54 protein-coding genes and 1 pseudogene (1 of these 55 only partly in view) are annotated in these 56157 nt (G+C 70.5%); 43 read left to right on the forward strand and 12 right to left on the reverse strand.

The window, feature by feature from the left end:
• The first annotated feature begins 111 nt into the window (after positions 1 to 111).
• Positions 112 to 624 (forward strand): HK97 family phage prohead protease, encoded by a 513-nt coding sequence (locus tag ABE438_RS06885; RefSeq protein ID WP_346501817.1) that lies wholly within the window; start codon positions 112 to 114, stop codon positions 622 to 624.
• A 31-nt stretch (positions 625 to 655) separates the two neighbouring features.
• Positions 656 to 1897 carry a phage major capsid protein gene (locus ABE438_RS06890; RefSeq protein ID WP_346501818.1) on the forward strand — a complete coding sequence of 414 codons (1242 nt, stop codon included), beginning with the start codon at positions 656 to 658 and terminating at the stop codon, positions 1895 to 1897.
• A gap of 6 nt (positions 1898 to 1903) precedes the next feature.
• On the opposite strand, the gene ABE438_RS06895 is transcribed toward ABE438_RS06890, so the two are convergent.
• Positions 1904 to 2785 carry a S1 family peptidase gene (locus ABE438_RS06895; protein WP_346501819.1) on the reverse strand — a complete coding sequence of 294 codons (882 nt, stop codon included), beginning with the start codon at positions 2783 to 2785 and terminating at the stop codon, positions 1904 to 1906.
• A 53-nt stretch (positions 2786 to 2838) separates the two neighbouring features.
• Positions 2839 to 3618, reverse strand: a complete 780-nt coding sequence (locus tag ABE438_RS06900; protein ID WP_346501820.1) for a S1 family peptidase — start codon at positions 3616 to 3618, stop codon at positions 2839 to 2841.
• 74 nt (positions 3619 to 3692) lie between these two features.
• Between ABE438_RS06900 and ABE438_RS06905 the strand changes: the two genes are divergently transcribed.
• The 22 genes from ABE438_RS06905 to ABE438_RS07010 all read left to right on the forward strand — a co-directional run bounded on the left by ABE438_RS06905 (position 3693) and on the right by ABE438_RS07010 (position 25898).
• Positions 3693 to 4262 (forward strand): head-tail connector protein, encoded by a 570-nt coding sequence (locus ABE438_RS06905; protein ID WP_346501821.1) that lies wholly within the window; start codon positions 3693 to 3695, stop codon positions 4260 to 4262.
• 5 nt (positions 4263 to 4267) lie between these two features.
• A complete protein-coding gene (locus ABE438_RS06910) occupies positions 4268 to 4612 on the forward strand; it encodes a phage head closure protein (RefSeq protein WP_346501822.1) in 345 nt (114 codons plus the stop codon).
• Positions 4609 to 5019 (forward strand): DUF3168 domain-containing protein, encoded by a 411-nt coding sequence (locus tag ABE438_RS06915; protein WP_346501823.1) that lies wholly within the window; start codon positions 4609 to 4611, stop codon positions 5017 to 5019. Before ABE438_RS06910 ends, ABE438_RS06915 begins: the two co-directional genes overlap by 4 nt.
• Before the next feature lie 17 nt (positions 5020 to 5036).
• Positions 5037 to 5447: a phage major tail protein, TP901-1 family gene (locus ABE438_RS06920; RefSeq protein WP_346501824.1), complete on the forward strand. Its 411-nt coding sequence runs from the start codon at positions 5037 to 5039 to the stop codon at positions 5445 to 5447.
• 13 nt (positions 5448 to 5460) lie between these two features.
• Entirely contained in the window at positions 5461 to 5805 is a 345-nt protein-coding gene (locus ABE438_RS06925; RefSeq protein ID WP_346501825.1) for a GTA-gp10 family protein, read from the forward strand.
• Positions 5802 to 6038: a phage tail assembly chaperone gene (locus ABE438_RS06930; RefSeq protein WP_346502103.1), complete on the forward strand. Its 237-nt coding sequence runs from the start codon at positions 5802 to 5804 to the stop codon at positions 6036 to 6038. The genes ABE438_RS06925 and ABE438_RS06930 overlap by 4 nt, the downstream gene beginning before the upstream one ends.
• Positions 6039 to 6041: 3 nt before the next feature.
• A complete protein-coding gene (locus tag ABE438_RS06935; RefSeq protein WP_346501826.1) occupies positions 6042 to 6626 on the forward strand; it encodes a phage tail tape measure protein in 585 nt (194 codons plus the stop codon).
• A 28-nt stretch (positions 6627 to 6654) separates the two neighbouring features.
• Complete coding sequence (locus ABE438_RS06940) at positions 6655 to 7296, forward strand: DUF2460 domain-containing protein (protein ID WP_346501827.1); 642 nt, start codon at positions 6655 to 6657, stop codon at positions 7294 to 7296.
• 10 nt (positions 7297 to 7306) lie between these two features.
• A complete protein-coding gene (locus ABE438_RS06945; RefSeq protein WP_346501828.1) occupies positions 7307 to 8191 on the forward strand; it encodes a DUF2163 domain-containing protein in 885 nt (294 codons plus the stop codon).
• A complete protein-coding gene (locus tag ABE438_RS06950) occupies positions 8188 to 8637 on the forward strand; it encodes an NlpC/P60 family protein (protein ID WP_465248570.1) in 450 nt (149 codons plus the stop codon). The genes ABE438_RS06945 and ABE438_RS06950 overlap by 4 nt, the downstream gene beginning before the upstream one ends.
• Positions 8637 to 12560: a baseplate multidomain protein megatron gene (locus tag ABE438_RS06955; protein WP_346501829.1), complete on the forward strand. Its 3924-nt coding sequence runs from the start codon at positions 8637 to 8639 to the stop codon at positions 12558 to 12560. Before ABE438_RS06950 ends, ABE438_RS06955 begins: the two co-directional genes overlap by 1 nt.
• A gap of 110 nt (positions 12561 to 12670) precedes the next feature.
• Positions 12671 to 12952, forward strand: a complete 282-nt coding sequence (locus ABE438_RS06960) for a PepSY domain-containing protein (protein WP_346501830.1) — start codon at positions 12671 to 12673, stop codon at positions 12950 to 12952.
• A 43-nt stretch (positions 12953 to 12995) separates the two neighbouring features.
• A complete protein-coding gene (locus ABE438_RS06965) occupies positions 12996 to 13658 on the forward strand; it encodes a response regulator transcription factor (RefSeq protein WP_346501831.1) in 663 nt (220 codons plus the stop codon).
• A gap of 6 nt (positions 13659 to 13664) precedes the next feature.
• Positions 13665 to 15041: a sensor histidine kinase gene (locus ABE438_RS06970; protein WP_346501832.1), complete on the forward strand. Its 1377-nt coding sequence runs from the start codon at positions 13665 to 13667 to the stop codon at positions 15039 to 15041.
• Between the two features lie 78 nt (positions 15042 to 15119).
• Positions 15120 to 16232: a c-type cytochrome biogenesis protein CcmI gene (gene ccmI / locus ABE438_RS06975; protein WP_346501833.1), complete on the forward strand. Its 1113-nt coding sequence runs from the start codon at positions 15120 to 15122 to the stop codon at positions 16230 to 16232.
• 41 nt (positions 16233 to 16273) lie between these two features.
• Entirely contained in the window at positions 16274 to 16747 is a 474-nt protein-coding gene (gene ccmE, locus ABE438_RS06980; RefSeq protein WP_346502105.1) for a cytochrome c maturation protein CcmE, read from the forward strand.
• 10 nt (positions 16748 to 16757) lie between these two features.
• Positions 16758 to 18743 (forward strand): heme lyase CcmF/NrfE family subunit, encoded by a 1986-nt coding sequence (locus tag ABE438_RS06985; RefSeq protein WP_346501834.1) that lies wholly within the window; start codon positions 16758 to 16760, stop codon positions 18741 to 18743.
• Between the two features lie 5 nt (positions 18744 to 18748).
• Positions 18749 to 19216 carry a cytochrome c-type biogenesis protein gene (locus tag ABE438_RS06990; protein ID WP_465248571.1) on the forward strand — a complete coding sequence of 156 codons (468 nt, stop codon included), beginning with the start codon at positions 18749 to 18751 and terminating at the stop codon, positions 19214 to 19216.
• Positions 19217 to 19337: 121 nt separating this feature from the next.
• Positions 19338 to 20567 carry a S1C family serine protease gene (locus tag ABE438_RS06995; RefSeq protein WP_346501835.1) on the forward strand — a complete coding sequence of 410 codons (1230 nt, stop codon included), beginning with the start codon at positions 19338 to 19340 and terminating at the stop codon, positions 20565 to 20567.
• Between the two features lie 176 nt (positions 20568 to 20743).
• On the forward strand, positions 20744 to 21427 hold the full coding sequence (locus tag ABE438_RS07000) for a response regulator transcription factor (RefSeq protein ID WP_346501836.1): 684 nt from the start codon (positions 20744 to 20746) through the stop codon (positions 21425 to 21427).
• Complete coding sequence (locus ABE438_RS07005) at positions 21411 to 22913, forward strand: sensor histidine kinase (RefSeq protein ID WP_346501838.1); 1503 nt, start codon at positions 21411 to 21413, stop codon at positions 22911 to 22913. The genes ABE438_RS07000 and ABE438_RS07005 overlap by 17 nt, the downstream gene beginning before the upstream one ends.
• 30 nt (positions 22914 to 22943) lie before the next feature.
• Positions 22944 to 25898 (forward strand): bifunctional [glutamine synthetase] adenylyltransferase/[glutamine synthetase]-adenylyl-L-tyrosine phosphorylase, encoded by a 2955-nt coding sequence (locus ABE438_RS07010; RefSeq protein WP_346501839.1) that lies wholly within the window; start codon positions 22944 to 22946, stop codon positions 25896 to 25898.
• 25 nt (positions 25899 to 25923) lie between these two features.
• On the opposite strand, the gene ABE438_RS07015 is transcribed toward ABE438_RS07010, so the two are convergent.
• The 3 genes from ABE438_RS07015 to ABE438_RS07025 all read right to left on the reverse strand — a co-directional run bounded on the left by ABE438_RS07015 (position 25924) and on the right by ABE438_RS07025 (position 32583).
• The gene (locus ABE438_RS07015) at positions 25924 to 28170 is read right to left on the reverse strand and encodes a PAS domain-containing sensor histidine kinase (RefSeq protein WP_346501840.1); all 2247 of its coding nucleotides are present in this window, start codon (positions 28168 to 28170) and stop codon (positions 25924 to 25926) included.
• Between the two features lie 278 nt (positions 28171 to 28448).
• The gene (pepN, locus tag ABE438_RS07020) at positions 28449 to 31088 is read right to left on the reverse strand and encodes an aminopeptidase N (RefSeq protein ID WP_346501842.1); all 2640 of its coding nucleotides are present in this window, start codon (positions 31086 to 31088) and stop codon (positions 28449 to 28451) included.
• Between the two features lie 70 nt (positions 31089 to 31158).
• Positions 31159 to 32583 (reverse strand): cation diffusion facilitator family transporter, encoded by a 1425-nt coding sequence (locus ABE438_RS07025; RefSeq protein ID WP_346501843.1) that lies wholly within the window; start codon positions 32581 to 32583, stop codon positions 31159 to 31161.
• An 87-nt stretch (positions 32584 to 32670) separates the two neighbouring features.
• Here ABE438_RS07025 and ABE438_RS07030 point away from each other — a divergent pair, with 87 nt between their 5' ends.
• The 8 genes from ABE438_RS07030 to ABE438_RS07065 all read left to right on the forward strand — a co-directional run bounded on the left by ABE438_RS07030 (position 32671) and on the right by ABE438_RS07065 (position 39063).
• Positions 32671 to 33120, forward strand: coding sequence for a VOC family protein (locus ABE438_RS07030; protein ID WP_346501844.1), 450 nt, complete (start codon positions 32671 to 32673; stop codon positions 33118 to 33120).
• Between the two features lie 114 nt (positions 33121 to 33234).
• Positions 33235 to 34128 (forward strand): PfkB family carbohydrate kinase, encoded by an 894-nt coding sequence (locus ABE438_RS07035; RefSeq protein ID WP_346501845.1) that lies wholly within the window; start codon positions 33235 to 33237, stop codon positions 34126 to 34128.
• A 152-nt stretch (positions 34129 to 34280) separates the two neighbouring features.
• Positions 34281 to 35138: an urease accessory protein UreD gene (locus ABE438_RS07040; protein ID WP_346501847.1), complete on the forward strand. Its 858-nt coding sequence runs from the start codon at positions 34281 to 34283 to the stop codon at positions 35136 to 35138.
• Between the two features lie 10 nt (positions 35139 to 35148).
• On the forward strand, positions 35149 to 35457 hold the full coding sequence (locus ABE438_RS07045; protein ID WP_346501848.1) for a hypothetical protein: 309 nt from the start codon (positions 35149 to 35151) through the stop codon (positions 35455 to 35457).
• Between the two features lie 2 nt (positions 35458 to 35459).
• Positions 35460 to 36080, forward strand: coding sequence for an urease subunit gamma (locus ABE438_RS07050; RefSeq protein WP_346501849.1), 621 nt, complete (start codon positions 35460 to 35462; stop codon positions 36078 to 36080).
• A 33-nt stretch (positions 36081 to 36113) separates the two neighbouring features.
• Complete coding sequence (locus tag ABE438_RS07055; RefSeq protein ID WP_346501850.1) at positions 36114 to 36956, forward strand: DUF1003 domain-containing protein; 843 nt, start codon at positions 36114 to 36116, stop codon at positions 36954 to 36956.
• Positions 36957 to 37009: 53 nt separating this feature from the next.
• Positions 37010 to 38746 carry an urease subunit alpha gene (gene ureC, locus ABE438_RS07060; protein WP_346501851.1) on the forward strand — a complete coding sequence of 579 codons (1737 nt, stop codon included), beginning with the start codon at positions 37010 to 37012 and terminating at the stop codon, positions 38744 to 38746.
• Positions 38747 to 38808: 62 nt separating this feature from the next.
• A complete protein-coding gene (locus ABE438_RS07065; RefSeq protein ID WP_346501852.1) occupies positions 38809 to 39063 on the forward strand; it encodes a hypothetical protein in 255 nt (84 codons plus the stop codon).
• 14 nt (positions 39064 to 39077) lie between these two features.
• On the opposite strand, the gene ABE438_RS07070 is transcribed toward ABE438_RS07065, so the two are convergent.
• Entirely contained in the window at positions 39078 to 40013 is a 936-nt protein-coding gene (locus ABE438_RS07070; protein WP_346501853.1) for a PepSY-associated TM helix domain-containing protein, read from the reverse strand.
• A 181-nt stretch (positions 40014 to 40194) separates the two neighbouring features.
• On the opposite strand from ABE438_RS07070, the gene ABE438_RS07075 reads away from it, so the two are divergent.
• Complete coding sequence (locus ABE438_RS07075) at positions 40195 to 41229, forward strand: ABC transporter substrate-binding protein (protein ID WP_346501855.1); 1035 nt, start codon at positions 40195 to 40197, stop codon at positions 41227 to 41229.
• A 103-nt stretch (positions 41230 to 41332) separates the two neighbouring features.
• Here the strand turns inward: ABE438_RS07075 and ABE438_RS07080 are convergent, their stop codons facing one another.
• On the reverse strand, positions 41333 to 42352 hold the full coding sequence (locus ABE438_RS07080; RefSeq protein ID WP_465248577.1) for an amino acid ABC transporter substrate-binding protein: 1020 nt from the start codon (positions 42350 to 42352) through the stop codon (positions 41333 to 41335).
• A 106-nt stretch (positions 42353 to 42458) separates the two neighbouring features.
• A complete protein-coding gene (locus ABE438_RS07085; protein ID WP_346501857.1) occupies positions 42459 to 42932 on the reverse strand; it encodes an ASCH domain-containing protein in 474 nt (157 codons plus the stop codon).
• Between the two features lie 21 nt (positions 42933 to 42953).
• On the opposite strand from ABE438_RS07085, the pseudogene ABE438_RS07090 reads away from it, so the two are divergent.
• Positions 42954 to 43735 (forward strand): annotated as a pseudogene (locus ABE438_RS07090) (IS5 family transposase).
• A gap of 109 nt (positions 43736 to 43844) precedes the next feature.
• Here the strand turns inward: ABE438_RS07090 and ABE438_RS07095 are convergent.
• A complete protein-coding gene (locus ABE438_RS07095) occupies positions 43845 to 44891 on the reverse strand; it encodes an amino acid ABC transporter substrate-binding protein (RefSeq protein ID WP_465248572.1) in 1047 nt (348 codons plus the stop codon).
• A 210-nt stretch (positions 44892 to 45101) separates the two neighbouring features.
• Between ABE438_RS07095 and ABE438_RS07100 the strand changes: the two genes are divergently transcribed.
• The 4 genes from ABE438_RS07100 (at position 45102) to ABE438_RS07115 (ending at position 48472) form a co-directional block, all read left to right on the forward strand.
• Positions 45102 to 45911, forward strand: coding sequence for an urease accessory protein UreE (locus ABE438_RS07100; RefSeq protein WP_346501858.1), 810 nt, complete (start codon positions 45102 to 45104; stop codon positions 45909 to 45911).
• Between the two features lie 3 nt (positions 45912 to 45914).
• Positions 45915 to 46595, forward strand: coding sequence for an urease accessory protein UreF (locus ABE438_RS07105; RefSeq protein ID WP_346501860.1), 681 nt, complete (start codon positions 45915 to 45917; stop codon positions 46593 to 46595).
• Positions 46592 to 47221: an urease accessory protein UreG gene (ureG, locus tag ABE438_RS07110; RefSeq protein WP_346501861.1), complete on the forward strand. Its 630-nt coding sequence runs from the start codon at positions 46592 to 46594 to the stop codon at positions 47219 to 47221. Before ABE438_RS07105 ends, ureG begins: the two co-directional genes overlap by 4 nt.
• Positions 47222 to 47329: 108 nt before the next feature.
• The gene (locus ABE438_RS07115; protein ID WP_346501863.1) at positions 47330 to 48472 is read left to right on the forward strand and encodes an alpha-D-ribose 1-methylphosphonate 5-triphosphate diphosphatase; all 1143 of its coding nucleotides are present in this window, start codon (positions 47330 to 47332) and stop codon (positions 48470 to 48472) included.
• Positions 48473 to 48493: 21 nt separating this feature from the next.
• On the opposite strand, the gene ABE438_RS07120 is transcribed toward ABE438_RS07115, so the two are convergent.
• The 3 genes from ABE438_RS07120 to ABE438_RS07130 are packed head-to-tail and all read right to left on the reverse strand — an operon-like array spanning position 48494 to position 51084.
• Positions 48494 to 49132 (reverse strand): VOC family protein, encoded by a 639-nt coding sequence (locus ABE438_RS07120; RefSeq protein WP_346501864.1) that lies wholly within the window; start codon positions 49130 to 49132, stop codon positions 48494 to 48496.
• Between the two features lie 22 nt (positions 49133 to 49154).
• Positions 49155 to 50351, reverse strand: a complete 1197-nt coding sequence (uxuA, locus tag ABE438_RS07125; protein WP_346501865.1) for a mannonate dehydratase — start codon at positions 50349 to 50351, stop codon at positions 49155 to 49157.
• A gap of 40 nt (positions 50352 to 50391) precedes the next feature.
• Entirely contained in the window at positions 50392 to 51084 is a 693-nt protein-coding gene (locus ABE438_RS07130) for a GntR family transcriptional regulator (RefSeq protein ID WP_346501866.1), read from the reverse strand.
• Between the two features lie 163 nt (positions 51085 to 51247).
• Here ABE438_RS07130 and ABE438_RS07135 point away from each other — a divergent pair, with 163 nt between their 5' ends.
• The 5 genes from ABE438_RS07135 to ABE438_RS07155 all read left to right on the forward strand — a co-directional run.
• Positions 51248 to 52438: an ABC transporter substrate-binding protein gene (locus tag ABE438_RS07135; RefSeq protein WP_346501867.1), complete on the forward strand. Its 1191-nt coding sequence runs from the start codon at positions 51248 to 51250 to the stop codon at positions 52436 to 52438.
• 109 nt (positions 52439 to 52547) lie between these two features.
• Positions 52548 to 53621: an ABC transporter ATP-binding protein gene (locus ABE438_RS07140; RefSeq protein ID WP_346501868.1), complete on the forward strand. Its 1074-nt coding sequence runs from the start codon at positions 52548 to 52550 to the stop codon at positions 53619 to 53621.
• A complete protein-coding gene (locus ABE438_RS07145) occupies positions 53618 to 54514 on the forward strand; it encodes an ABC transporter permease (protein ID WP_346501869.1) in 897 nt (298 codons plus the stop codon). Before ABE438_RS07140 ends, ABE438_RS07145 begins: the two co-directional genes overlap by 4 nt.
• 3 nt (positions 54515 to 54517) lie before the next feature.
• Positions 54518 to 55348 (forward strand): ABC transporter permease, encoded by an 831-nt coding sequence (locus ABE438_RS07150; protein ID WP_346501870.1) that lies wholly within the window; start codon positions 54518 to 54520, stop codon positions 55346 to 55348.
• Positions 55349 to 55452: 104 nt separating this feature from the next.
• Positions 55453 to 56157: the 5' portion of a DNA topoisomerase IB gene (locus ABE438_RS07155; protein ID WP_346501871.1), read on the forward strand. The gene runs 318 nt beyond the window's last position; the window shows 705 of its 1023 coding nt (coding positions 1-705); it begins with the start codon at positions 55453 to 55455; the stop codon falls past the right edge of the window.

Consider the following 56157-nt stretch of genomic DNA (forward strand, 5'->3'; position numbering starts at 1 on the left):
CGCCACGACCGTCGCGCGTGCGGCGCCCCAGCCGCGCGAGGTGATCGGTCGCTTCTTCGCGACGATCGGCCGGCTGGAGGGCGGCGAACGCTCGAACGGGGAGGGTGCGCGATGAGGTGCGCGCTCCCGGCGTCCGCGCAGGAACTCAAGGCGCTCGCGCGTCCGCTCACGCGCGTCGAGGCCGACGGGGTCTTCGAGGGCTATGCCAGCCTGTTCCGCGTCGCCGATCTCGGCAAGGACGTGGTCGAGCCCGGCGCCTTCCGCGACAGCCTGGCGCGCCGCGGTGCCGCCGGCGTGAAGCTGCTCTGGCAGCACGACCCGGCCGAGCCGATCGGCCGCTGGCTCGACCTGCGCGAGGACGGGCGCGGCCTGCGCGTGCTCGGCCGCCTTTCGCTTGCGGTCGGCCGTGCCCGTGAGATCCACGCGCTGATGCACGACGGGGCCGTCGACGGGCTGTCGATTGGCTTCCGCACCGAACGCGCCCGTACCGAGCCGCGCACCGGGCTGCGCCGGCTGGAGAAGGTCGACCTCTGGGAGATCTCCCTCGTGACCTTCCCGATGCTGCCGCAGGCGCGTGTCGGCCGCGTCAAGGCGCGGCTCGCACCGCTGCCGGCCCATTCCTGATCCGTAACGCCCTTCAACCCCAGGAGACGTCATGACCCAGACCAGCCAGCCCCGCGAAACCAAGGCCGTCGGCGACGCCGCGCAGGCCTATGAAGATCTGCGCTACACGCTCGAGGCCTATCGTTCCGCCAATGAGGAACGCCTGACCGAGCTCGAGGGCCGCATGGGCGTCGATGCGCTGACCGACGAGAAGCTCGTGCGGCTCGACCAGGCGCTCGACGAGACCCGCCGCCGGCTCGACCGGCTGACGCTCGACAGCCGCCGCCCGGCGCTCGGCGGGGAGGAGACGGGCGCGCCGGCCGTCGCCGAGCACAAGGCGGCCTTCGACGCCTATGTCCGCCATGGCGAGGCCGGCGGCCTCAAGAGCCTGGAGGGCAAGGCGCTCTCCGCCGGCTCCGGCCCCGACGGCGGCTATCTCGCGCCGGCGACTGTCGAGAGCGAGATCCTGCGCCGTCTCGCCGCCGTCTCGCCGATCCGCGCGCTCGCCACGGTGCGCATGATCTCGGCCGGCACCTATCGCAAGGCCTTTTCCACCGTCGGCCCGGCGGCGGGCTGGGTGGCGGAAACGGCGGCCCGCCCGCAGACGGCGGCCTCGACGCTGGCCGAGCTCTCCTTCCCGGCCATGGAGCTCTACGCCATGCCGGCCGCGACCCAGACCCTGCTCGACGACGCCATCGTCGACATCGACCAGTGGATCTCCGAGGAGGTCGAGGGGGCCTTCGCCGAACAGGAGAGCGCCGCCTTCGTCTCCGGCGACGGGGCCAACAAGCCGCGCGGCTTCCTCGCCTATCCGACCGTCGCCGAGGCGAGCTGGAGCTGGGGGAACATCGGCACGCTGAAGACCGGCGTCGCCGGCGCGCTGCCGGCCTCCGCCCCCGCAGATATCCTGATCGACCTCGTCTACGCGCTGAAGGCGGGCTATCGCCAGAACGCCAGCTTCGTGATGAACCGCAAGACCCAGGCGGTGCTGCGCAAGCTGAAGGACGGCAACGGCCAGTATCTCTGGCAGCCGCCGGTCTCGGCCGGGGCGCCGGCGACGCTGCTGGGCTTCCCGGTGGCGGAGGCGGAGGACATGCCCGACATCGCCGCCTCTGCGGTCGCGATCGCCTTCGGCGACTTCCGCCGCGGCTATCTGGTGGTCGACCGGGCGGGGGTGCGCATCCTGCGCGATCCCTATTCCGCCAAGCCGCATGTGCTGTTCTACACCACCAAGCGCGTCGGCGGCGGGGTGCAGGACTTCGCTGCGATCAAGGGGCTGGCCTTCGCGGCCTGAGCCTGCTCAGCGGCTGAACCACCAGCTGTAGCTGGCATCGGGCCGGACCTGCGGCATTGCCTGCCGCGTGTTCGGCCCGGCATCCATCGCCATCAGCCGGCGGCTCGCCTCCACGATCCAGTCGTGATGCTCGCTGATCGGGGTGATCGCGGTGAAGCCGCCGCAGATCAGCCTGACGCGCGAACTCAGCGGCCCGCTCGACCAGGAGACGATGCCGACCAGATCGCGCTCGGAAGCCTTGCCGCGCAGGACCGGTCCACCGGAATCGCCGCGGCATGCGCCGGCGCCGAGCACCTCGCCACGGTGCTCGGCGTCCACCGCGACCTTGACGGTGTTGGCGGTGGTGTAGTTGCCGGCGTTCACCAGGGTCGCCTCGCGCAGCACGCGGGCGCTGCCCTTGTTCTTCTCCGAGCCGAGGCCGAACCCGGCCATGGTGACGGTCTCGCCCTGGGTGAGGCGTCCGCCCAGTTCCAGGGGGCGCAGATCGGCTGGCAGCGGCTGGGCCAACCGGACCAGCGCGATGTCGGCGCCCGGCTGGGTGCGCGGCGTCGTGCCGGGCTGGAAGCTCGGATGGGGCAGCACGGAGGCGACCTTGTGCGTCCGGTTGCGGAAGCGCCGGTCGAGGCTGATCACGCGGATCGAGCCGCCGGCCATCAGGCAATGGGCGGCGGTCAGAACCAGCTCGGAGGCGACGACGACGCCCGAGCACAACTCGCCATGGCTGGTCTCGACCCGCACGGTCGAGGCACGCACGCCGTCGGCCCCGCGCGACTGCACGCCGCCGACCACCGCCATCGCAGGCGGCGGGGCGAGCATCGTGCCGGCGAGGACGGCGAGGAGGGTGGCGCCGGAGCGCCTGGCGGGACGGGTCGTGATCGGGGCGGCCATGGCGGCACTCTATGGTTTGAGCGGAAACAGTCCAGTGGGCGCGGCGGTTCCGCTCAGCGTCCGCCGGACCAGCGTGCGGTCTCGCCCCAGCCGGTGAGGGTCCGGTCGATCCAGCCGCGCTGCGGCGCGACGAGCACGCCCTGGCTGAGCAGGCCGCATTGTCGCTTGGCCGGGCCGGTCGACCAGCTGGTCACCGCGACGACGCCGTTCCCGGCGAGCATCGGCCCGCCCGAATCGCCCTGGCAGGCGCCGGCCCCGGCGCGCTTGCCGCCGCCGGCCGGATCTGAGGCCCAGAGCAGCACGCGGCCGGGCCCATAGGGCTCGACCACCGAGAGCGCCGCCGACCGGTAGGTGCCGGTGGTGCGGGCCTCGCCTTCGCGCGAGACGCCATATCCGGCGAGCGTGATTCCTGCGCCGGCGCGCGGCTGCTGGCCGTCGAGCAGCGTCGCGGGCGCGAACCGCGCCGGCAGCGGCTCGCCGAGCCGGATCAGGGCGAGGTCGATCGAGCGCTGGCGCGCCGCGACCGCGCCGGCGTTGAAGCCGGGATGCAGCGCGATCGTCGCCGGCTCGACCAGCACCGGTTCCCCGCCTTCGCGCCAGTGGACGCGCAGCGCGGCGCCCTGCGCGCAGTGGGCGGCGGTGAGGATGGCGCGGCGCGACAGCACGATGCCGGTGCAGACCCCGCCGCGCGCATTGAGGACCATCACGGTCTCGCCCGCGAGCGGACCGCCTTCGCTGCCGCCGACGACGGCGGCAGCCGGCCCAGCGGCCAGAAGCCCGAGGCCTGCGCCGGCGACGAGGCCGGCAAATCGAATCTGCATGCCGCGGCGCATGGCGTCCTCCGTCCTCACGGAGGCGCTGGATAGCGCATCGGCGACCCGCTTCAAACCCGCAAGAGAGGGTGACCATGACGCCGCTCGCACTGACGCCGCCGGCCATCGAGCCGGTTTCGCTGCCGGAAGCCAAGGATTTCCTGCGGATTCTCGCCGATGACGAGGATAATCTGCTCGCCACGCTGGTGACGGCGGCGCGGCTTATGGTCGAGGCCGCTTCGGGCCGGATGCTGATCGACCAGCACTGGCGCATCGTCCTCGACGCCTGGCCGCGCAGCGGGCGCTTGCGCCTGCCGCTCTCGCCGGTCTCGGCCGTGGTGGCCGCGCGCGTCTACGACCGGGACGGGGGCGCGACGCCGGTGGAGGGGGAAGCACTGTCGCTCGAGCCGGGCTCCGATCCGCCGGCGATCGCGCTCGCCGGCGCACTGCCCGCGCCCGGCCGTGCCCATGCCGGGATCGAGATCGACGTGGTCGCCGGCTTCGGCCCGCTGCGTGACGCTGTGCCGGCACCGCTGCGGCAGGCGGTACTGCGGCTGGCCTGCCGCTGGTTTGAATTGCGCGGCGACGTCGCCAGCCGCGACGCGGCGCGCCTGCCCGAGGAGGTCGCCGCGCTGGTCGCCCCCTTCCGCCGGGCGAGGCTGTGAGCGCCATGACGAACGAGACCGCAAGACCGGCGCCGGTCGGCACGCTGCGCCGGCGCATGCTGCTCGAGCGCCTGGTCGCGACACCGGACGGGCTCGGAGGCGCGACCAGTACGTTCGAGACCGTCGCCGCCGTCTGGGCCCGGCTCGACTGGATCTCCGGCGAGGAGCGCTGGCTCGCCGACCGGCCGGAGCAGGCGGCGCACCAGCGCATCACCCTGCGCTGGCGCGGCGACGTCAGCGCGGGGCTGCGCCTGCGCGACGGCGCGCGAATCTTCGATATCCGGGCCATCGCCGATCCCGACGGCAGCCGGCGGCGCCTGGTCTGCCTCGTCGAGGAGGTCGGGCCATGAGCACCGCGATCTCCGCGCTGCGCCGCGCGATCCAGGCGCATCTGGCCGCCGATGCGGCGCTGACGGCGCTGATCGGCCCGGGCCGGATCCATGACGAGCCGCCGCGGGCGGCCAAGGGGGTCTACGTCGTCCATGGCGAGGTCGATGCGCAGGACTGGTCGACCGGCAGCGATCATGGCTGCGAGCAGCGCTTCGCCCTGATCGTCTGGGCCGAGGAGAGCGCCTCCGCCCGGCTGGCGCTGGACGCCGCCGGCGCGATCGTCGCTGCCCTGCGCAACGCGGCCCTGCCGCTGGACGGCCACCGCCTCGTCTCGCTGCGCTGGCTTTCGTCGCGGCTGGCGCGCGAGCCCCGCAGCCGCCTGCACCAGGTCACGCTGCGCTTCCGCGCCGTTACCGAAGACCTCTGACCGCGAAAGGACGCGCCATGGCTGCCCAGAAAGGCAAGGACCTGCTGCTGAAGGCCGCCGACCCCGGCGGTGCCTTCGTCACCGTGGCGGGGCTGCGCGCCCGCCAGATCGCCTTCAACGCCGAGACGGTCGACGTCACCCATGCCGAGTCGGCCGGGCGCTGGCGCGAGCTTCTCGCCGGCGCCGGCGTCAGGCGGGCGGCGATCAGCGGCGCCGGCATCTTCAAGGACGAGGCCTCCGACGCGCTGGTCCGCCAGATCTTCTTCGACGGCGCGATCCGCGACTGGCAGGTGATCGTGCCCGATTTCGGCACCATCACCGGGCCGTTCCAGCTCTCCTCCCTCGAGTATCGCGGCGATCACGCCGCCGAGGTCACCTTCGAGCTGTCGCTGGAATCCGCCGGCCTGCTCGTCTTCACCCTGGCCTGAGACGGAGGGCGGCATGGTCAATCGCTATCGCGGCGAGGTCGCGCTGATGGTCGAGGGGCGGGCGCTGCCGATGCGGCTGACGCTCGGGGCGCTGGCCGAGCTGGAGGCCGCCTTCGCGGTCGACAGCCTGCCGGCGCTCGGCGAGCGCTTCGTCGGCGGCCGCCTCTCGGCGCGCGACGTCACCCGCATCCTCTATGCCGGCCTGCGCGGCGCCGGCGGCGGCCTGAGCGAGGCGGAGGTCGCGGCGCTCGCCTTCGACGGCGGGCTGAACGGCGCCATCGCCGCCGCCATCGCCCTGCTGGACGCGACCTTTTCGGCGCCGGGCGACGCCCGCCCTCCCGCGCCGCCGGAGGGCTGAGCCCGCCTCCGGCGGCGGCCTTCCCCTGGGCGGAGGTGATGGCCTTCGGGCTCGGGCGGCTCGGCTGGACGCCCGAGGCGTTCTGGCGCGCCAGCCCCCACGAGATCGCTGCGGCGGCGCGCGCCTTCGATGGCGTCCGCGGCGGCCAGCCCATCGCGCGCGGCGCCTTCGAGGCGATGATGCGTGCCCATCCGGACCTGTGCGGCGACCCGTCGCTCGAAGAAGAGAGGTGATCCATGACCGAGGACGGCGAGAGCGGTCTCGAGCTGCCGGCGCTGCGCAGCATGACCAGCCTGACGCAGGAGCTGACCAAGGCATCCGACGGCTTCGGGCGGGCGATCACCACCGCCTTCTCGCGCGGCGTCGTCGAGGGCAAGCGCTTCGAGGACGTGCTGCGCAGCGTCGGCCGCTCGATGAGCGACAGCCTGCTCAAGGCGGCGCTGAAGCCGCTGCAGAGCGGCCTCACCGGCCTGCTCGGCTCAGGGCTCGGCGGACTCGCCAACCTGTTCGGCGGCGGGCTGGGCGGCGGTGCAGCCTCCTCGGTCTCCGTCTTCGCCGATGGCGGCGTCGTCGCGGCGCCGACCTATTTCGCCATGGGGCGCGGCCTCGGCCTGATGGGCGAGCGCGGGGCCGAGGCGATCCTGCCGCTCTCGCGCGGGGCCGACGGCAAGCTCGGCGTGCGCGCCGGCGGCGAGGGGCGCCGGCCGGTCAACGTCACCGTCCAGGTGCAGACCCAAGATGCCGAGAGCTTCCGTCGCTCGGAGGCGCAGGTCTCGGCCGCGATCGCGCGCGCGGTGGCGCGCGGCAGCCGCGCGCTCTGATGGCGAAAGTCCGCGAGGGAGGGCTGCGATGAGCGGGTTCCACGAGATACGCTTTCCGCTGGAGGTCGCCCGCGGCGCCCGTGGCGGTCCGGAGCGGTTGACGCAGATCGTCACGCTGGCCTCGGGCCGCGAGGTCCGCAACAGCCGCTGGGCCCAGTCCCGCCGGCGCTACGATGCCGGCTTCGGCGTGAAGACGCTGGATGCGCTGGCCGAACTGGTGGCCTTCTTCGAGGAACGGCGCGGGCGACTTTACGGATTCCGCTGGCGCGACAGGCTCGACTGGAAGAGCTGCGCGCCCTCGGCGATGCCAGAGGCGGGCGACCAGCAGATCGGCGTCGGCGACGGCACGACCCGCCTGTTCCAGCTCGCCAAGCGCTATGGCGGGCTGCATGCGCCCTATATCCGGCCGATCGCCAAGCCGGTCGCCGGCAGCGTGCTGATCGGCGTCGACGGTGTCGTGCAGGCCCAGCCCGCCGCGGTCTCCTGCGACCACGCCACCGGGCTCGTCACCTTCGCGCCCGGCCATGCGCCGGCGAGCGGTGCTCTGGTTACTGCCGGCTTCGCCTTCGACGTGCCGGTCCGGTTCGACCTCGACGCCATCGAGGTCGATCTCTCGGCCTTCGAGGCCGGCGAGATCCCCCATATTCCGATCGTCGAGATCGTCGCCTGAGGGCTCAGCCATGCGTGATCTGCCCGCCTCGCTCGCCGCGCAACTCGCCGGCGAGGCGACGACCCTGTGCCGCTGCTGGAGCTTGACGCGCCGAGACGGCGTTGTGCTCGGCTTCACCGACCATGATCGCGACCTCGTCTTCGAGGGCATCACCTTCCGCGCTGGCGCCGGGCTCGAGGCGGCGGAGACCACCGCCGAGCTCGGCTTCGCCACCGGGGGCGGCGAGGCGTCCGGGGCGCTCGCCTCCGGCGGGCTCGGCGAGGCGGAACTCGCGCGGGGCCTGTTCGACGACGCCGCGGTGAAGCTCTGGCTGGTCGACTGGCGCGATACCGCCGCGCGCACCCTGCTGGAGACCGGCTTCGTCGGCGAGGTCAGGCGCAGCGACACCGGCTTCTCGGCCGAGATGCGCGGGCTCGGCAAGGCGTTCGACGAGGAGCGGGGCGGCCTCTACACCGCCTCCTGCTCCGCCGATCTCGGCGATGCGCGCTGCGGCGTCGCACTGACCGTGGCGACGGCGAGCGTCGCAACCACGGACGGACGGCTCGGCCTGACCGCACCGGCGCTCTCGGCCTATGCCGACGGCTTCTTCAGCGCCGGGCGGCTGGTCTTCACCGCGGGCGGCAATGCCGGATTCGGCAGCGAGGTGAAGGTGCATCGCGCCGGCGGGGAGGGCGTCTCGCTGCAGCTCTGGCAGGCGGCTCCGAACCCGATCGCGCCCGGCGACGGCTTCACCGTCTCGGCCGGCTGCGACAAGCGCTTCGCCACCTGCCGCGCCCGTTTCGGCAATGCCGTCAACTTCCGCGGCTTCCCGCACCTGCCCGGCAACGACTTCATCATCGCCGGCGGCACCGACCCCGGCGCCGCGCCCTTCGACGGCGGGAGCCTGTTCCGGTGATCGCCGCCGGCGACGCCACCCGCGCCCGCATCCTCGCCGCCGCCCGCGCCTTCCTCGGCACGCCCTATCACCACCAGGCGTCGCTGAGGGGCGTGGGCTGCGACTGCCTCGGCCTGGTGCGCGGCGTCTGGCGCGAGGTTCATGGCGCCGAGCCCGAGGCGACGCCGCCCTATGCGGTCCACTGGGCCGCGCATGCCGCCGGCGAGACGCTGACCCTGGCGGCGGGGCGCCACATGCTGCCGGTCGCGCCCGCCGCGCGCCGGCCCGGCGATCTCCTGCTCTTCCGCTGGCGCGACCATCTGCCGGCGGCGCATTGCGCCATTCTGTCGAGCCCCGAGCGCATGCTGCACGCCCATGACGGTGCCGCGGTCTGCGAGGTCGCACTGTCGGGCTGGTGGCTGCGCCATCTCGCCTTCGTCTTCTCGTTCCCGGAGGTCTCGTCCTGATGGCCACGCTCGTTCTGCAGGTCGCCGGCACGGTGGTGGGCACGGCGCTCGGAGGCCCGGTCGGCGCCATGATCGGCCGGTCGATCGGCGCGATCGCCGGCGCAGGGCTCGATCGCTCGCTGTTCGGCGCCGGCGGCGGCACCCGCATCGTCGAGGGGCCGCGGCTCAGCGAGATCGAGGGGCTGGCCTCGACCGAGGGAGCGCCGATCCCGCGCGTCTACGGCCGTGCGCGCCTCGGCGGACAACTGATCTGGGCGACGCGCTTCGAGGAGGAGATCACCACCACCGTCACGCGCAGCAAGGCCGGCGGCAAGGGCGGCCAGAAGGCGCAGAAGACCTACGAGACGACCTACAGCTATTACGCCAATCTGGCGGTGGCGATCTGCGAGGGGCCGATCGCGTTCGTCCGCAGGATCTGGGCCGATGGCCGCGAGATCGACTTCAACACGGTGGCGCTGCGCATCCATCGCGGCTTCGAGACGCAGCAGCCCGATCCGCTGATCGCGGCGAAGGAGGCGGGCGCGGCTCCGGCCTATCGCGGCATCGCCTATGTCGTGCTCGAGCGTTTCCCGCTTGCCGACTATGGCAACCGCGTGCCGCAATTCGCCTTCGAGGTGGTGCGGGCGGTGCCCGGCCTCGGCGGCATGATCCGCGCGGTGACGCTGATCCCCGGCGCCAGCGAGTTCATCTACCAGCCGACGCTGGTGAACCAGGAGCCGGAGCCGGGCACCAGCATCGCCGAGAACCGCCATCAATGGCACAGCGGCACCGATGTCGACGGGGCGATCGCGCATCTGCTGGCGCTGTGCCCGTCGCTGCGCCGCATCTCGCTGGTGGTCAGCTGGTTCGGCGACGATCTGCGTGCCGGCACCTGCACGGTGACGCCGCGGGTCGAGATCGCGCAGAAGACGACGGTCGGTGAGACATGGCGGGTCGCGGGGCTGGAGCGCTGGCAGGCCCGCCTGGTTAGCCTCTCGAACGGCCGGCCGGCCTATGGCGGCACACCATCGGATGATGCGGTCATCGCGCTGATCCGTCGCCTGCGCGACGTCTACGGGCTGGAGGTCGTGCTCTACCCCTTCGTGATGATGGACGTGCCGGCCGGCAACGCCCTGCCGGATCCGCATACCGGCGCGGCCGGCCAGCCGCCCTATCCCTGGCGCGGGCGCATGAGCTGCATGCCGGCGCCGGGCCGGCCGGGCTCGCCGGACGGAACGCCGGCCTCCGCGACGCAGATCGCCGCCTTCCTCGGCACGGCCCGCGCCGCCGACTTCTCGCTCGCGGACGGGCGCGTCCTCTGCGCCGCGCAGGATGACTGGGGCTTCCGCAGGGCGGTGCTGCATGCAGCGATGCTAGCCAGGGCCGCCGGCGGCGTCGCGGGCTTCGTCATCGGCTCCGAACTGGTCGGACTGACGCGGGTGCGCAGCGCGCCGGGCGTCTACCCGATGGTCGAAGGCCTGGTCGATCTCGCCGCCGAGGTCCGGTCGATCCTGCCTGCGCCGACTGCGCTGGTCTATGCGGCGGACTGGACCGAATACGGCGCCCATGTCCTGGCCGGCGGCGACGAGGTGCGCTTTCCGCTCGATCCGCTCTGGGCGAGCCCGGATATCGACGCGATCGGCATCGACTACTATCCGCCGCTCAGCGACTGGCGCGACACGCCCGACCATGCCGACGCCGCGCTGGCGCGGGGAGCGAGCGATCTCGCCTATCTGCGTGACCGGCTGACGGCGGGTGAGGCCTATGACTGGTATTACGCCTCGTCCGGCGAGCGGCAGGCGCAGATCCGCCGGCCGATCACCGACGGCGCCTATGGCAAACCCTGGGTCCATCGGCCCAAGGATCTGCCGAACTGGTGGCGCAACCGCCATGTCGAGCGTGTCGGCGGCGTCGAGCGGGCCATGCCCACCACCTGGCTGCCCGGCTCCAAGCCGATCTGGCTGACCGAGATCGGCTTGCCGGCAGTCGACAAGGGCGGCAATTCTCCCAATGTCTTTCCCGATCCGAAATCGGTCGACGGCGGTTATCCGCATTTTTCCACGCGCGTGCGCGACGATCTCGTCCAGGCGCGTGGGCTGGAGGCGATCCTCTCCGGCTTCGATCCGGCGCTGCCGGGTTTCCATCCCGCTCGCAACCCAGTCTCGCCGGTCACCGGCCTGCGCATGGTCGATCCCGCCAACATCTATGTCTGGACCTGGGATGCGCGGCCGTTCCCCGCCTTTCCCGACCTGATCTCGGTCTGGGCCGATGGCGGCAACTACGACACCGGCCACTGGATCAACGGACGGCTGGAAGGCACGCCGCTCGACCGGCTGATCCGCGCGGTCCTGGCCGATTACGGCCTGCCCGCCGCCGACGAGATCGCGGTCGATGGCTTCCTCGACGGCTACGTGCTCGACCGGCCTCTCTCGGCACGGCAGGTGTTGGAACCGCTGGCGCACGCCTATGGCTTCGATGCGACCATGACCTCCGGGCGGCTGCGCTTTCGCGGGCGCGCCGGGGCTGTGGTCCGCCATCTGACCGCGGACGATATCGTGCCTGACCGCGAGGGACGGCCCTACGAGATCAGGCGCGCGGAGGAGAGCGAGCTGCCGCGCGAACTCAGGCTGGCCCATATCGACGGCGACAACGGCTATCGCCGTGCCGCCGCGCGCTCGCGCCGGCTGGCCGGTGGGGCCCGGCGCGAAAGCGCCGTCGACACCGCGATCGTGACGCGCCGGGCCGAGGGCCAGCGTCTCGCCGATCAGCGCCTGCAGGAACTCTGGGCCGGGCGCGAGACGCTGGAGATCGCCCTGTCGCCGCGGCTGATCGCGCTGGAGCCGGGCGATGTCGTCTCGCTCGATGTCGACGGGCGCCCACGGCTTTTCCGCCTGACGCGCATCGCCGACGGTGCGGTGCGCATGGCGAGCGCCCGGGCCGTCGAGCCGGCGATCTATGCGCCCGCTCCGGTCGCCAGCGATACCGGGACCAAGCCGCATGTCGTGCCGCGCGTCGCCGGGCGGCCGGACGCGCTGCTGTTCGACCTGCCGCTCGCGCTCTCCGAGCCGCCGGCGCTGCTCTTGCTGGCGGCGCAGGCCGATCCCTGGCCCGGTGCGCTGGCGGTCTGGCGTGCCGCGGCGGACCTGCCCTTCGAGCTGGCGGGCCTGGTCGAGACGCCCTCGATCATGGGCGAGACGCTGAGCGCGCTCGGTCCGGGGCCGCTCTGGCGCGGCGATCGCCTTGGCGCGGTCGATATCCGGTTGCGCGGCGGCATTCTCGCCTCCGTCGACTGGGTTGCGGCGCTCGGCGGCGCGAATGCGTTTGCCCTGATCGACGCGGCCGGCATGGTCGAGATCGTCACCGCAGCGCGTGCCGAGCTGATCGGGGATCGCAGCTTTCGCCTGTCGGGCCTGCTGCGCGGGCTCGGCGGCTCGGAGGCGATGGCGTCGCGGCATCTGCCAGCGGGGGCCCGGGTCGTGGTGCTCGACGGGGCGGCGCTCCCCCTCGCGACGCGTCTCGACGATGTCGGCCGCCACTGGCGCTATCGCGTCGGCCCCGTCACGGCCGACATCGCGATGCGCGAGCTTTCCGCGACGGTCGGCGCGGCGGCGCTGCGGCCGCTGGCGCCGGTCCATCCCAAGGCGCGGCGCGGGCCGGACGGCGTGCGCCTGAGCTGGATCCGCCGGACGCGGACCGGCGGCGATTCCTGGGAACTGGCCGAGGTGCCCCTCGGGGAGACGTCCGAGCGCTACAGGATCGTCATCCACCGCGACGGTGCGGCGATCCGGACCATCGAGACCGATACGCCGGTCTTCGACTATGCGCAGGCGACCGAACTCGCCGATTTCGGCCAGAAGCAGGCCCTGCTCGACGTCGCGATCGCGCAGATCGGGGCGGTCACGGGGGAGGGCGAGCGCTGGCGCGGCGAGGTCGCGGTGCGCTGAGCGACGTTCGGGCGCAGGGCATGCCGCAGTGCATTCATGGACCATTCACGCGCCGCGCGATAGCCACGGGGACCATGCTGCTCGCCCCGACTTCAGCGTTGTTCGCCGCCGTGAGCCTGTCCGTATCGCCGGTGTCGCCGGTCGATGCGGCGGCCCCGGTCGCCTGCCTCTCCGCGGACGAGACGCGCGAGGCGGTGACTGCGGGCCAGGTCATGCAGCCGGCGCTCGCCTCCCGCCACGCCCGCGACGCGGCGCCCGGCGAGGTCGTGCGCATCAGCCTGTGCCGGCAGGGCGAGAGCTTCGTCTATGTCGTGACCACCCTGAAGCGCGACGGGCGCGTCGCACGGGTGACGCTCGACGGACATTCGGGCAAGGTGTCCGACATCCGCTGAGGCGGACACCGTGATCCTGGCACCCTGACGGAGACATCAAGCCGTGCGACTGCTCGTCGTCGAGGACGACAAGGACCTCAACCGCCAGATCGTCAGCGCGCTCGAGCATGCGGGCTACGCGGTCGACAAGGCCTTCGATGGCGAGGAAGGGCTCTATCTCGGCGATACCGAGCCCTATGACGCCGTGATTCTCGATCTTGGCCTGCCGAAGATCGATGGCGTCTCGGTGCTGCAGGGCTGGCGCCGCGAGGGCAAGACCATGCCGGTGCTGATCCTCACCGCCCGCGACCGCTGGAGCGACAAGGTCGCCGGCTTCGATGCGGGCGCCGACGATTACGTCACCAAGCCCTTCCACGTCGAGGAACTGCTGGCCCGCGTCCGTGCGCTGCTGCGCCGTGCCGCCGGGCACGCCACCTCCGAGCTGGTCTGCGGCCCCGTCAGGCTCGACACACGCGCCAGCCGCGTCGTCGTCGACGGCAACCCGATCAAGCTCACCTCCCACGAATACCGGCTGCTGGCCTATCTGATGCACCATCAGGGCCGGGTGGTGTCGCGAACCGAGCTGGTCGAGCATCTGTACGACCAGAATTTCGATCGCGATTCCAACACGATCGAGGTCTTCGTCGGCCGCCTGCGCAAGAAGCTCGGCGTCGACGTCATCGAGACCGTCCGCGGTCTGGGATACATCGCCGCGGCGAAGGACTGAGCCGGCATGGCCGTCCGCCGGCAGCGCTTCTCGCTGGGCAGCCGCCTGTTCCTCTCGGCGGTGATCTGCTGCGCGCTGGTGCTGGCTTTGGCCGGCGCCGGACTGACCACCTTCTATCGCCGCTCGGCCGAGCGCGGCTTCGACGAGCGGCTGAGCGTCTACATCAAGGAACTCGTCGCCGATCTGGCGGCGCCGCCCGAGACCGAGCGCCAGACGATCGGCGACCTCGGGGAGCCGCGCTTCGACCTGCCGCTCTCCGGCTGGTACTGGCAGATCATCCGCCTCGACGGCGAGCGGCCGGTGGTGCGGACCTCGCGCTCCCTGGTCGGCGGGCAATTGCCCAAGCTGCTCGACCGCAAGCTGGAGCCCAACCAGCGCGGCCTGCGCGAAAGCTACATCCTCGGCCCGGACGACCGGCGACTGCGCATTCTCGAACGTGAGATCGACGTCGGCGAGGACGGGCGCTTCACGGTCGGCGTCGCGGCGCCTGCCGACGAGATCGACGAGGATATCCGCGAGTTTCGCTTCGCGTTGACCCTGACCTTCCTCTTCCTCGGCTTCGCCCTGGTGATCTCGACGATTGCCCAGGTCCGCTTCGGCTTGCGCCCGCTGGTGCGGCTGCGGGCGCAGGTGGGCGCGGTGCGCACCGGCGAGAGCGCGCGGATCACCGGCACCTACCCGCCCGACCTCGCGCCGCTGGCGGGCGAGCTCAACCAGCTCATCGATGCCAATCGCGAGATCCTGGAGCGGGCGCGCACCCAGGTCGGCAACTTGGCCCATGCGCTCAAGACGCCGCTCAGCGTGATGCGCAACGAGGCCGAGGCCGCCGACGACGCGCTGGCGCAGACGGTCCGCCACCAGACGACGATCATGCGCGACCAGGTCCAGTATTATCTCGACCGCGCACGGGCGGCGGCGCTCTCGGGTGCACTCGGCGGCGCCACGGAGATCGCCCCGTCGCTCGACGCCCTCATTCGCACCTTCGGCAAGATCACGCGCGATCGCGCCGTCGCCGGCAGCCATGCGGTGCCCGAAGGCGTGCGCTTCCGCGGCGAGAAGCAGGATCTGGAGGAAATGCTCGGCAACCTGCTCGACAATGCCTTCAAATGGGCGCGGCATCGCGTCACGGTCGCGCTCGCCCCCGAAACGGACTGGCCGGAGGGACGGCTGTCCCTGCTGATCGACGATGACGGGCCGGGCCTGCCGGACGAGGCGCTGGCGGAGGTGCTGAAGCGGGGCCGCAGGCTCGACGAAACCACGCCCGGCTCGGGGCTCGGGCTCTCCATCGTCGTCGACCTCGCCAAGCTCTATGGTGGCGGGGTCTCGCTGGAGCGCTCGCCGCTGGGTGGCCTGCGCGCGCGGCTGGTTCTGCCGGTTGTTTGATGGGCGACAAGGCGCGCGTGACCGTTTGTCGCCATCTTGGGACATGAAGCTGGCGAGGCGATTGGCTATGAACGCACGATGCTGATCTGGATCATCTTTGCGCTCATGACCGGGGCGAGCGTGCTGGCGGTGCTCTGGCCGCTGGGCCGCCGCCAGCCGGCGCTCTTCGCCGATACGGCCGGGGCGACCGCGCTCTACCGCGCGCAGCTCGCCGAGATCGACCGCGATCTCGGCCGGCGGATGATCGGCGAGGGCGAGGCCGCGGCCGCGAAGGCCGAGGCCGCGCGGCGCCTGCTGCGGGCCGCCGATGCCGAGCCCGCTCCCGAGGGCGAGAGCGAGCCTTCGCTGCGCCGCCGCCGCGCGGCCTCGGCGATCGCGCTCTCCTGCGTCCCGCTCGTCGCGCTGCTGATCTATGGCGCGCAGGGCTCGCCGACGCTGCCCGACCAGCCGCTCGCTGCCCGCCTCAAAGGCAGCCCGAACGGCCAGGACTTCGGCATCGCGGTGGCGCGCATCGAGGCGCATCTCGCCGCCAACCCCTCCGACGGCAAGGGCTGGGCCGTGCTGGCGCCGGTCTATCTGCGCATCGGCCGCTATGATGACGCCGCCAAGGCCTTCGCCTCGGCGATCCGCCATGGCACGCCCAGCGCCGAGCTTCACGCCGGCCAGGCCGAGGCGATGATCCTCGCCGCTGGCGGCGTCGTCACCGCCGCGGCCCGCGAGGAACTCGCCGCCGCGACGCGGCTCGAACCGGCCAATCCCCGCGCGCGCTTCTTCCTCGCCATCGCCCAGGAGCAGGACGGCGACGCCGGCAAGGCGATCGCCGCCTTCAAGGCGCTTCTGGCAGACGCTCCCAAGGACGCGCCCTGGGCCGCGGCCGTGCGTTCGCGGCTGTCGCAGCTCGAGGCGCGGCCCGATCCGGATGCGGCGGCCGCCATCGCCGCGATGCCGCAGGGCGACCGCGACACCGCCATTCGCGGCATGGTCGAAGGCCTCGCCGCGCGCCTGGCGGAATCCGGCGGAACCCTGCCGGAATGGAGCCGCCTGATCCGCTCGCAGATGGTGCTGGGCGACAAGGAAGCGGCCGGGCGCTCGCTCGCCACGGCACGCCAGCGGCTGGCAGAGGACAAGGCCGCACTCGACGCGCTGGCGGCGCTCGCCGCCGAGACCGGGCTGAAGGAGGCCGCACAGTGAGCGTCCAGTCCGGTTCGCCCGTTATGCCGGCGCGCAAGGGCATGACCCGCAAGCAGCGCCGCCTGGTGATGATCGGCGCGGCCGGCCTCGTTCTCGCCGTCGCGGCGGGGCTCGTCGCCTATGCGCTGCGCGACAGCATCGTCTTCTTCTACGGCCCCACCGAGATCGCCGAGAAGGGCGTGGCGCCAGGCACCCGCCTGCGCCTCGGCGGACTGGTCGAGGCCGGGTCGGTCCAGCGCGGCCCGGGCCAGGAGGTGCGCTTCGCCGTCACCGATTCCAAGACCGTGATGACGGTGCACTATAGCGGCCTACTGCCGGATCTGTTCCGTGAGGGGCAGGGCGTGGTCACCGAGGGTGTCTTCGAGGGGGGCACGCGCTTCAAGGCCGATTCCGTCCTCGCCAAGCACGACGAGAATTACATGCCGCGCGAGGTCGCGGACACGTTGAAGAAGCAGGGACACTGGCAGCCGGGCGAGGACAAGCCGGGCGCCGGCACCGCTCCGGCGGCGAAGTGACGGAGCCAGCATGATCGTCGAAATCGGCCATTTCGCGCTGGCGCTCGCCCTCGGTGTCGCCGCGGTGCAGATGGTGGTGCCGCTCTGGGGCGTCAGCCGGCAGGACCCGGCGCTCGCGGCCGTCGGCCCCGCCGCGGCGGTCGCCTGCTTCGTGCTGGTCGCCATCGCCTTCGGCTGCCTGACGGCGTCCTATGTCCTTTCCGACTTCTCGGTCGAGAACGTCGCGTCCAATTCGCATTCCGCCCAGCCGCTGCTCTACAAGCTGACCTCCGTCTGGGGGAACCATGAGGGCTCGCTGCTGCTCTGGGTGCTGATCCTGGCGCTGTTCGGCGCGCTGGTCGCGCTCTCCAAGCGCTCGCTGCCGCCGCGGCTACGTGCCGGCGCGCTGGCGGCGCAGGGCTGCGTCACCGTGGCCTTCCTGCTCTTCACGCTGCTGACCTCGAACCCGTTCCGCCGGCTCGTCCCGGCCCCGGCCGAGGGGCAGGACCTCAACCCGCTGCTCCAGGATCTCGGCCTCGCGATCCATCCGCCGCTGCTCTATGTCGGCTATGTCGGCTTCTCGATCACCTATGCCTTCGCGGTCGCGGCGCTGATCGACGGGCGCATCGACGCCGTCTGGGCGCGCGCCGTGCGGCCCTGGACGCTGCTGGCCTGGACCTTCCTGACGCTCGGCATCTCGATGGGCTCCTACTGGGCCTATTACGAGCTCGGCTGGGGCGGCTGGTGGTTCTGGGACCCGGTCGAGAACGCCTCGCTGATGCCCTGGCTCGCCGGCACGGCGCTGATCCATTCGACCGTGGTGATGGAGAAGCGCGACGCGCTCAAGGTCTGGACGATCCTGCTCGCGATCCTGACCTTCTCGCTCTCGCTGCTCGGCACTTTCGTGGTGCGCTCGGGCGTGCTCACCTCGGTGCATTCCTTCGCCACCGACCCGCAGCGCGGCCTGTTCATCCTCGCCATTCTGGTCTTCTTCGTTGGCGGTTCGCTGGCGCTGTTCGCCTGGCGGGCGCCGCTGCTCAGGCAGGGCGGGCTGTTCGCGCCGGTGTCGCGGGAGAGCGCGCTGGTCGTCAACAACCTCTTCCTCGCCACGGCCTGCGCCACCGTCTTCGTCGGCACGCTCTACCCGCTGGTGCTGGAGATGCTGACCGGCGACAAGATCTCGGTCGGCCCGCCCTTCTTCAACGCGACCTTCGTGCCCGTGCTGGTGCCGCTGCTGCTGCTGCTCCCGCTCGGCCAGACGCTCGCCTGGAAGCGCGGCGACCTGCTGGGCGCGGCCCAGCGGGCGCAGGTGGCCTTCGGCATCAGCGTGCTCGCCACCATCGCGCTGCTCGCCCTGACCCGCGGCGGGCCGGTGCTGGCCCCGCTGGGTGTCGGCCTCGGCGTCTTCCTGATCCTCGGCTCGCTCTGGGATGTCGGCGAGCGCGTCATCGGCCGGGCCAGCGGCCTCGGCGCCGTCTGGTCGCGTGCCGTCGGCCTGCCGCGCTCGGTCTGGGGTACCGCGCTCGCCCATGCCGGCATCGGCGTCAGCGTCATCGGCATCGCCGCCACCGCCTGGAGCACCGAGGCGATCGGCACGCTCAAGCCCGGCGAGAGCCTGACCAGCGGCCGCTACACCGCGACGCTGATCTCGCTGACCCCGCGCACCGGCCCGAATTATCGCGAGGACGTCGCCCGCTTCCGCGTCGTGACGCGCGACGGGCGCGAGCTCAAGCCCGTCGAGGCGATGAAGCGGTTCTATATGGCGCGCGGCATGCCCACCACGGAGGCCGGCATCCGCACCCGCGGCACTGGCCAGGTCTATGTCAGCCTCGGCGAGCCGCAGGGCGACGGCGCGATCGCGGTTCGCCTCTACGACAAGCCGCTGGTGCTGCTGATCTGGATCGGCTCGCTGATCATGGCGGCCGGCGGCCTGCTCTCGCTGACCGACAGGCGCTTCCGCGTCGCCGCGCCGCATCGCGCGAGTGCGGTGCGTGCCGTGCCACAGCCCGCGGAGTGACCGCCTTGCGTCGCGTTCTCCTGCCGCTGCTCGCCTGCCTCGCCCTCGCGGGGCCGGCGCTCGCCCTGCAGCCCGACGAGCTGCTGAAGGACCCGGTGCTGGAGAAGCGCGCGCGCAGCCTGTCCTCGGGCTTGCGCTGCCTGGTTTGCCAGAACCAGTCGATCGACGACTCTGATGCGCCGCTGGCGCGCGACCTGCGGGTGCTGGTGCGCGAGCGCCTGGTCGCCGGCGACAGCGACCAGGCGGTGATCGACTTCGTGGTGGCACGCTATGGCGACTTCGTGCTGCTGAGCCCGCCGGTCAACGGCCGCACCATCCTGCTCTGGGGCGCGCCTTTCGGCATCCTGGCGCTCGGCATGGTCTTCCTCTGGCGCCGTCGCCGAACCACCGTCGAGCCGGCCGCCGGCACGCCGGCGCTGAGCCCGGAGGAAGAGCGCCGCCTCGCCGAACTCGTCGACCGCGAACGCGATTAGGCTCCCCGCCGCAACCTTACGAAAACGTCATGCGCGGGCGAAAGCCGCGTAAGGCGCCGGGCATCATGGTCAGTCTCGAGAAAGCAGGAAGCCCCCCTGCCTTCAGCAGCGAGATGAGACCATGACCGAGATCGACACCGACCTGAACACGCGCGCTGCCGGCAAGCCTGCCACGGCCCGCTCCATCCTCAAGCGCGGCGCGATCGTCGCCGGCGCCGCCACCCTCAGCATCGGCCTGATGGCAGGGCTTGCCGACAGCTTCCTGACCCAGCACGGCGCCGCCAACGCCCAGCCGATCCAGCTCTCCGGCGTGCAGTCGCAGCTTCCCTCCTTCGCCGACGTGGTCGAGCAGGTGAAGCCGGCCGTCGTCTCGGTGCGCGTCACCACCCGTGTCGCAACCACCGGCGCCGAAGAGGGCGGCGAGGTCGAGGGCCTGCCGCCCGGCCACCCGCTGGAGCGCTTCTTCCGCCGCTTCGAGGAGCAGGGCCAGGGCGCCGGCCGCCGCCAGCAGCAGCCGGAGCGCCGCGCAATGTCGCAGGGCTCGGGCTTCTTCATCAGCCAGGACGGCTATGTCGTGACCAACAACCACGTCGTCGCCGACGCGGCCGAGGTCCAGCTCGTCACCGACGCCGGCAAGACCCTGTCGGCCAAGGTGGTCGGCACCGACCCGCGCACCGACCTCGCTCTGCTCAAGGTCAACGAGGCGGGCAGCTATCCCTTCGTCAAGCTGGCGCCGGCCAAGCCGCGCATCGGCGACTGGGTGATGGCGGTCGGCAACCCGTTCGGCCTGGGCGGCACCGTCACCGCCGGCATCGTTTCGGCCCAGGGCCGCGACATCGGTTCCGGCCCCTATGACGACTTCCTGCAGATCGACGCGGCGGTGAACCGCGGCAATTCGGGCGGCCCGACCTTCAACCAGAGGGGTGAGGTCGTCGGCGTCAACACCGCGATCTACTCGCCGTCCGGTGGCAATGTCGGCATCGCCTTCGCCATCCCGGCGGCGACGGTCAACAGCGTCGTCGAGCAGCTCAAGGAGCACGGCTCGGTCGCCCGCGGCTTCATCGGCGTCCAGATCCAGCCGGTCACCGCCGAGATCGCCGACGCCATCGGCCTCAAGGAGCCGAAGGGCGCCCTGATCGCCGAGGCGCAGGCCAACGGACCGGCCGCCAAGGCGGGGCTGCGCCGCGGCGACACCATCGTGGCCGTCAATGGCGAGAAGGTCGCCGACGCCCGCGACCTGTCGAAGAAGATCGCGACCTTCGCGCCCGGCACGAAGACCACGATCACCGTCTGGCGCGACGGCCGCGAGCGCGAGATCAGCTTCGAGGTCGGCCGCCAGCCGGCGGCCTGACCCGGAGCGAGACCGACGCGGCGGGCTCCTGAAGTCGCGTACGAAAGGAGCCTGCCGGGTCGCGGTGTCCTCCCGGCTGTCACGTCGCCCCCCGCCGGGAGGCACCCGTCATCGCGGCAGGCCGGTCCATCAGAACCGGCCTGCCGTTTTCCGCTTTCGTGAGGTAACCTGCCGCCATGCGACTCCTCATCGTCGAAGACGACGCCGAAGCTGCGGCCTATCTCGTGAAGGCCTTCCGCGAGGCCGGCCATGTTCCCGACCACGCCGCCGACGGGCTCCAGGGCTACGCCATGGCGCAGGGCGGCGGCTACGACGTGCTCGTGGTCGACAGGATGCTGCCGCGCATGGACGGGCTTTCGATGATCCGCTCCCTGCGCGAGCAGGGCGAGACCGTGCCGGCGCTGATCCTCTCGGCGCTGGCGCAGGTCGACGACCGGGTGAAGGGCCTGCGCGCCGGCGGTGACGACTACCTGCCCAAGCCCTATGCCTTCTCCGAGCTGCTGGCCCGCGTCGAGGTGCTGGCGCGCCGCCGCAGCGCACCCGCCGCCGAGCCGACCAGCTATCAGGTCGGCGACCTGCTGCTCGACCGGCTGGCCCATCGCGTCACCCGCGCCAGCGAGGAGATTTCCCTGCAGCCGCGCGAGTTCCGCCTGCTCGAATACCTGATGAAGCATGCCGGCCAGGTGGTGACGCGCACCATGCTGCTCGAGAACGTCTGGGACTATCATTTCGACCCGCAGACCAACGTTATCGACGTGCACGTCTCGCGGCTGCGCGCCAAGGTCGACAAGGGCTTCGAGCACCCGATGATCCATACGATCCGCGGCGCGGGATACGTGATCCGTGACGCGGCCCGCTGAGACGCCGGCGCCCGCGGTGCGGCAGAGCTTCCTGCCCAATCTCGTGCGCACCACCGCCTTCAAGCTGACGGCGTTCTATCTCGTCGTCTTCGCGGTCTTCGCCATCGCGATCCTTGGCTATGTCGCCTGGAACGCCCGCAGCCTGCTCGACGCGCAAATCCGTTCGACGATCGACGCCGAGATCCAGGGCCTGGCCGAGCAGCAGCGCATCGGCGGCATCCGCCGTCTGGTGCAGGCGATCGAGCGCCGCTCGCGCGGGCCCGGCGCCTCGCTCTATCTCGTGGTGACGCCGCTCGGCGAGCGCGTCGCCGGCAACATCGAGGCGCTGCCGCCCGGCACGCTCGACCAGCCCGGCGAGAGCGAGATCGAATATGCCCGCTCCTCCGATGCGCTCGACCGGATCAACCACGCCATCGTGCGGGTCTTCATGCTGCCCGCCGGCTTCCGGCTGCTGGTCGGCCGCGACGTCGAGGAGCGCGAGCGCCTGCGCGTCGTGATCCTGCGCGCCGCCGGCTGGTCGCTTCTGCTGGTAATCGTGCTCGGCTGCTTCGGCGGCTGGTTCGTCGCCAGGCGCGTGCTCAACCGCATCGACGGCATGACCGACAGTGCCCGCGCCATCATGGAGGGCGATCTCAAGGGCCGGCTCGCCGTCGCGGGCACCGGCGACGAGCTCGACCGGCTCGCCCTCAACCTCAACGCCATGATGGACCGCATCGGCGAGCTGATGAGCGGCATGCAGCAGGTCTCCGACAACATCGCCCACGACCTGAAGACGCCACTCACCCGCCTGCGCAACCGCGCCGAGGAGGCGCTGCGCACCGCCGACACGCCGGAGGAGCTGCGCACCGCGCTCGAGGGCACGATCGACGAGGCGGACGGGCTGATCCGCGTCTTCAACGCCCTGCTGATGATCGCCCGGCTCGAAACCCGGCAGATCAGCGACAGCATGGTGCGGCTCGATCTGGCCGAGCTGGTGGACGGGCTGGGCGAGCTCTACGAGCCGCTGGCGGAGGAGGCGGGGCTCGCGCTCTCCGTCACCGTCGAGCCGGGCCTCGCGCTCGACGGCAATCGCGAGCTGATCGGCCAGGCGCTGGCCAATCTCGTCGACAACGCCATCAAATACGGCCGCCCCGAGGGCGATGCGCCGGCCGTCGTCGCCGTCTCGGCGCGGCGCGACGGGCCGGATGTCGAGATCGCGGTCGGCGACCATGGCGCCGGCATCCCCGAGGCCGACCGCGACCGCGTGCTTGAACGCTTCATCCGCCTCGACAAGAGCCGCAGCAAGCCGGGCTTCGGCCTGGGCCTCGCCTTGGCATCGGCGGTGGCGCATCTGCATGGCGGCGCGATCCGCCTGTCCGACAACGCGCCGGGCCTGCGGGTCGCGATGCGGTTGCCAGCGGCGGCCGCGCCTGTGGACAGGGGTGAGCCCGGCACGTCTGCGGGCTCGACATCGCCGCCGGAGCCGGCAGGGTTCCACTCGGCCTGATGCGAGGCCGGCCGGCAGGGGGAGCGAGCCTTGGCTGACGCATTACATGAGCGCCTGACCGGCGCGCCGGTGCTGCCGGCTCGGGCGCAGGCCGGGACGCTGGTGGCGCGCGAACTGCTGGAGCGCCTGCACGACGCCGAGGCGGGCGCGGCGCTCGCCGCCCATTTCGCAGCGCATGCAGCCTCCCGCGATCTCGTCGCCGGCCTGCTGGCGCATTCCCCCTTCCTGACCCAGATCATGCGGCGCGATCCGGCCGGGCTGCTGGCTTCGCTGACCACCGCGCCGGAAGCCCGCCGCGATGCGCTGCTCGCGGGCGTCGCTCGCTTCGGCACGCCCGAGACCGCCACCGCCGAGCTGATGCGCGAGCTCCGCCGCTTCCGGCAGGCGATGGCGCTGCTGGTCGCGCTCGCCGATATCGGCGGCGTCTGGTCGGTCGAGACCGTAACCGCGGCGCTGAGCGCCACGGCCGACATGGCGGTGAAGCTCGCGACCGAGCATGTGCTGCAGCAGGCGGCGGGTCTCGGGCGCATCACCCTGCCGGACCCGGCAGAGCCCGGCGCGGGCTCCGGCCTGGTCGTGCTGGCGCTCGGCAAGCACGGCGCCGGCGAGCTCAACTACTCCTCCGACATCGACATCGTCGTCTTCTTCGATCCCGAGGCGGCGGAGGCGGCCGGCGTCGCCGAGCCGACCAGCTTCTTCGTCAAGCTGACCCAGCAGATCGCCCGCATCATCCAGGAGCGCACGCCGGACGGCTACGTCTTCCGCGTCGACCTGCGGCTGCGGCCCGACCCGGGCTCGACACATGTCGCCGTCGCCCTGCCGACCGCCTATGCCTATTACGAGACGGTCGGCCAGAACTGGGAACGCGCCGCGATGATCAAGGCCCGGCCCGTCGCCGGCGACCTCGCGCTCGGCCGGCGCTTCATCGCCGATCTCGCCCCCTTCATCTGGCGGAAGTACTTCGACTTCGCCGCGATCGCCGACATCCATGCGATGAAGCGACAGATCCAGTCGGTGAAGGGCTTCGAGACGCTCGCGGTGCCCGGTCATAACGTCAAGCTCGGCCGCGGCGGCATCCGAGAGATCGAGTTCTTCGTGCAGACGCAGCAGCTGGTCTTCGGCGGCCGGCGGCCGGCGCTGCGCGGGCCGCGCACGCTGGAGATGCTGGCCGAGCTCACCAATGAGGGCTGGATCGGGCCGCAGGCGCGTGACGAGCTCGGCGCCTCCTATCGCTGGCTGCGCACCATCGAGCACCGGCTGCAGATGCGCCATGACGAGCAGACGCAGACGCTGCCGACCGAGGCCGGCGATCTCGAGGCCTTCGCGCGCTTCTGCGGCTATGCCTCCGCCAAGGCCTTCGGCAAGGACCTCGCCGCCCATGCCAAGCGGGTCGAGGGGCATTACGCGCTGCTGTTCGAGGATGCGCCGAGCCTGGCGAGCGAGGCCGGCGCGCTGTCCTTTACCGGCACCGAGAACGATCCCGAGACGCTGGAGACGCTGCGCAAGCTCGGTTTCCGCCAGCCCGCCGTCGCGGCGGAAACCGTGCGCGGCTGGCATTTCGGCCGGCGCGCCGCGGTGACCAGCGCCCGCGCCCGCGAGGTGCTGACCGAACTGACGCCGGCGCTGCTGGTGGCGCTCGGCCGCACCACCGATCCGGACGGCGCGCTCGCCCATCTCGATAACGCCTTCGTGCGCATGCCGGCGGCGGTCGAGCTGCTGACGCTGCTGCGCTCGCACGAGTCCCTGCTGGCGATCTTCGCCGAGATCCTCGGCAGCGCGCCGCGGCTGGCCAAGGTCGCGGCGCTCTATCCCCATGTGCTCGATACGGTGATCGATCCCGCCTTCCGCACGCCGGGCCAGGATGCCGCGCTGGTGGTGCGCCGGGTGCGGGCGATGGTCGGCACGCCGCCGCCCAGCGTCGAGGACGGGCTGGACCGCATGCGCGACGCGGCCCGGCAGGAGAACTTCCTCGTCGGTGCGCGGCTGCTCTCTGGCGTCGTCAGCGCCGAGCAGGCGGCGCAAGGCTATGCCGCCGTGGCCGAGGCCTGCCTCGCCGTCGCCTTCAGCGATACGCGCAGCGCCTTCGCGACAGAGCACGGCGTGGTGCCGGGGGCGGAAGCGGTCGTCGTCGGCCTCGGCCGCCTCGGCGCCGGTGAGCTGACCCCATCCTCCGATCTCGACCTGATGCTGGTCTACGACCGGCCGGACGACAGCGAGGCCAGCGACGGCGCCCGCGCGCTCGACCCCGTCACCTGGCATGTCCGATTCACCCAGCGTCTCGTCGCGGCCCTCACCGCGCCGACCCGGCGCGGCTCGCTCTATCAGGTCGACATGCGGCTGCGGCCCTCGGGCAACAAGAGCCCGGCGGCGACGCAGTTCTCGGGGCTCGTCGCCTATCACCAGGGCGAGGCCGAAATCTGGGAGGAGATGGCGCTGACCCGGGCGCGGGTGGTGGCGGGCGATCCGGCGCTGGCCGCGCGCGTCGAGACCGCGATCCGCGATATCCTGCTGCGCCGGCGCGAGCCCGCCCGGGTCGCGGCCGCGGTCGCCGAGATGCGCGCGCTGATCGCCAGGGAAAAGGGCGAGTCCAACGCCTGGGACCTCAAGCTCGCGGCGGGCGGCCTGACCGATCTCGACTTCCTGGCGCAATATCTGGTGGTGGCGCATGGCCATGACCATCCGCGCCTGCTCGCCCGCACCACCGCCGGCGTCTTCGCCGCGGCGCGCGAAACCGGCGTGATCGCGGCCGAGGATGCCGGCCGGCTGGTGACCGCCGCGCGCTTCCTCGGCGACGTGCAGCTCTGGCAGCGCTTCGCTGTGGAGGAGGATTTCGAGCCGAAGGCGGTGCCGGCGCGGGTGATGCAGCGGATCGCCGCCGCGGTCGGCCTGCCCGACGCCAAGGTGCTCAAGGCCGAGCTCGACGAGACGCGCAGCGCCGTGCGCGGCCTGTTCCGGCAGATCCTCGGGGCGGCGCAGAAGCGCTGAGGCTGGCGCGCCGGTCCGTGCCGCCTCAGGCGGCGCGGTTCATCTGGGGCTCGCCGTCGCCCTTCACGGGCAGGCGGATCATCGCGATGGTGCCGGAGCCGAGCACCGAGCGCAGCCGCAGCGAGCCGCCATGCAGCTCGGCCAGCGAGCGGGCGATGGCGAGGCCCAGCCCCGAGCCCTGGTAGCTGCGGGCCATGTCGCCCTCGACCTGCTCGAAGGGGCGGCCGATCCGGTCGATCTTCTCCGGCGGGATGCCGATGCCGGTATCCTCGACGAAGACGTTGACGGCACCGTTGACCGGCTTGACGCGGATGGCGACGCGCCCGCCCTCGGGGGTAAACTTGACCGCATTGTCGAGCAGGTTGGAGAGGATCTGGAAGAGCGCGTGCGAATCCGCCTCCAGCCGCAGCGAGGGCGAGACCTCGCTGGTGAAGGAGAGCTTCTTCTGGGCGATGGCCGGCTCGTGCTGGCGCACCGCCTCCTGCACCACCAGGTCGAGCGCGACGTCGGACTTCTGCAGGGTGACCCGGCCGGCCTCGATGCGGGCCATGTCGAGGATGTCGTTGATCACCGCGAGCAGGTAGCCGCCGCTCTTGCGGATATCGCGGACATATTCGTCGTAGCGGTCAGAGCCGAGCGCGCCGAACAGCCGGCTCTCCATGATCTCGGAGAAGCCGATGATGGCGTTGAGCGGCGTGCGCAGCTCATGGCTCATATTGGCGAGGAATTCCGACTTGGCGCGGTTGGCGCTTTCGGCGGCGGCCTTCTGCTCGAGATAGAGCTCAGCGAGCTCGGCGAGCTGCTGGGCCTGCGCCTCGAGCTTCTGGCGCGAGGCCTTGAGGTCGGTGACGGTGGTGAGCAGCTCGTGCTCGGAGCGGGTCAGGCGCTCCTCCTGCTGCTTCAGCTTGGTGATGTCGGTGCCGACCGAGACCGAACCGCCATCCTTGGTGCGGCGATCGTTGATCTGCAGCCAGCGGCCGTCGGCGAGCTTGGCCTCGTAGGACTGGGAGCCCGGCGCCGAGCCGGGGCGGCGGACCGGCTCGCGGTCGATGCTGGCCTGGGCGCTGAAGCGCATCACCTCGTCATAGGCGGTGCCGGAGGCGACGGCCTCGCTCGGCAGGTGGTGGAGCTGCTGGTACTTGGCGTTGCACAGCACCAGCTTGCGGTCGGCGTCCCAGAGCACGAAGGCTTCAGAGATCGCCTCGACGGCGTCGCGCAGGCGGGCGTCGGCCTTGGCGGTGCGGGCGGCCATGCGGCGCTGCTCGGAGATGTCGACCACGATCCCGACGAGATGGCGCGAGCCGGTGCGGCGGTCGATCACCAGCTCGGCGCGGGCTTTGAGCCAGATCCAGTCGCCGGCGGCGTTGCGGACCCGGAATTCCTGGTCGAGGTGATGGGCCTCGTCGCGGCTGATCTTGTCGGCGAAGGCGTAGAGATCGGCGTCGTCGGGATGGATGAAGGCGCTGACCTCGCCGAAGGACATGTACTCGCCGGCGCGGTCGTAGCCGAGCATGGCGTACATCGAGTCGGACCAGTAGATGCGGCCCCTGGCCAGGTCCCAGTCCCACAGGCCGCAATGGCCGCGGCTGAGGGCGGTGTCGATGCGCTCGCGGACGCAGTCGCAATCCTCGTCGGCGGCGCGGGCGCGCTTCGATTGCAGCAGGAAGGCGAGCGTGATGCCGGCGAGCACGATGCCGGCCGAGGCGAACAGGATGAGGATGGCGCGCAGCCGCTCTTCGAGCAGCGAGAGGGCGCGCTTCACCGGCTGGAGCACGGCGAGCTGGCCGAGCGGGGCGGCGAGGTTGCGGACCGTGGCGAAGGCCTCGACGCCGCCCGGCAGGACGACGCGCATCACGCCGGCGCGGTCGGCGAACTCGGTCAGCGCCTGCGAGGGGCCGAGCAGGTCGACGAGATTGTGCGGGCCCTGGCCGATCACCGGCTCGCTGAGGTTGAGCCGCCCGGCGGCGTCGCTGACGTGGACGATCCGGTCGCGGCCGGCGATGTGCTTGGTGCTCAGCGCGCGCAGCACCGGGGCGATGTCCTTCCCGTCGCGCGAGGCGTTGTCGATCTCGCGGGCGACCAGAGAGGCGAGGAGGTCGATCTCGGCGATCGTCTCCGACAGCGTGTCCTCGCGCAACGCGTTGGTCTGGACATAGGCGCCGAGCGCCATGACCAGGCCGAAGATGCCGACCAGTGCGGGGATGATGCGGCGCGCCAGCGGCTCGATCTGCTCGAACCGCAGGTAGAGCGGGTGGGTGAAGGATCTCGCCACTCCGAGAATCGATCGCGCGCGCACGTCTGCGCAAGCCGCGTTTACACGCGTCATGCCGTCCCCCTTCGGAAGTCAACTAGTCGGTGAGATCGGGAGACGTGCCGCATCCCCGAATCACGGTCAGTTGAATCCCGCGGAGTTGCTTTGTCTAGCTCAGAGTTGAATCGGAACGTCACTTTGCGCGCGTAGGTTGTGGCCGAATCGGCTCTGAATCCTGTGCGCGTAATGAATCGTTAACCTTCCGGACAGGTGGCCTGTCCGGAAGGTCGAAGCGCCTCTCAGGCGAGCGAGCGCGCGGCGATGTCGGCGACGTCGCGCGACAGTCCGGGCGTCGCCGCGACCGTCGAGAGCGCGGCCCTGGCGGCGGCCTGCCGGGTCGGCTCCAGCATGCGCCAGCTCTTGAACGAGGAGAGCAGGCGCGAGGCGACCTGCGGGTTCGTCCGGTCGAGCGCTATCGCCATGTCGGCGACGAAGCGGTAGCCGGCGCCGTCGGTGCGGTTGAACTGGGTGAGGTTGGCCGCGAAGCCGCCGATCAGCGCCCGCACCCGGTTGGGGTTGGTCAGCGAGAAGCCCGGCCGCGCCATCAGGCCGCGCACGCGCTCCAGCGTCCCGGCTTCCGGGATCAGCGCCTGCGCCAGCAGCCATTTGTCCATCACCAGCGGCTCCTCGGCGTAGAGGGCGGCGAAGCGGGCGATCATCGCCTCGCGCGCCTCGCCGGGGATCAGCGTCATCGTCGCCAGCGCCGCCAGCCGGTCGGTCAGGTTGTCCGCGGCCTCGAACTGAGCGGTGGCGCGGGCGGTCGCATCCTCGGGTGAGGCCAGCGCCAGCAGGCCGAGTGCCTCGTTGCGCAGCGCGCGCCGCCCGGCCGGGCCGGCTGCCGGGGAATAGGCGCCGTCGGCGCGCAGCGCCTCGTGCAGGGTGGCGAGCGAGGGCGCGAGCGCGGAGGCGATCGCCGTCGCCAGCGCGCGATGCGCCGCATGGACCCGGTCGGGATCGACGTGCGCGCCGATCTCGCGGGCGATGTCGGCCGGCGTCGGCAGGCGCAGCACCTGCGCGGCGAAGGCGGGGTCGTCACTGGCCGGGCCGTCGAGGAAGCCCGCGAGCGCGCCGGCGATGGCGCCGGCACTGGCGGCGGCGTCGCTCGCCTCGCCACGTCCGGCGCGCACCAGCGCCCGCGTCGCCACGGTCTGGAGCGCCTGCCAGCGGTTGAAGGAATCGCTGTCGGCCGTGAAGAGGCGCAGCAGCGCCGCGTCGTCGAGGTCGAGCTCCAGCCTGACCGGGGCGGAGAAGCCGCGCAGCAGCGAGGGCGTCGGCGCCTCGGCGATGCCCTCGAAGCTCAGCGAGGCCTCGGCCGCATCGAGCACGAAGATGCCGTCGCGAGCGAGCGCGGGGACGGCACCGCCGAGCGGCAGGTCGCCGTCGCGGCCGACGAGGCCGAGCGCGACTGCGATGACCAGCGGGCGCTTCTCGCTCTGGCCGGGCGTCGGCGGCGTGCTCTGCGTGAAGTCCAGCGTGTAGCGCCGGGCCTGCGCGTCGTAGCGGCCGCGCGCGGTGACGGTCGGCGTGCCGGCCTGCTCGTACCAGAGCGCGAAGGCGGAGAGGTCCTGGCCCGAGGCCTCGGCGAAGCAGGCGAGGAACTGCTCGATCGTCGCGGCGGTGCCGTCGCAGCGCGCGAAATAGAGGTCCATGCCGCGGGCGAAGGCCTCGTCGCCGATCAGCGTCTTGAGCATGCGGATGATCTCCGCGCCCTTCTCGTAGACGGTCGGCGTGTAGAAGTTGTTGATCTCGGTGTAGGCGCGCGGTCGCACCGGATGCGCCAGCGGGCCGGCGTCCTCGCTGAACTGCGTCGCGCGCAGCGTGCGGACATCGGCGATGCGCTTCACCGGGCGCGAGCGCTCGTCGGCCGAGAACTCCTGGTCGCGGAAGACGGTGAGGCCTTCCTTGAGGCAGAGCTGGAACCAGTCGCGGCAGGTGATGCGGTTGCCGGTCCAGTTGTGGAAATACTCGTGGGCGATGATCGCCTCGATCGAGGCATAGTCGCCGTCGCTCGCGGTATGGGGATCGGCCAGCACGTATTTGTCGTTGAAGATGTTGAGGCCCTTGTTCTCCATCGCCCCCATGTTGAAGTCGGACACGGCGACGACGTTGAACACGTCGAGATCGTAGTTGCGGCCGAAGACGCGCTCGTCCCAGCGCATGCAGCGTACCAGCGAGTCGAGCGCCCAGCCGGCGCGGTCGGCCTTGCCCGGCTCGACATAGACCGCGAGCTCGACCTTGCGCCCATCGGCGGTGACATAGGGCTGGCGGACATGGTCGAGCCGGCCGCCGACCAGCGCGAACAGATAGGCCGGCTTGGGATGCGGATCGTGCCAGACGGCGAAATGCCGCTCGCCGCCGGGCAGTTCGCCCGCTGCGACGAGGTTGCCGTTGGCCAGGAGCACCGGCGCGTCGGCCTTCTCGGCTTCGAGGCGCACGGTGTAGACGCTCATCACGTCCGGCCGGTCGAGGAAATAGGTGATGCGGCGGAAGCCGTCGGCCTCGCACTGGGTGCAGTAGACCCCGCTCGAACGGTAGAGCCCCATCAGCTTGGTGTTGGCCTGCGGGTCGAGCTCGGTCTCGATCCGCAGCGAGAACGGGCGGTCCGGCGGGGCAGGCAAAGTGAGCGCGCGCGGCGAGACCGTGTAGGCCGAGGCGTCGAGCGGCCGGTCGTCCAGCGCGACCGAGACGGGCGCGATCTCGTCGCCGTCGAGAACCAGCGGCGCACCCGGCCGGCCTTCGGGATTGGGCCGCAGCTGCAGCAGGGCGCGCACGCGGGTGCTGGTCGGCGCCAGCACCACATCGAGATCGACGGTGTCGATCAGCCAGTCGGAGGGGCGGTAATCCTCGAGGCGGATCGTCGGGGTGTCTTCGGCGCGCATGCTCTCGTCCCGTCGGGAATCGGGTGGTCGCCTCGTCTGTAGACCGTGAGCGCGGCGGTCGGAAGCGCGCTCAGCCGGTCGCGGTCGGTGCCGGCTCGGCATGGCTGACGAGCCGGCAGATCTCCGGCATCGCCACCCGGACCGCGCGCTCGATCGTGTCGACGGCGTCGTGGACGGTCGCGACGTCGAGCGCGGCGTCCACCCGGCAATGATAGTTCACCACCAGCCCGTTGGCGGTGCGGCGAACCCGCACGCTGTGGATGTCGTGGATCGGCCCGCCGACGCGCAGGGCCTCGTCGGAGAGCGCGCGCCCCACCGCCTCGACCTCCTGCCAGGCGGCATTGTGGCCGGCCGGCGCGCCGGTCTCCAGCGGCTCGATATGGGTCTCGACCTCGGTCTCGCCGCCGAATTCGGAGCGGATCGCCGCTTCCAGCCGCGTCGCGGTGTCGTGCGCCTCGACGATCGGGGTGCGGGCGTCGACCTCCATGTCGAGGCTGACCGAGAGCCGCTCGCCGATGGCGTGCACCGAGACGTGGTGGACCGGGATGCGCATCTTCAGCGCGATCAGCAGCACCCGCTCCAGCGCCGTCTCGTCGTCGAGCTGCACGGGGTTGGCGGTGATGGTGATCTCGGCGTCGGGCTCGACCGCCGCCAGCCGTTCGGCCAGCGTCGCCTTGATCGCGGTAACCCGGTCGAGCGGCAGGGTGCGCGAGACGCGGATGCCGATCTCGCCATGGCTGCGGCCGCCGGCCGGGCGCACCTTGAGCCAGTCCACCGCGACGACGCCGGGCACCGCCTCTGCGGCGGCGCGCAGGCGCTCGCTCAAGCCCTCGGGCGCGGTGTCGAGCAGGGTGCCCAGCGCGCGGCGGGCGAGGCGATAGGCGCACAGCGCCGTATAGGCGGCGATGGCGAAGGCGGCGACGGTGTCGGCACGCTCGAAGCCGTACCAGGCGCCGAGCAGGCCGAGCAGCACCAGCGCCGAGCCGGCGAAATCGGCGGAGAAATGCGTGGCCTCGGCGGCGAGCGCCTCGCTGCGCGTCTGGGCCGCGACCTTGACCAGCGAGCGCCAGCGGATCGCGTCCACCGTCATCGAGAGCAGCAGGATGCCGATGATCACCGGGGTGACCGTGACGTCGGTGGTGCGGTCGAACCAGAGCCGCTGGCCGGCCTCCCACAGCACCGCGCCGGCCAGGGCGAACAGGATCGCGGTCTCGACCAGCGCCGCCAGCGACTCCACCTTGCCGTGCCCGTAATGATGGTCGTCGTCGGCCGGCTTGTCGGCGGCGCGCACGGCGAACCAGGTGAACAGCGTCGAGCCGATGTCGACCATGCCCTGCAGCGCGTCGGCGAGCAGCGCCAGCGAGCCGGAGAGGATGGCGCCGATCAGCTTGGCGCCGGTGAGCAGCACCGTCGCCATCACCGACAGGATCGCCGCGCGCTGCTTGATCGAGGCGATCTGGGCTGTGGTCAGCCTGCTGTGCTGCATCTCGCTCATGCGCGACTGTAACCTCGTCTCTTGGCTTCCGGGTCGTTTTGCTCGATTCAGGGACGCGATCAACCCGCACTCCGGAAGGAACCGCCGATGCGATATCTCCACACCATGGTGCGTGTCACCGACCTCGATGCCGCGCTGGACTTCTATGTCACCAAGTTCGGCCTGGTCGAAACCCGCCGGATCGAGAACGAGAAGGGCCGCTTCACCCTGGTCTTCCTCGCCGCGCCCGAGGACGAGCCGACGGTGCGGGAGCAGGGCAGCCGCGGCCGCCCGACGCTCGAACTGACCTACAACTGGGATCCGGAGGTCTACACCGGCGGCCGCAATTTCGGCCATCTCGCCTATGAGGTCGACGACATCTACGCCACCTGCGACAAGCTGATGAAGGCCGGCATCACCATCAACCGGCCGCCGCGCGACGGCAACATGGCCTTCATCCGCTCGCCCGACGGCATCTCGATCGAGCTGCTGCAGAAGGGCGATCCGAAGCCGCCGGCCGAGCCCTGGGCCAGCATGCAGAACACCGGCAGCTGGTGACCTCGCGCGGCCGGGGGCTTGCGCTCCCGGCCGGCTTGCGACAAGCGACGGACAGCGCGACCGCCGGATGACGTGGCGGCGCCGGAGGAGGCGCCCCGACGGGCGACGAGGATCATGGCTGGCGTTTTCTGTCTCGGCATCGCGACGCTCGACTATGTCTATGGCGTGGAGCGCGTGCCCCAGCCCGGCGAGAAGGACCGGGCGCGCGACCTCGTGGTCACCGGCGGCGGCTGCGCCGGCAGCGCCTCGGCCGCGATCGGCCGTCTCGGCGGCAAGGCCTGGCTGGCGACGCGCCTCGGCGACGACATCACCGGCGACGCCATCCGCGCCGAGCTGCATCGCGACGGCGTCGACACCAGCCTCGCCGCCTGCTTTCCCGGCCTGCGCTCGCCGGTTTCCGCCATCCTCATCGACGCGCAGGGCGAGCGCATGGTCGTGTCCTACACCGACCCCGCGACGCCGCTTACGACCGACTGGCTGCCGGCCGCCCTGCCGCAGGGCGCCGACGCCGTGCTGGTCGATACGCGCTGGGGCGAGGGCTCGCTTGCGGCGCTGAAGCTGGCGCGCGCCGCCGGCGTGCCCGGCGTGATCGACGGCGACCGCCAGCCGACCCATCCCGAGATGGTCACCGTCGCCAGCCATGTCGCCTTCAGCGAGAAGGCGCTCAGCGAGATCTCCGGTGGCGCCGATCCGCATGCGGCGATCGCCGCCATGGCGCAGGGCGCGCAGAACTGGCTCGCGGTGACGCTCGGCCATCGCGGCGTGCTCTTCATGGAAAATGGCGGCATCGCCCATATGCCGGCCTTCGAGGTCGAGGTCGTCGATACGCTCGGCGCCGGCGATGTCTGGCACGGCGCCTTCGCGCTCGCCATCGCCGAGGGCCAGTCCGAGCGGGCTGCGGTGCGCTTCGCCTCCGCCGTGGCCGCGATCAAGTGCACCCGCTTCGGCGGCCGGGCCGGGACGCCGGACCGCGCCGAGGTCGAGCGCTTCCTCGCCGACCATCCCTGAGGCTGGGCACCCCTGACACCCGGCATCCCCTGGGTACGACTGCCCGCATCACGGGCGGGTGCTGCCTGAAATTCGGGCGGGGGCGCCAGGCCTGCCTCTTGCCGGGCTGCCCCTGGCGCTGAAAGATGCAGGGGCGCCCAAAAGGGAGCCCGATGCTCGCGCCTGCCTTGCCCGAAGCCGCCATTCCGATCCTGCCGGACTATGTCCGCGCGGCGGGCGGCGTGCGCCTGCACTTCGGCCGCGTCGGCACTCGCAGCCTGCGCCTCGAACTCGCCGAGAGCGGCGGTTATCGGGCCCGCATCCCCACCAGCTACGACGATGTCTGCGAGGCGGTGCTGATCAACACCGCCGGCGGCATGGCCGGTGGCGACCGTGCCACCACCACGGTGGCGGTCGATGTCGGCGCGCAGGCCGTGGTGACCACGCAGGCCGCCGAGAAGATCTATCGCAGCCAGGGCAGCGACACCCGCGTCGACACCGTACTGTCGGTCGCGACCGGAGCCTGCCTCGCCTGGCTGCCGCAGGAGACCATCCTGTTCGACGGCGCACGTCTCGCCCGCACGCTCTCGGTCGATCTCGCGGGCGATGCGCGGTTCGTCGCCGCCGAGACGCTCTATTTCGGCCGCAGCGCCATGGGCGAGACGCTGCGCAGCGGCTCGCTGCGCGACCGCTGGCGCATCCGCCGCGACGGGCGGCTGGTCTTCGCCGAGGATCTGCGGCTTGAGGGGCCGATCGCCGACATTCTCGCGCGCCCGGCGGTGGGGCAGGGCGCCCGCGCGGTCTCGACCGTGCTGCTCGCCGGTCCGCGCGAACCGGAGCGGCTGGAGGAGATCCGCGCCCTGATTGCCGCGGAGCCCGGCTTCGCCGGCGTCGAGGCCGCTGCCGGCGTCGTCGAGGGGCTGGTGATCGTCCGCCTCCTCGCCGGTGACGCGCAGGCCCTGCGTCGCGCGCTCGTCATCCTGCTCGGCCAAGTGACCGGTCGTGCGCTGCCGCGCACCTGGTCAACCTGAGGAGGGCGCGATGCTCGCGATCCAAGGACTGAAGTGCATCTACGATACCGGCTCCCGCGGCTGGGCGATCGAGCTTTCGCTGGACGCCGAGGGCGAGCAGGCCGTGCGCCGCTTCGACGTGGACGGCCCCGATGATGCCGAAATGCTGATCGAGGCTTTCGAGGACTCGACGCTGAGCGCCTTCGATCCGGCCAGCGGCGAGATCGTCTTCAGCTACGAATACGCCGAGATCGACCTCGACGACGAGGACGAGGACGGCGACGACGAAGTCGGCGAGGACGCCGACGAGACCGAAGAGCAGGAAGACGGGAAGGCCTGAGCATGAACCTGACGCCGCGCGAAAAGGACAAGCTGCTGGTCGCCATGGCCGCCATGGTGGCGCGGCGACGGCTGGAGCGCGGCGTCAAGCTCAACCATCCCGAGGCCGTCGCGCTGATCACCGACTTCGTGGTCGAGGGCGCGCGCGACGGCCGTTCCGTCGCCGAGCTGATGGAGGCCGGCGCGCATGTGCTCGCCGCCGACCAGGTGATGGACGGCATCGCCGAGCTGATCCACGACGTGCAGGTCGAGGCGACCTTTCCCGATGGCACCAAGCTGGTCACGGTGCACGAGCCGATCCGCGGCTCGGCCGGGCGGCTGACACCCGGCGAGGTCACGACCCTGCCGGGCGATCTCGTGCTCAACGCCGGCCGAGAGAGCCTGACGCTGACGGTGTCCAACACCGGCGACCGGCCGATCCAGGTCGGCTCGCATTATCATTTCTACGAGGCCAACCCGGCACTCGCCTTCGAGCGCGAGCGGGCGCGCGGCTTCCGGCTCGACATCCCCGCCGGCACGGCCGTACGCTTCGAGCCTGGGCAGACGCGCGAGGTCACGCTCGTGGCGCTGGCGGGCAAGCGCGAGGTCCACGGCTTCCGGCAAGATGTGATGGGAAAGCTGTAGCCGCCGGGCACGGCCCCGCCACGCGAGGACATCATGACCGATATCTCGACGGAGCCGCCGCGGCAGCCTGCGGAAGCCAGCTCCAAGAAGCGCGGCGTCTGCGCGATCTCGGGCGTCGAGACCGCGCGCAAGAACCTGATCTCGCTGGACACCCTGCGCCCGTCCCTGGCCGAGCGCATCATGGCCGACTTCCCGCAGCTCGGCGAGCACAGCCTGGTCAGCAAGGCCGAGCTCGCGCGCTATCGCACGCGCTATGTCGAGGAGATCCTGCGCGAGGAGCACGGCGAATACTCCGATCTCGACCGCGAGGTGGTCGAGAGCATCGCGCGGCAGGACACGATAGCCCACGATACCGACGACGAGTTCGACGAGCAGCGCACCTTCGGCGAGCGGGTTTCGGACGGTCTCGCCAGCTTCGGCGGCTCCTGGGCCTTCCTGATCAGCTTCGGCATCGTGCTGCTCGTCTGGATGGGCCTCAACGTCGCGATGGGGGTGGGGGCCTTCGATCCCTACCCGTTCATCCTCCTGAACCTCGTCCTGTCCTGCATCGCCGCGATCCAGGCGCCGATCATCATGATGAGCCAGAAACGGCAGGAGCAGAAGGACCGGGCGCGCTCCTCCAACGACTATCAGGTCAATCTCAAGGCCGAGCTCGAAATCCGCCATCTGCACGAGAAGATCGACCATTTGATCACCCGGCAATGGCAGCGCCTCGCAGAGATCCAGCAGGTCCAGCTCGAAATCCTGCAGGAGGCCCAGCGCGACCAGGCCAAGCGGCTGGCGAAGGCGAAATCCTCGGCGCGGAAGGCGCGGAAGCCCAAGCCCAGGCCGGATTCGAAGCCGGACACACCGCCTTCGTCATCCGCGCCGGCCTGAAAATTGCGACAGCCCGAACCATCCTCGTCGCGTTCGAGATCAGGGAAACGCCGATGCCCTTCACCTTCCCGCGCAACGCCTATGCCGCGATGTTCGGCCCGACCACCGGCGATACCGTGCGCCTCGGCGACACCGAGCTGCTGATCAAGGTCGAGCGGGACTTCACCACCTATGGCGAGGAGGTGAAGTTCGGCGGCGGCAAGGTGATCCGCGACGGCATGGGCCAGAGCCAGGTCTCGAATGCCGAGGGCGCGGTCGATACCGTCATCACCAATGCGCTGATCCTCGACCATTGGGGGATCGTGAAGGCCGATATCGGCATCCGCGCCGGCCGGATCTGCGCCATCGGCAAGGCGGGCAACCCCGACATCCAGGCCGGTTTCGGCAATCTCGCCCCCAACCAGACGATCATCGTCGGTCCCGGCACCGAGGTCATCGCCGGCGAGGGCAAGATCGTCACAGCCGGCGGCTTCGACAGCCATATCCACTATATCTGCCCGCAGCAGATCGAGGACGCGCTGATGAGCGGGCTGACCACCATGCTCGGCGGCGGCACCGGCCCGGCCCATGGCACGCTCGCGACCACCTGCACGCCCGGCCCCTGGCATCTCGGCCAGATGATCCGCGCCGCCGACGCCTTCCCGATGAACCTCGCCTTCGCCGGCAAGGGCAATGCCGCCTTGCCGGGCGCGCTCATCGAGATGATCGAGACCGGTGCCTGCGCCCTCAAGCTGCACGAGGACTGGGGCACCACGCCCGCCGCGATCGACAACTGCCTCTCGGTCGCCGACGATCACGACATCCAGGTGATGATCCACACCGACACGCTGAACGAGTCGGGCTTCGTCGAGGATACGGTCGCAGCCTTCAAGGGCCGCACCATCCACGCCTTCCATACCGAGGGTGCCGGCGGCGGCCATGCGCCGGACATCATGAAGGTGGCGGGGTTGCCCAACGTCCTGCCCTCCTCGACCAATCCGACGCGGCCGTTCACGGTCAACACGCTCGACGAGCATCTCGACATGCTGATGGTCTGCCATCATCTGTCGCCGTCGATCCCCGAGGATCTCGCCTTCGCCGAGAGCCGCATCCGCAAGGAAACCATCGCGGCCGAGGACATCCTGCACGATCTCGGCGCGCTCTCGATGATGTCCTCCGACAGCCAGGCCATGGGCCGCATCGGCGAGGTCGTCACCCGCACCTGGCAGACCGCGCACAAGATGAAGGTCCAGCGCGGGCCGCTGCCGCAGGACGCCGGCACCGGCGCCGACAATTTTCGCGCCAAGCGCTATGTCGCCAAATACACCATCAACCCGGCGATCGCGCACGGCATCTCGCGCCATATCGGCTCTGTCGAGGTCGGCAAGCTGGCCGACCTCGTGGTCTGGTCGCCGGCCTTCTTCGGCGCCAAGCCGGACCTCGTGATCAAGGGGGGCTCGATCGCGGCCGCCCCGATGGGCGATCCCAACGCTTCGATCCCGACGCCGCAGCCGGTGCATTACCGCCCGATGTTCGGCGCCTTCGGCAAGGCGGTGGCGACGACTTCGCTGACCTTCGTCTCGCAGACGGCGCTTGCCAACGGGCTGAAGGGGCGGCTGGGTACCGACAAGGAGATGGTCGCGGTCGAGAACGTCCGCGGCGGCATCTCCAAGAAGAGCATGATCCATAACGACGCGACGCCCGACATCCGCATCGACCCTGAGACCTACGCGGTGGTCGCGGATGGCGAGCTGCTGGTCTGCGAGCCCGCGAAGGAACTGCCGCTGGCGCAGCGCTACTTCCTGTTCTGAGGAACAGCGCGCGGCGCGGCACGTTGCTCCGGCAGGGCGGCAGGCCCTTGCAGGAGCGAGCCATGAGCGCAGAGCGAAAAGACAAGGGCGGCCGCAGTCCCGAGGCGCTGGCGACCTTCGCCGCCGCGGCGCGGCAGGGCGGCCGCAAGCCGGACGATGTCGGCCTGACCGAGACGCCCGAGACCGCGCCGATCCCCGCCTCGCCCAAGGCGAAGGCCGACGCCGCGACGAAGGTGCTGCGCGAAGGCGTGCTCGGCCGCGACCAGGGCGCCGACGCAGCGATCGACCGCCTGCCGGACCGGACGCGGACGGACTGAGCCGGGCGGCCGCCTCAGCTGGCCAGAGCGGGCGGCGCCACCGGGTTCGCCCGGCGATCGCGGCGGCGCGGGCGCAGGCGGCGCCGCAGCCAGATCGCGAAGCCGGTGCCGAGCAGCCCGGCCAGCGCCAGCGAGATCGCGAGATTCAGCGCCCCCGACCAGATCCCGGCGAAGTTGCCCTCGTGGATGAGCCGCGGCCAGTTCTTCGGGGTCTCCGAAAGGCCGGCGCGCGTGACGCTATAGACGTTGAAGGCGCCGTTCTCGTTGAGCCTGACCAGCTGGCGTCCGCCGCGCATCCGCAGCCAGATCAGCTGCGAGGGGTCCTTGTCGCGCGCCACGATGGCGAGGGCCTCGCGCAGGGGCAGGGGCTCTTCGCCCCGGCCGCCGGGCCCGCCCGCCGGCGCCAGGCTGATGCCGAAGGCGATGAACAGGCCGGTGATCGGGCTGGCGATCAGCAGCGGCAGGCCGAACCAGGCGACGCCCTTGTGCCAGCCGCCGAGCGTGTTGCGCAGCCGCGGCAGCCCCATGGCGACGCCCATCAGCATCAGGACGACCATGGCGATGGTCGAGCCGATGACCAGCCAGTCGAGCTCGAAGAGCAGGTGCTCGTGCAGGCGGCGCGAGGCACCGAAGAAGCCGGCCAGCCCGCCATCGGCGGCCTGGAGGCCGGTCGCCGTGTCGAGCGTCACGTTCCCGCGCTCCGGCACGCCCTGTATGGTTAGCCGCCCGTCGTAATTGCGGTAGCTCAGCCCGCGCGCCTTGCCGGCCGGGTCCTTCGCGGCAAGCCAGCCATCGATCCTGGCGAGCGTCAGCTCGCCCGGCGACAGCTTCACCGTCTGCAGGATCGGCTCGACCGACAGGATCGCTCCGGTGGCGATCAGGAGCGCCAGCGGAACGGCGAAGCCGAGCGCCAGCCAGCGATGCAGACGAAACAGCCAAGCCTTGAGCATGCCGATCTCTCCGGAAAGCCGCATGTTGCGCCTGCGAGGATCGCCGCCAAGTGAATTCTTTGTAATGATTCAAAACAAGGATCGTCGCGACGTCGCGACGTCGCAGCGGCCGTGTCGGCGTTGACAAGCGCGACGGGGCTGCGGCTCATTGGCTGGCAAAAGACTTTCGGAGGAACGTTTCATGGACCGGAGATTCACGCTGGCTGCGGCCGTCTCGCTGGCGAGCGTCGCGGCGGCAGCCATGCCGGCCGCGGCCCAGCAGGGACAGGTCACCGTCTACTGCTCGATCCTTGAGGAGCAGTGCCGCGAGGGCGCGGCTATCTTCGAGAAGCAGACCGGCATCAAGGTCCAGATGGTGCGCAAGTCGACCGGCGAGGTCTATGCGCAGGTCAAGGCCGAGGCTTCGAACCCGCGCGGCGACGTCTGGTGGGGCGGTCCCGGGGAGCCGCATCTGCAGGCGGCCGAGGAAGGGCTGCTCGACGAGTACAAGTCGCCGAAGCTGCCGGAGCTGCACAGCTGGGCGCAGCGCCATGCCGAGCAGGCCAAGTACCGCACGTCCGGCATCTATCTCGGCGCGCTCGGCATCGGCTACAACACCGAGACGCTGAAGGAGAAGGGCGTCGCCGCGCCGAAATGCTGGGCCGACCTGCTCGATCCCAAGCTCAAGGGCGAGGTGCAGGTCGCCGATCCGAGCTCGTCCGGCACGGCCTATGTCTTCCTGGCGACGGCGGTGCAGATGATGGGCGAGGACAAGGGCTTCGACTATCTCAAGGCCCTGCACAAGAACATCAGCCAGTACACCAAGTCGGGCATCGCGCCGGTGAAGGCGACGGCGCTCGGCGAGACCGCGGTCGGCATCGCCTTCATGCATGACATGCTGACGCAGAGGCTGCAGGGCGCGCCGATCGCCATCGTGGCGCCCTGCGAGGGCACCGGCTACGAGACCGGCTCGGTCTCGGTGATCAAGGGCGGCAAGAACCCCGAGGCGGCGCGCAAATTCGTCGACTTCACGCTCTCGCCCGAGGCGCAGGACATCAATGCCAAGCTGAAGATCAACTCCATCCCGTCGAACCGGAACGCCAAGCTCTCGCCGGATGCGCCGAAATTCGAGGAGATCAAGCTGATCGACTACGACACCCCGCGCTGGGGCAGCCCGGCCGAGCGCTCGCGCCTGCTCAAGAAGTTCGACACCGAGGTGAAGGCGCTGCCGCGCTGATGGCATCCGCCGCGACCTGACGAGAACGGCCGCGACTTGCGTCGCGGCCGTTCCCTTTCCTGGCTGGCCCCACGCGGGAGCCGGCCTCGTCTCGTCGACCGGTTCAGCGCACCGGCGGGGCGTATTGCAGGCCGCCCTTGGTCCAGAGGCGGTTGGGGCCGCGCGGCAGCTTCAGGGCCGAGTTCCCGCCGAGATGGCGGTCGAAGCTCTCGCCGTAATTGCCGACCGCCTTGACGATGCGCACGACCCAATCGTTCGTTAGGCCCATGCTCTCGCCGAACTTGCCCTCGCTGCCGAGCAGGCGCCGGATTTCCGGATTCTGCGATTTCAGCATCTCGTCGACATTCGCCTGGGTAATGCCGAACTCCTCGGCATTCAGCATCGCGAACACCGTCCAGCGCACGATGTCGAACCAGGCGTCGTCGCCCTGGCGCACCCAGGGGCCGAGCGGCTCCTTCGAGATCACCTCGGTCAGCAGGGCGTGGTCGTCCGGCGTCTTGAGCTTCATCCGCTGGGCGGCGAGCTGGGAGAGGTCGGTGGTGTAGGCGTCGCAGCGCCCCGCCTCATAGGCCTGGATCGCGTCGTCCAGCCCGGAGAAGGCGATGACCTCATACTTAAGGCCGTGGGTGCGGAAATAATCGGCGAGGTTGAGCTCGGTGGTGGTGCCCTGCGCCACGCAGATCGAGGCGCCGTCCAGCTGCTTGACGGCCGTCACGTCGGCCTTCTTGCGGACGAGGAAGCCCTGGCCGTCGAAATAGTTGATCGCGGTGAAGTTCACCCCGAAATTTGCGTCCCGGCTCAGCGTCCAGGTGGTGGTCTGGGACAGTACGTCGATCTCGCCGCTCTGCAGCGCGATCAGCCGGTCCTTGGAGGCCAGCGAGATGTACTTGGCTTTGTCCTGGTCGCCGAAGATGGCGGCGGCGAGGGCCCGGCAGATGTCGCTGTCGAAGCCGCGCCACTTGCCCTGCGCGTCCGGCAGGGAGAAGCCGGTGACGCCCTGGCTCGCGCTGCAGATGACGTGGCCGCGCTGCTTGATGCGCTCCAGCGTGGTCTGGGCGGAGGCGCTGGCGCCCGCGAGCGTGACGAATGCCATGCCGGCGATCAGGCCGGTCAATCGGCGCAAAGCGGTGCGCGGCGGGTTGGAAGTCATGGCAGTCCCTGTCCTGGCTGAGCAAACTGCCCGCATCTAGGCGGCGTGGACAAAATGCGTAGTCAGCGGATGTTGCCGATTACGACCGCAACTGCATATCGGAAGGTGGGTCGATTTCGTATATGCCGCGAGCTGCCCTGATGCTGATCGTTGACGATATTGGCCGGACATCCATCAGTTCCCAAGCCAGCCACCCCTCCTCGAAATAGCTGCCGCAGGCGGCTGCCAAATCTTCCGGGACGAATGGACGAAAGGCGCCGACGCGAACGATAGCGACGGCTTTGCCTTCATAGTCTTCGTCTCCTTCTGCTCGAAGGAACCGGCCGTTCTCGACGATCAAAAGGTCCTCATCGGCACCTATGGTGGGTTTCCAACGCCGCACCTCCAAGGTTTTTTCACCGGATGCTATCCGCCTGCCGCCGGGGGCTACAATCGATAGTGCTTTCATATTATTCGATTTTCCATAGCCTGAACCATACAGCAACCGGCAGTTACTTGTTGCAACGACGACCGCTAAAAAACTATTTGACCAGCTATGACCGCGCTGATTCAAGGCTGCTTTTTGGAGGCAGGTTTGAGCAGAGGCGATCTCACCGAGGCGGAATGGCCCATTTTGAAGAACTTGCTGCCGATCGAGCCTGAGAACCGTGGTCGAGGCAGGCCTCCCGAGCAGAACCGCTCTATCATCAACGGTATACTCTGGCGGCTTCGCTGCGGCGCTCCGTGGCGTGACGTGCCGCCCAAATATGGCAGCTGGAACACGATCTATCGGCGGTTTCGTAGATGGAGCGAAGCCGGGATCTGGGAGACCCTTGCTGCGACGCTGGCCGAGATAATGGCCGACAGCGGCCACTACAGCATCGACAGCACCACCGTTCGCGCCCACGTCTCGGCAGCGGGCGGAAAAGGGGGACTCATCGACGCGCTCTTGGCCGCTCGCGGGGCGGGTTCACCAGTAAGCTTCACTGCCTGGCTGATGCCCTCGGACGACCTCTCGCCTTCCATCTGACGGTCGGTGAGGCGGCAGATTGCAGAGCCTATGACGCCCTGATCGACCTGCCCGAGCGCGCGCCTGAAGCTTTGCTCGCCGACAAGGGCTACGATGCAGACGTAATCCGTGCAGACCTCGCAGAACGAAAAATCGAGGCCGTCATTCCCGGTCGGTCAAACCGTCGTGTGAAAATCGAGTATGATCGGGCGCTCTACGAGCAACGCAATCGCATCGAGCGCATGTTCGGCCAACTCAAGATCAACCGCGCCATCGCCACCCGCTACGACCAACTCGCCAACAGCTTCCTCGGCATGGTCCATCTTGCCACCGCCAGATACTGGCTCAAATTTGTCCACGCCGCCTAGCAGGGAGGGACGGCGCACTGCCATGCGGCAGGGCAGGCGCCGGCGAGTTGCACACAGGCGCTGGGAGGGCGGCACGCGGCTCTCGGCCGCGTGCCGCCCTCGTTTCAGGTCAGCGCACCGGCGGGGCGTATTGCAGGCCGCCCTTGGTCCAGAGCCGGTTGGGGCCGCGCGGCAGCTTCAGCGCCGACTTGTCGCCGAGATGGCGGTCGAAGCTCTCGCCATAGTTGCCGACCGCCTTGATGATGCGCACGACCCAGTCATTGGTCAGGCCGAGGCTTTCGCCGAACTTGCCCTCGCCGCCGAGCAGGCGCCGGATCTCCGGGTTCTGCGACTTCACCATCTCGTCGACATTCGCCTGGGTGATGCCGAACTCCTCGGCGTTGACCAGGGCGAACGCCGTCCAGCGCACGATGTCGAACCAGGCGTCGTCGCCCTGGCGGACCCAGGGGCCGAGCGGCTCCTTGGAGATCACCTCGGTCAGGAGCTCATGCTCCTCGGGCGCCTTGAGCTTGTTGCGGTTCGAGGCGAGCTGCGACAGGTCGGTGGTGTAGGCGTCGCAGCGGCCGGCCTCATAGGCCTGCACGGTCTCGTCGAGCCCGGCATAGGCCACGACCTCGTACTTCATCCCGTTGGTGCGGAAATAGTCGGCGAGGTTGAGCTCGGAGGTCGTGCCCTGCGCCACGCAGATCGAGGCGCCGTCGAGGCCCTTGAGATCCTTGAGGTTGAGGCTCTTGCGGACGAGGAAGCCCTGGCCGTCGAAATAGGTGATGGCGGTGAAGTTGAGGCCGAAGCCGGTGTCGCGGCCGAGCGTCCAGGTGGTGGTGCGGGCAAGAACGTCGATCTCGCCGCTCTGCAGGGCGGTGAGTCGGTCCTTGGAGGCCAGCGAGATGTACTTCGTCTTCTCCTGGTCGTTGAAGATAGCGGCGGCGAGCGCACGGCAGAAATCCGTGTCGAAGCCGCGCCACTGGCCCTGCGCGTCGGGCAGGGAGAAGCCGGCCACGCCCTGGCTGGTGCCGCAGATGATGTGGCCGCGCTGCTTGATCTTGTCCAGCGTCGACTGGGCCATGGCGGCCCCGCTCATCGTCGCGGTGAGGGCGAGGCCGCCGATCAGCCCCGCGAGCTTGCCGGCGAAACGCCCGGTTGAAAACGAACTCATGTCAGCCCCGTGTTCTCGTTGATCGCGGTCCCCGCCTCTGCCGGGCAGGGGCTCCGCTGCGCCCAGTCTATCCGCTCGGCGGCGGGGCGTCGATCAGGAGCCGGCTGCGGCGGCGAGGGGGCTTGCGTCGGCGCCCGGGCAGTGGTCGAAGTGAAAGGGAAAGGCGCGATCGAGACAGCGCCGCCAGCCCCAGCACCGAGTGAACCCACCATGCAGCGCGCAACCTCCGTCGTCCGCAAGGCCGCGGTCAAGCAGGACCGGGTCGTCGAGACCCTGACCCTCGACCATGAGGACCGCAATCGCCGCCGCGTCGCCCTGAAGGGCGATGGCGGCCAGGACATCCTGCTCGACCTCGACAAGCCGACCGGGCTGAACGACGGCGACGCGGTCCGCCTCGAGGACGGCTCGCTGGTGCTGATCCGCGCCGCCGCCCAGACGCTGATCGAGATCCGCGCCGACAATCCGCTGCGGCTGATGCGCGTCGCCTGGCATATCGGCAACCGCCACACCCCGGCCGAGATCACCGCCGACGCGATCTATATCGAGAACGATCACGTGCTGGCCGAGATGGTGCGCGGGCAGGGCTGCATCATGGCCGAGGTCTCGCGCCCCTTCCAGCCGGAGCGCGGCGCATACGACCATGGCCACGCGCATGACGACGGCTGCGGCTGCGGGCACGATCACGGCCACCACCACGATCACGGCCACGCGCACGGCCATTCCCATGATCACGGGCACGGCCATTCCCATGGCCACGCTCACGAGCATGCCCACGGGCACGCGCACCACGACCACGCGCACCATGCCCATGGCGAGGGCTGCGGCTGCGGCCACGATCACGGTCATGACCACAAGCACGCGCACGCCCATGATCACGGCGACCACGCGCACAAGCACGGCCACGATCACGCACACGACCACAATCATGCTCACGCGCACGATCACGCCCATGGCGAGGGCTGCGGTCACGATCACGGCCATCATCACGAGCATGGCCACAAGGGCCACAAGCACGACTGAGCCGTGTCGGGCGGGGCGCATCTGCCGCTGATGGTGTGGCTGTCGCCGGCCTTTCCGGTCGGCGGCTTCGCCTATTCGCACGGGCTCGAATGGGCCTTCGAGAGCAGCGATCTGGTCGACGCCGCCGGGCTGGAGGACTGGCTCGCCGCGCTGGTGGCCCATGGCTCGCTGCGCAACGACCTCGTCCTCTTCGCCAATGCCTGGCGCGCCGCGCGCGCGGATGACGAGCCCGGTCTCGCCGGCATAGCGGAACTCGCGCTCGCTCTGGCCAATTCCGCCGAGCGGCGGCTCGAGACGGTGACGCAGGGCAATGCTTTCGCCGCCGCCATCGCCGCCTCCTGGCCCAATCCCGCCAGCGCCGCGCTGCGCCGGGCCTGGCCGGGGGATCTGACCTATCCGGTCGCCGTCGCCGCGGCCGCCGCCGGGCACGACCTGCCGCTCGACGCGGCGCTGGAGGCCTTCGCGCTCGCCTTCCTGGCCAATCTCGTCTCGGCCTCGGTGCGCCTCGGCATCGTCGGCCAGACCGACGGGCAGAAGCTCATCGCCCGGCTGGCACCGGCCTTGCGAGCCGCTGCGGCGGAGGCGGAGCCGGCGGGGCTCGACGATCTCGGCGGCTGCGCCTTCCGCTCCGATCTCGCCGCTTTGCGTCACGAAACCCAGTATTCGAGGCTGTTCCGCTCATGACCCGCTCTCCCCACGGCCCGCTCCGCGTCGGCATCGGCGGTCCCGTCGGCTCCGGCAAGACCGCCCTGATGGAGGCGCTGTGCAAGCGCATGCGCGGTCGCTACGACATCTGCGCCATCACCAACGACATCTATACCAAGGAGGATGCCCGCATCCTCACCGTCTCCGGCGCGCTGCCGGAGGAGCGGATCATGGGCGTCGAGACCGGCGGCTGCCCGCATACCGCCATCCGCGAGGACTGCTCGATCAACCTCGCCGCGATCGACACGATGCGCGGGCGCTTTCCGGATCTCGACATGATCCTGATCGAATCGGGCGGCGACAACCTCGCCGCCACCTTCTCGCCGGAGCTCGCCGACATCACGGTCTATGTGATCGACGTCGCCGCCGGTGAGAAGATCCCGCGCAAGGGCGGGCCGGGCATCACCCGCTCCGACCTGCTGGTGATCAACAAGACCGATCTCGCCCCGCATGTCGGCGCCGACCTCGCGGTGATGGACCGCGACGCCGCGATGATGCGCGGCAAGCGCCCCTATGTCTTCGCAAATACGCTGGCGGGAGAGGGCGTCGACGCGGTTATGGCCTTCATCGAGCAGGCGGGAGGGCTCGCCGCGCGGGCGGGCTGAGGGCGGGCGCCCGCGCGCTCGCGACTCCTGTCACGCGGCCGTCATCCCGCGCGGTCATGAGCGGCGCCCCGCGGCAGGGTGCGCGGGAAGAAGCGACGGGGGCCGGGCATGGCGATCCACATCACCGGCGGGCGGGTGCTGCTCGAAGATCTCGTTGAGGCGGATGTCGTCTGCGAGGGGTCGCTGCTAGCCGCGCCCGACGCGTCCGCGCCGGCGGGCGCGCTCCACCTTGACGCGCGCGGGCTGCTCGTGCTGCCCGGCCTAGTCGACTGCCATGGCGACGCCTTCGAGCGCCATATCATGCCGCGTCCGGGCGTCGCATTCGATATCGACCTGGCCTTGCGTGACGCCGACCGGGCGCTGCTCGCCTGTGGCATCACCACCGCCTTCCATGGCGTGACCTGGTCCTGGGAGCCCGGCCTGCGCGGCGCGGAGAATGCCCGGTTGCTGGCGGCGCGGATCGCCGCGCTCGCGCCGGAGCTCGGCGCCGACACCCGCTTCCATCTGCGCCACGAGACCTTCAACCTCGACGCCGAGCCCGAGATCATCGACTGGCTGGCGGCCGGCCGGGTCGGCGTGCTCGCCTTCAACGACCATACCGAGGGCACGCTGAAGGCGCGCTACCGGCCGGACAAGGTCGGCAAGATGGTCGAGCGCTCCGGGCTGGACGCCGACGCCTTCGCCGCGCTGCTCGAGCGCGTCTATGCCCGCAAGTTAGAGGTGGCGGGCTCGGTCGCGCGGCTCGCCGCCGCAGCCCGCGCGGCCGGTGTGCCGATGCTCTCCCATGACGACATGGATCCGCAGATGCGCCGCTGGTATCGCGGGCTCGGCGTCGGCGTGGCGGAGTTCCCGATCGACGAGCCCACGGCGCGCGAGGCCGCCGCCCATGGCGAGGCGATCGTCTTCGGCGCGCCCAATGTTGTGCGCGGCGGCTCGCATACCGGCTGCCCGGCCGCCGAGGCGATGGTCCGCGCCGGGCTCTGCACCATCCTCGCCTCGGATTACTATTATCCGGCCCTGCCGCTCGCGCCCTTCCTGCTGGCGGAACGCGGCGCGGCGACGTTCGCGCAGGCCTGGGCGCTGGTCTCGCGCGCGCCGGCCGAGGCGCTCGGCCTGCACGACCGCGGCCGCATCGCGGCGGGCCTGCGCGCCGACCTCGTGCTGGTCGCGCCGGAGCCGCAGCCGCGCGTGGTCGCGACGGTTGCGGCGGGCAGGCTGGTCCACCTCGCCGACCAGCGCATCCTGGGCTGACCCCGCTCCGGTGCTTGCCGGTTAGAACAGGGTCCTGACGCCTGCCGGTGTCTCGATCGCCGCATGGTAGCGCAGCGTCTCGCCATGCCGGACCTCGGGCGGGTGGTCGACGGCCAGCGCGCCATAGAGCGCGATGACGGTCTCGGGCTCCGGATGATCGAGCCGGAACGACATGAGGCGCGCGCCGAGATCGGCGATGGTGGCCATCGATCGCGGCCTGCCGCGCCGGTCGATCAGGGATGGCGCCGCCCCGTCCAGCGGCAGCGAGCCGTCCTCGGGAATGGCGAAGTCGAAGAGCGGCGCGTCCGGCGGCAGGGCGACCTTGCCGCAGAAGATCGGCGCGTGCGCGGCGAGGACGGCGTCGATCGCATCGGTGCGGGCGACCCAGCCGCGCAGCCGGCGCCCGGCCTCCCAGTCGCTGCGGACGCGGCGGGCGTCGTCGAGGCCGAACCAGCGCGGCCGCCCCGGCGGCACCCCTTGCGGATCGACGGCGACGATCTCGAGATAGAGCGTGCCGCCGAGCTGCAGCAGATGGTTGTGCGTGCCCATATAGGCGTGGCGCTGCCCGAACGGCACGTCGAGATCGAGGCAGGCCCGGACATGCGCGACGCCCTCCGCGAGCGTCGGCGCGATGACGGTCAGGTGATCGAGCCTCAGCATCGCAGACGTCCCGCTTCGCGCCTCAGCTGGCGTAGCCCTTGACGCTCGCCAGCGCCGTTATGACTCCGCGCAATTCGGCGAGGCCGCGCAGGCGTCCGATGGCGGGATAGCCAGGGAAGGCGCCCTTGCCGAGATCGTCGAGCAGTGCGTGGCCGTGGTCCGGCCGCATCGGGATGCGCCAATGCGCCAGCCCGGCCGCCTTGCGCCGCGTCTGCTCAGCCATCAGCGCGTCGACCAGCGCCACCATGTCGGTGTCGCCGCCGAGATGCTCGGCCTCCATGAAGGAGCCGTCCGGGTCCTTGGCGACGTTGCGCAGATGCGCGAACCAGATCCGGTCGGCGAAGCGCCGCGCGATCGCCGGCACGTCGTTCTTCGGATTGGCGCCGAGCGAGCCCGAGCACAGGGTCAGCCCGTTGGAGGGGCTGTCGACCGCGCCGAGGATGAAGGCGATGTCGTCCGCATCCGAGCAGATGCGCGGCAGGCCGAACAGCGGCCGCGGCGGATCGTCCGGGTGGATGCACATGCGGATGCCGACCTCCTCGGCGGTCGGGATCACCGCCTCGAGGAAGCGCTTGAGATTGGCGCGCAGCCGGTCATGGCCCATGGCGGCGTAGCGCGCCAGGATGCGCTTGAGGCCGGGCACGTCGTAGCGGTCGAAGGCGCCGGGAAGCCCCGCCATCACATTGGCGAGCAGCCGCTCGCGATCGGGTTCGGAGGAGCGCTCGAACCAGGCCCTGGCGCGCTCCATCACCGCCGGCGGATGGCCTTGGTCGGCACCGGGGCGCTCCAGCATGAAATGGTCGACGACGACGTATTCGTGCAGGTTGAAGCGCAGCGCCGTGCCGCCGCCCGGCAGGGGCTGCGCCAGCTCGGTGCGCGTCCAGTCCAGCACCGGCATGAAGTTGTAGCAGACCACATCGATGCCGCAGGCGGCGAGATTGCGCAGCGACTGGCGGTAGTTGGCGAAGATCGGCTCGAGATCGCCTTCGCCGATCTTGACGCTCTCATGCACCGGCAGGCTCTCGACCACCGACCAGCGCAGGCCGAGCGTCGGATCGGCCTCGATGATGGCCTTGCGGGCCGTGATCGCCTCGACGCTCCAGACCTCGCCATAGGGGATCTGATGCAGGGCGTTGACGATGCCGCGCGCGCCCGCCTGCCGGGCCTGCGCGAGCGTCACCACGTCGTCGGGGCCGAACCAGCGCCAGGTCTGTTCCATTGTGGGGTCTCGTCTCCAGAAGCCGCGGGGTGCGGCGGTGTCAGCTAGCGCGGGGCACGCCATGGCCGGCGAAGGCGTCGCCATGCCGGCGTTCGATGGTGGCGATGGCGTCGAAGACGGTGCGCAGATGCGCCCGCATCGTCCGCTCCGCCTGCTCGGCATCGCCGGCGCAGACCGCCTCGATGATGCGCCGGTGCTCGTCGAGGATCATTTCGGACCAGCCGTCCGTCTCCAGCGACAGGCAGCGGGCGCGGTCGAGCTGCGCCTTGACGCTCTCGATCATGTTCCAGACCGAGGGGTGCCCGGCGAGGCGCGAGAGCTCGGCGTGGAAGGCGTCGTCGGCGCTGAAGAAGCCGGCGCGGTCCTGCGCCGCCAGCGCCGCCTCCTGCCGCCGCAGCAGCCCGTGCAGCGCGGCGCGACCGGCCTCGTCGATGCGCTGGGCGGCCAGCATCACGGTGCGGCATTCCAGGGTCTCGCGCACGAACTGGCTGTCATGCACCGCGCCGAGATCGATCGGCGCCACGAAGGTGCCGACCTGCGGCACCACGACGAGGAAGCCTTCCTCGACCAGCCGCTTGAAGGATTCGCGCACGGGCGTGCGGCTGACGCCGAACTGCGCCGCCATGCGTGCTTCCGAGATTGCCTCGCCCGGACGCAGCGCAGCGCTGAGGATATCCGCCCGCAAGGCGCGGTGGATCTCGTCGGTGCTTTGTCGCGCTGCAGGGATGCCCATTGCCAAGCTCTAGTTCACTAGTATACTAGGATACCGATCGCCGCGGTGATAAGCAACTCCATAAGCCCGCGGACGGATCGATTGCCGGTGAGTGCCCGGCAGGGCTCGCCGGGGCAGTTCCGTGGGTCGCTAAAGGCGCAGAGTCGCCAGCAGGGGAGTGAAAATGGTTCAGGACAGCATCAATCGGCGCCGGTTCATCGGTGGTGTCGCGGGCGTTGCCGGCGTGGCTATCGCGCCGGGCGTCTTCGCGCAGCAGCTCAAGCTGCCGACCTCTCCGGTCACGCTCTCTGTCGTCGACGTCGCGGGCAATCTCGCGCTGACGCAGAAGGCCATCGAAAACTATCGCAAGGCCAAGCCCGAGCTGGTCTCGCGCATCACCTTCACCAAGGCGCCGGCCCCCGAGCTGCCGGGCAAGATCAAGGCCCAGCAGGCCGCCAACCGCGTCGACATCGACCTGGTGCTGACCGGCAACGACGCGCTGGCCGCCGGCGTCGAGCAGGGCCTCTGGCAGGCGCTGCTGCCGGACCATGCCGGCGCGCTGCCCAAGCTCGACGAGATCTATCTCGAAGGCGCCGCCAAGATGCAGGCGCTGGCGAGCGGGCAGGGCGTGGTGGTGACCTACTACCCGTCCGGGCCGCTGCTCGAATATATGCCCGACAAGGTCAAGACCCCGCCGACCACGGCGGAGGATCTGCTCGCCTACACCAGGCAGAACAAGGGCCGCTTCATCTACGCCCGCCCGGCCAATTCCGGCCCCGGCCGCACCTTGATCATGGGCCTGCCCTACATCCTCGGCGATTCCGACCCGAAGGACCCGGTCAAGGGCTGGAGCAAGACCTGGGCCTATCTGCGCGAGCTCGGCGAGAACATCGACTACTACCCGGCCGGCACCGGTGCGCTGATGAAGGAGCTCGGCGAGGGCTCGCGCGACATGACGGTGACCACCACGGGCTGGGACATCAACCCGCGCGTGCTCGGCGTGGTGCCGAAGGAGGCCAAGGTGGCTGCCCTCAAGGGCTTCCACTGGGTCACCGACGCCCACTACATGTGCATCCCCAAGGGGGTGGGCGACGCCAAGCTCGCCGTGCTGCTCGACCTGATGAGCTTCCTGCTCACCAAGGAGCAGCAGGCCTACACCTATGACGAGGGCTATTTCTATCCCGGCCCGGCGGTGAAGGGCGTCACGCTCGACATGGCTCCGCCCGAGAGCCAGAAGGCGATCAAGGAGTTCGGCCGGCCCGAATACGACAAGCTGATCGCCGAGAACCCGATCGAGACGCCGCTCGACCCCGACAAGATGGTCGTCGCCTTCCGCATGTGGGACGAGCAGGTCGGCGGCGCCAAGCGCAAGTAAGCCGTCCCGCCGTCAACGCCATGGCCGGGCCGCCCCAGGGCGGCCCGGCACTCCCGCCGTCGCCTGCCCCTGCCGGACGCGCCGTCCGTTCCAAACCCGATGGTCCTTCATGACGATACATGCCGCGAACTTCCGTGAACTCAGGCTCGACCGGCTCTGTCGCGATTTCGGCAGCCACAATGCGGTCAAGGACGTCTCGCTGACGATCGGCAAGGGCGAGTTCATCGCGCTGCTCGGCCCCTCCGGCTGCGGCAAGTCGACCACGCTGAACCTGATCGCGGGCCTGCTGCCGGCGACCGGCGGCGGCATCTGGCTCGACGACCGGCGCATCGATCCGCTGCGCCCGGAAGAGCGCGGCTTCGGCATGGTCTTCCAGAACTACGCGCTGTTCCCGCATATGAACGTGCGCAAGAATATCGGCTTCGGCCTGAAGATGCGCGGCGTCGCACGCGCCGAGATCGACCGTCGCGTCGACGAGGCGGCCGCGCTGGTGCGTCTGCAGAGTCAGGTCGAGAAGCTGCCGGGCCAGCTCTCCGGCGGCCAGCAGCAGCGCGTCGCCATCGCCCGCGCCATCGTGGTCGAGCCGCCGCTGGTCCTGATGGACGAGCCGCTCTCCAATCTCGACGCCAAGCTGCGGCTCGAAATGCGCGCCGAGATCCGCCGCATCCACAATGCGCTCGGCGCCACGACGATCTACGTCACCCACGACCAGGAGGAGGCGCTGTCGCTGGCCGACCGCATCGTGGTCATGCGCGACGGCGCGGTACGCCAGGTCGGCACGCCGGAGGACCTGTTCGCGCGGCCGGAGCATCTCGACGTCGCCGAGTTCATGGGCTTCCGCAACAAGGTCGCCGGGACGGTCGCGGCCGTCTCCGGCGATGAGGTCACCGTGACGATCGGCGATGCCAGCCTGCGCGGCAGGCTGCGCGAGCCGGTCTCTGTCGGCGCCCCCTGCTGGGTGGCGATCCGGCCCGAAGACCTGCACATGGCCGCCTCCGGGCAGGGCGGGCTCGAGGCCGAGGCGGTCTCGACCGAGTTCCGCGGCCGCGAGTTCGTCGGCTTCGCCCGCATGGCGGACGGCACCGACCTCTCCTTCATGGCGGCCGACCGCATCGAGCCCGGCGCCAAGGTCGCGCTCGCGGCCGAGCCGGACCGCGTGCTGGTGTTCGGGGGCGGGCGATGAGCGCGCCGGCCGCGACCGATATCCCGCTGGCGCAGCGCCTCGCCGCGCGCGGGCTCGACGGGCTGACGCTGCTGGTGCTGCCGGCGGTGATCTTCCTGCTGGGCCTGTTCATCTACCCGTTCCTGTACGGGCTGTTCCTGTCGTTCACGCCCAAGGCCGGCGGCAGCATCTTCGCCAATTACCAGCGCTTCTTCTCCGATTCCTATCTCTACGGCACGATCGCGACGACGCTCTGGCTGGCGCTGCCGGTCACCATCGCGACGCTGGTGCTGGCGATCCCGATCGCCTTCCGCGTCCGGCTGATGAAGAACCAGCGCTTGCTGACAACCATCCTGGTGATCCCGATCACGCTCGGCACCGTGCTGGTGGCGCAGGGGCTGCTCAACTATCTCGGGCCGCAGGGCTGGTTCAACCGCACCCTGATGACGCTCGGCATCATCGATTCGCCGGTGCGCCTGCTGCACAATTACTGGGGCGTGATGCTCTCGCTGGTCATCACCGGCTTCCCCTTCACCTTCCTGCTGACGCTCTCCTACATCACCGGCGTCGATCCGGCGCTGGAGCAGGCGGCGGCGACGCTGGGTGCCGGGCCGTGGGAGCGCTTCAAGCACATCCTGTTCCCGCTGCTGCTGCCGGGGCTGGCGATCACCTTCTGCCTGAGCTTCGTGCAGGCCTTCTCGGTCTTCCCCTCGGCGGTGCTGCTCGGCGCGCCCGCGGGACCGACGCGGGTGATCTCGATCGCGGCCTATCAGGCAGCGTTCGAGGAGTACGACTACTCGATGGCGTCCGCCGTCGCGATGGTGATGGGCATGGTCCAGCTCGCCATCGTGGTCGCGGTGCTGGGACTGCGCGGCCTGCTCTATCGCGGTCCCGCCGGCGGCGGAAAGGGCTGAGCCATGGTCAAGGACACCCGTCTCCAGACCCGGCTCTGGGCCGCGGCGAACTGGGCGCTGATCGCCTTCTTCATCGTCAACCTGTTCGCGATGATCGCGACGGTGGTGACCTCCTCCTTCTCCACCCGCTGGCTGCGCTCCTGGCTGCCCGACGGCTGGACCACGAAATGGTATTCGGCCGCCTGGGCCGAGTTCCAGCTCGGCGACGTGCTGAGCGTCACCTTCCAGATCGTCTTCCTGGTGGTGCTGCTCTCGGGGCTGATCGGCGTGCCGGCCGCCTATGCGCTGGCGCGGCGCGATTTCCCCGGCAAGAAGCTGGTGATGCTGCTCTTCCTGCTGCCGCTGCTGGTGCCGCCGATCACCTTCGGCATTCCGCTGGCGACGGTGCTCTACCAGGCGGGGCTGGCCGGCTCAATGTCCGGCGTGGTGCTGGCCAATCTCGTGCCGACCGTGCCCTTCGTCATCCTGGTGATGATCCCGTTCATCGAGCAGATCGACACCAAGATCGAGGCGGCGGCCCGCGTCTTCGGCGCCAACACCTTCAAGCTGTTCGTGCACGTGCTGCTGCCGCTGCTGCTGCCGGGCATCCTCGCGGCACTGCTGCTGGTGCTGGTGCGCACGCTCGCCATGTTCGAGCTGACCTTCCTCACGGCCGGCCCGACCAGCCAGACGCTGGTGGTCGCGCTCTACTACGCGGTCTTCGCCGCCGGCGTGCGCGCCGTGCAGTCGATCGATGCCATGGCGGTGATCTACATGGTCACGACGCTGGTCTGGCTGATCATCGCGCTGCGCTTCGTCAACCCGACGCAGATCGTGGCGCGCGCCAAGCGCTGACGGAAGGCTCGACCAAGGACTCGCCGCCGCCCGCGCGGCGGCGAGGGAACCTCGCGGCCCGTGCCGCATTCCTCCGCAGCCGGTTGCGCTGTGGAGGATCATCGATGCAGATCAGGGCCGAGGCAGGACAGGCGCCGCGCAGGACCCGCCTGCGGCGCGCCAGCATCGACGATCTCACCATAAGGCGGGTCAGGGTCGGCCGGCATTTCGGCTATCGCGACGCGCAGGGCGGCAAGGTCGCCGACAAGGAGACGCTGGCCCGCATCCGCTCCCTCGCCATTCCGCCGGCCTATGACGATGTGCGCATCGCCGCCGATCCGCGCGCCCATCTCCAGGCGGTGGGGCGCGACGAAGCCGGCCGCATCCAGCACCGCTATCATCCCGACTGGGAGCGGGTGCGCGAGCGCCGCAAGCTCAAGCGCCTCTCCAGCCTGATCGGCGTGCTGCCGCGCCTGCGCCAGCGCATCGAGCACGACCTCAAGGACCGTACGCTCTCGCGCAACAAGGCACTGGCGGCGGCCGCCGCGGTGATCGACCGCTGCCATATCCGCGTCGGCAACGAGGTCTACGCCCGCACCCATGGCAGCTACGGCGCCTCGACCCTGCTGAAGCGCCATGTCGCGGTCAGCGGCAGCCGCGTCGCCCTGAGCTTCCGCGGCAAGGCCGGAAAGGACATCGCCTGCGAATGCGAGGATGCCCGGCTGGCGCGCGCCATCGCCCGGCTCGCGACGCTGCCGGGGCGACGCCTGTTCCAGTATCGCGAGGATGACGGCTCGGTCGCGATCGTATCGGCCTCCGAGATCAACGCC

Origin of the sequence: Allobosea sp. TWI1241 (genome assembly GCF_039673065.1) — a bacterium.
Taxonomy (GTDB): domain Bacteria; phylum Pseudomonadota; class Alphaproteobacteria; order Rhizobiales; family Beijerinckiaceae; genus Allobosea.

Excerpts from the sequence above, each read along its gene's own strand:
- ABE438_RS07095 (WP_465248572.1), bottom strand. The coding sequence starts at position 44,891 with ATGAGTTCGTTTTCAACCGGGCGTTTCGCCGGCAAGCTCGCGGGGCTG.
- ABE438_RS07050 (WP_346501849.1), top strand. The coding sequence starts at position 35,460 with ATGAACCTGACGCCGCGCGAAAAGGACAAGCTGCTGGTCGCCATGGCC.
- ABE438_RS07075 (WP_346501855.1), top strand. The coding sequence starts at position 40,195 with ATGGACCGGAGATTCACGCTGGCTGCGGCCGTCTCGCTGGCGAGCGTC.
- ABE438_RS06935 (WP_346501826.1), top strand. The coding sequence starts at position 6,042 with ATGACCGAGGACGGCGAGAGCGGTCTCGAGCTGCCGGCGCTGCGCAGC.
- ABE438_RS07055 (WP_346501850.1), top strand. The coding sequence starts at position 36,114 with ATGACCGATATCTCGACGGAGCCGCCGCGGCAGCCTGCGGAAGCCAGC.
- ABE438_RS07135 (WP_346501867.1), top strand. The coding sequence starts at position 51,248 with ATGGTTCAGGACAGCATCAATCGGCGCCGGTTCATCGGTGGTGTCGCG.
- ABE438_RS06945 (WP_346501828.1), top strand. The coding sequence starts at position 7,307 with ATGCGTGATCTGCCCGCCTCGCTCGCCGCGCAACTCGCCGGCGAGGCG.
- ABE438_RS07100 (WP_346501858.1), top strand. The coding sequence starts at position 45,102 with ATGCAGCGCGCAACCTCCGTCGTCCGCAAGGCCGCGGTCAAGCAGGAC.
- ABE438_RS07145 (WP_346501869.1), top strand. The coding sequence starts at position 53,618 with ATGAGCGCGCCGGCCGCGACCGATATCCCGCTGGCGCAGCGCCTCGCC.
- pepN (WP_346501842.1), bottom strand. The coding sequence starts at position 31,088 with ATGCGCGCCGAAGACACCCCGACGATCCGCCTCGAGGATTACCGCCCC.
- ABE438_RS07035 (WP_346501845.1), top strand. The coding sequence starts at position 33,235 with ATGGCTGGCGTTTTCTGTCTCGGCATCGCGACGCTCGACTATGTCTAT.
- ABE438_RS07130 (WP_346501866.1), bottom strand. The coding sequence starts at position 51,084 with ATGGGCATCCCTGCAGCGCGACAAAGCACCGACGAGATCCACCGCGCC.
- ureG (WP_346501861.1), top strand. The coding sequence starts at position 46,592 with ATGACCCGCTCTCCCCACGGCCCGCTCCGCGTCGGCATCGGCGGTCCC.
- ABE438_RS06970 (WP_346501832.1), top strand. The coding sequence starts at position 13,665 with ATGGCCGTCCGCCGGCAGCGCTTCTCGCTGGGCAGCCGCCTGTTCCTC.
- ABE438_RS06900 (WP_346501820.1), bottom strand. The coding sequence starts at position 3,618 with ATGCGCCGCGGCATGCAGATTCGATTTGCCGGCCTCGTCGCCGGCGCA.
- ABE438_RS07025 (WP_346501843.1), bottom strand. The coding sequence starts at position 32,583 with ATGAGCGAGATGCAGCACAGCAGGCTGACCACAGCCCAGATCGCCTCG.
- ABE438_RS06955 (WP_346501829.1), top strand. The coding sequence starts at position 8,637 with ATGGCCACGCTCGTTCTGCAGGTCGCCGGCACGGTGGTGGGCACGGCG.
- ABE438_RS07140 (WP_346501868.1), top strand. The coding sequence starts at position 52,548 with ATGACGATACATGCCGCGAACTTCCGTGAACTCAGGCTCGACCGGCTC.
- ABE438_RS07045 (WP_346501848.1), top strand. The coding sequence starts at position 35,149 with ATGCTCGCGATCCAAGGACTGAAGTGCATCTACGATACCGGCTCCCGC.
- ABE438_RS06925 (WP_346501825.1), top strand. The coding sequence starts at position 5,461 with ATGGTCAATCGCTATCGCGGCGAGGTCGCGCTGATGGTCGAGGGGCGG.
- ABE438_RS06995 (WP_346501835.1), top strand. The coding sequence starts at position 19,338 with ATGACCGAGATCGACACCGACCTGAACACGCGCGCTGCCGGCAAGCCT.
- ccmE (WP_346502105.1), top strand. The coding sequence starts at position 16,274 with ATGACCCGCAAGCAGCGCCGCCTGGTGATGATCGGCGCGGCCGGCCTC.
- ABE438_RS07000 (WP_346501836.1), top strand. The coding sequence starts at position 20,744 with ATGCGACTCCTCATCGTCGAAGACGACGCCGAAGCTGCGGCCTATCTC.
- ABE438_RS06905 (WP_346501821.1), top strand. The coding sequence starts at position 3,693 with ATGACGCCGCTCGCACTGACGCCGCCGGCCATCGAGCCGGTTTCGCTG.
- ABE438_RS06885 (WP_346501817.1), top strand. The coding sequence starts at position 112 with ATGAGGTGCGCGCTCCCGGCGTCCGCGCAGGAACTCAAGGCGCTCGCG.
- ABE438_RS07040 (WP_346501847.1), top strand. The coding sequence starts at position 34,281 with ATGCTCGCGCCTGCCTTGCCCGAAGCCGCCATTCCGATCCTGCCGGAC.
- ccmI (WP_346501833.1), top strand. The coding sequence starts at position 15,120 with ATGCTGATCTGGATCATCTTTGCGCTCATGACCGGGGCGAGCGTGCTG.
- ureC (WP_346501851.1), top strand. The coding sequence starts at position 37,010 with ATGCCCTTCACCTTCCCGCGCAACGCCTATGCCGCGATGTTCGGCCCG.
- ABE438_RS06920 (WP_346501824.1), top strand. The coding sequence starts at position 5,037 with ATGGCTGCCCAGAAAGGCAAGGACCTGCTGCTGAAGGCCGCCGACCCC.
- ABE438_RS07065 (WP_346501852.1), top strand. The coding sequence starts at position 38,809 with ATGAGCGCAGAGCGAAAAGACAAGGGCGGCCGCAGTCCCGAGGCGCTG.
- ABE438_RS06940 (WP_346501827.1), top strand. The coding sequence starts at position 6,655 with ATGAGCGGGTTCCACGAGATACGCTTTCCGCTGGAGGTCGCCCGCGGC.
- ABE438_RS07150 (WP_346501870.1), top strand. The coding sequence starts at position 54,518 with ATGGTCAAGGACACCCGTCTCCAGACCCGGCTCTGGGCCGCGGCGAAC.
- ABE438_RS06910 (WP_346501822.1), top strand. The coding sequence starts at position 4,268 with ATGACGAACGAGACCGCAAGACCGGCGCCGGTCGGCACGCTGCGCCGG.
- ABE438_RS06895 (WP_346501819.1), bottom strand. The coding sequence starts at position 2,785 with ATGGCCGCCCCGATCACGACCCGTCCCGCCAGGCGCTCCGGCGCCACC.
- ABE438_RS06985 (WP_346501834.1), top strand. The coding sequence starts at position 16,758 with ATGATCGTCGAAATCGGCCATTTCGCGCTGGCGCTCGCCCTCGGTGTC.
- ABE438_RS07115 (WP_346501863.1), top strand. The coding sequence starts at position 47,330 with ATGGCGATCCACATCACCGGCGGGCGGGTGCTGCTCGAAGATCTCGTT.
- ABE438_RS07070 (WP_346501853.1), bottom strand. The coding sequence starts at position 40,013 with ATGCTCAAGGCTTGGCTGTTTCGTCTGCATCGCTGGCTGGCGCTCGGC.
- ABE438_RS07120 (WP_346501864.1), bottom strand. The coding sequence starts at position 49,132 with ATGCTGAGGCTCGATCACCTGACCGTCATCGCGCCGACGCTCGCGGAG.
- ABE438_RS06890 (WP_346501818.1), top strand. The coding sequence starts at position 656 with ATGACCCAGACCAGCCAGCCCCGCGAAACCAAGGCCGTCGGCGACGCC.
- uxuA (WP_346501865.1), bottom strand. The coding sequence starts at position 50,351 with ATGGAACAGACCTGGCGCTGGTTCGGCCCCGACGACGTGGTGACGCTC.
- ABE438_RS07030 (WP_346501844.1), top strand. The coding sequence starts at position 32,671 with ATGCGATATCTCCACACCATGGTGCGTGTCACCGACCTCGATGCCGCG.
- ABE438_RS06915 (WP_346501823.1), top strand. The coding sequence starts at position 4,609 with ATGAGCACCGCGATCTCCGCGCTGCGCCGCGCGATCCAGGCGCATCTG.